Source organism: Rhizobium tibeticum (assembly GCF_900110205.1).
Classification (GTDB): domain Bacteria; phylum Pseudomonadota; class Alphaproteobacteria; order Rhizobiales; family Rhizobiaceae; genus Rhizobium; species Rhizobium tibeticum.
This window is the reverse complement of the sequence record NZ_FOCV01000036.1, coordinates 1-57,671: the sequence shown is the minus strand read 5'-3', so window position 1 is coordinate 57,671 and position 57,671 is coordinate 1. Positions and strand designations below refer to the sequence as shown.

At 59.6% G+C, this 57,671-nt stretch carries 49 protein-coding genes and 1 pseudogene; 38 read left to right on the top strand and 12 right to left on the bottom strand.

Annotated features, from left to right (window positions below):
• Positions 1-77: 77 nt before the first annotated feature.
• The 14 genes from BSG20_RS28360 (at position 78) to BSG20_RS28290 (ending at position 16,912) form a co-directional block, all read left to right on the top strand.
• Positions 78-1,124: a LacI family DNA-binding transcriptional regulator gene (locus BSG20_RS28360; RefSeq protein ID WP_072380735.1), complete on the top strand. Its 1,047-nt coding sequence runs from the start codon at positions 78-80 to the stop codon at positions 1,122-1,124.
• On the top strand, positions 1,121-2,125 hold the full coding sequence (locus tag BSG20_RS28355) for a Gfo/Idh/MocA family protein (protein ID WP_072380733.1): 1,005 nt from the start codon (positions 1,121-1,123) through the stop codon (positions 2,123-2,125). The genes BSG20_RS28360 and BSG20_RS28355 overlap by 4 nt, the downstream gene beginning before the upstream one ends.
• Positions 2,126-2,134: 9 nt before the next feature.
• Positions 2,135-3,745, top strand: coding sequence for an acyl CoA:acetate/3-ketoacid CoA transferase (locus BSG20_RS28350; protein ID WP_072380731.1), 1,611 nt, complete (start codon positions 2,135-2,137; stop codon positions 3,743-3,745).
• Positions 3,738-4,517 (top strand): enoyl-CoA hydratase/isomerase family protein, encoded by a 780-nt coding sequence (locus BSG20_RS28345; protein WP_072380729.1) that lies wholly within the window; start codon positions 3,738-3,740, stop codon positions 4,515-4,517. Before BSG20_RS28350 ends, BSG20_RS28345 begins: the two co-directional genes overlap by 8 nt.
• Positions 4,511-6,037 carry an aldehyde dehydrogenase family protein gene (locus BSG20_RS28340; protein WP_177309903.1) on the top strand — a complete coding sequence of 509 codons (1,527 nt, stop codon included), beginning with the start codon at positions 4,511-4,513 and terminating at the stop codon, positions 6,035-6,037. The genes BSG20_RS28345 and BSG20_RS28340 overlap by 7 nt, the downstream gene beginning before the upstream one ends.
• 87 nt (positions 6,038-6,124) lie before the next feature.
• Positions 6,125-7,387, top strand: a complete 1,263-nt coding sequence (locus tag BSG20_RS28335; protein ID WP_024314049.1) for an ABC transporter substrate-binding protein — start codon at positions 6,125-6,127, stop codon at positions 7,385-7,387.
• 80 nt (positions 7,388-7,467) lie between these two features.
• The gene (locus BSG20_RS28330; RefSeq protein ID WP_024314050.1) at positions 7,468-8,421 is read left to right on the top strand and encodes a carbohydrate ABC transporter permease; all 954 of its coding nucleotides are present in this window, start codon (positions 7,468-7,470) and stop codon (positions 8,419-8,421) included.
• Positions 8,418-9,362, top strand: coding sequence for a carbohydrate ABC transporter permease (locus BSG20_RS28325; protein ID WP_072380725.1), 945 nt, complete (start codon positions 8,418-8,420; stop codon positions 9,360-9,362). The genes BSG20_RS28330 and BSG20_RS28325 overlap by 4 nt, the downstream gene beginning before the upstream one ends.
• Before the next feature lie 4 nt (positions 9,363-9,366).
• Positions 9,367-10,482, top strand: a complete 1,116-nt coding sequence (locus BSG20_RS28320) for an ABC transporter ATP-binding protein (RefSeq protein WP_072380724.1) — start codon at positions 9,367-9,369, stop codon at positions 10,480-10,482.
• A 20-nt stretch (positions 10,483-10,502) separates the two neighbouring features.
• Complete coding sequence (locus tag BSG20_RS28315; RefSeq protein ID WP_072380722.1) at positions 10,503-12,008, top strand: FAD-dependent oxidoreductase; 1,506 nt, start codon at positions 10,503-10,505, stop codon at positions 12,006-12,008.
• Complete coding sequence (locus BSG20_RS28310; RefSeq protein WP_072380720.1) at positions 12,005-12,784, top strand: 3-ketoacyl-ACP reductase; 780 nt, start codon at positions 12,005-12,007, stop codon at positions 12,782-12,784. The genes BSG20_RS28315 and BSG20_RS28310 overlap by 4 nt, the downstream gene beginning before the upstream one ends.
• A 12-nt stretch (positions 12,785-12,796) precedes the next feature.
• Complete coding sequence (locus tag BSG20_RS28305; protein WP_072380718.1) at positions 12,797-14,452, top strand: GMC family oxidoreductase; 1,656 nt, start codon at positions 12,797-12,799, stop codon at positions 14,450-14,452.
• A 41-nt stretch (positions 14,453-14,493) separates the two neighbouring features.
• Positions 14,494-15,753 (top strand): glycerate kinase type-2 family protein, encoded by a 1,260-nt coding sequence (locus BSG20_RS28300; RefSeq protein ID WP_072380716.1) that lies wholly within the window; start codon positions 14,494-14,496, stop codon positions 15,751-15,753.
• A 391-nt stretch (positions 15,754-16,144) separates the two neighbouring features.
• On the top strand, positions 16,145-16,912 hold the full coding sequence (locus BSG20_RS28290; RefSeq protein WP_072380714.1) for an SDR family NAD(P)-dependent oxidoreductase: 768 nt from the start codon (positions 16,145-16,147) through the stop codon (positions 16,910-16,912).
• A gap of 86 nt (positions 16,913-16,998) precedes the next feature.
• Here the strand turns inward: BSG20_RS28290 and BSG20_RS28285 are convergent, their stop codons facing one another.
• Positions 16,999-18,207 (bottom strand): MFS transporter, encoded by a 1,209-nt coding sequence (locus tag BSG20_RS28285; protein ID WP_072380712.1) that lies wholly within the window; start codon positions 18,205-18,207, stop codon positions 16,999-17,001.
• A gap of 109 nt (positions 18,208-18,316) precedes the next feature.
• On the opposite strand from BSG20_RS28285, the gene BSG20_RS28280 reads away from it, so the two are divergent.
• The 10 genes from BSG20_RS28280 (at position 18,317) to BSG20_RS28235 (ending at position 30,372) form a co-directional block, all read left to right on the top strand.
• Positions 18,317-19,141 carry an AraC family transcriptional regulator gene (locus tag BSG20_RS28280; RefSeq protein ID WP_072380710.1) on the top strand — a complete coding sequence of 275 codons (825 nt, stop codon included), beginning with the start codon at positions 18,317-18,319 and terminating at the stop codon, positions 19,139-19,141.
• 210 nt (positions 19,142-19,351) lie between these two features.
• On the top strand, positions 19,352-20,869 hold the full coding sequence (gene glpD / locus BSG20_RS28275; protein WP_072380708.1) for a glycerol-3-phosphate dehydrogenase: 1,518 nt from the start codon (positions 19,352-19,354) through the stop codon (positions 20,867-20,869).
• Between the two features lie 41 nt (positions 20,870-20,910).
• Positions 20,911-21,987, top strand: coding sequence for an ABC transporter ATP-binding protein (locus tag BSG20_RS28270; RefSeq protein WP_072380706.1), 1,077 nt, complete (start codon positions 20,911-20,913; stop codon positions 21,985-21,987).
• 11 nt (positions 21,988-21,998) lie between these two features.
• The gene (locus BSG20_RS28265; RefSeq protein ID WP_072380704.1) at positions 21,999-23,069 is read left to right on the top strand and encodes an ABC transporter ATP-binding protein; all 1,071 of its coding nucleotides are present in this window, start codon (positions 21,999-22,001) and stop codon (positions 23,067-23,069) included.
• Positions 23,070-23,071: 2 nt separating this feature from the next.
• Positions 23,072-23,938, top strand: a complete 867-nt coding sequence (locus BSG20_RS28260) for a carbohydrate ABC transporter permease (protein ID WP_029709946.1) — start codon at positions 23,072-23,074, stop codon at positions 23,936-23,938.
• A 14-nt stretch (positions 23,939-23,952) separates the two neighbouring features.
• On the top strand, positions 23,953-24,780 hold the full coding sequence (locus BSG20_RS28255) for a carbohydrate ABC transporter permease (protein WP_007788435.1): 828 nt from the start codon (positions 23,953-23,955) through the stop codon (positions 24,778-24,780).
• A gap of 16 nt (positions 24,781-24,796) precedes the next feature.
• The gene (locus tag BSG20_RS28250) at positions 24,797-25,078 is read left to right on the top strand and encodes a DUF2160 domain-containing protein (RefSeq protein WP_072380702.1); all 282 of its coding nucleotides are present in this window, start codon (positions 24,797-24,799) and stop codon (positions 25,076-25,078) included.
• Between the two features lie 78 nt (positions 25,079-25,156).
• The gene (locus BSG20_RS28245) at positions 25,157-26,881 is read left to right on the top strand and encodes an ABC transporter substrate-binding protein (RefSeq protein ID WP_072380700.1); all 1,725 of its coding nucleotides are present in this window, start codon (positions 25,157-25,159) and stop codon (positions 26,879-26,881) included.
• Positions 26,882-27,023: 142 nt separating this feature from the next.
• Positions 27,024-28,538 (top strand): glycerol kinase GlpK, encoded by a 1,515-nt coding sequence (gene glpK / locus BSG20_RS28240; RefSeq protein WP_072380698.1) that lies wholly within the window; start codon positions 27,024-27,026, stop codon positions 28,536-28,538.
• A 172-nt stretch (positions 28,539-28,710) separates the two neighbouring features.
• Positions 28,711-30,372 carry a phosphoethanolamine transferase gene (locus BSG20_RS28235; protein ID WP_072380696.1) on the top strand — a complete coding sequence of 554 codons (1,662 nt, stop codon included), beginning with the start codon at positions 28,711-28,713 and terminating at the stop codon, positions 30,370-30,372.
• Between the two features lie 86 nt (positions 30,373-30,458).
• On the opposite strand, the gene BSG20_RS28230 is transcribed toward BSG20_RS28235, so the two are convergent.
• Positions 30,459-30,818, bottom strand: coding sequence for a response regulator (locus BSG20_RS28230; RefSeq protein ID WP_024314068.1), 360 nt, complete (start codon positions 30,816-30,818; stop codon positions 30,459-30,461).
• 230 nt (positions 30,819-31,048) lie between these two features.
• The gene (locus BSG20_RS28225) at positions 31,049-31,834 is read right to left on the bottom strand and encodes an IclR family transcriptional regulator (RefSeq protein WP_072380694.1); all 786 of its coding nucleotides are present in this window, start codon (positions 31,832-31,834) and stop codon (positions 31,049-31,051) included.
• Positions 31,835-32,065: 231 nt separating this feature from the next.
• Here BSG20_RS28225 and BSG20_RS28220 point away from each other — a divergent pair, with 231 nt between their 5' ends.
• The 3 genes from BSG20_RS28220 (at position 32,066) to BSG20_RS28205 (ending at position 35,628) form a co-directional block, all read left to right on the top strand.
• On the top strand, positions 32,066-33,343 hold the full coding sequence (locus BSG20_RS28220; RefSeq protein ID WP_072380692.1) for an L-fuconate dehydratase: 1,278 nt from the start codon (positions 32,066-32,068) through the stop codon (positions 33,341-33,343).
• A gap of 173 nt (positions 33,344-33,516) precedes the next feature.
• Positions 33,517-34,671, top strand: coding sequence for an amidohydrolase (locus tag BSG20_RS28215; RefSeq protein WP_072380690.1), 1,155 nt, complete (start codon positions 33,517-33,519; stop codon positions 34,669-34,671).
• Between the two features lie 300 nt (positions 34,672-34,971).
• Positions 34,972-35,628: a CBS domain-containing protein gene (locus BSG20_RS28205; protein ID WP_072380686.1), complete on the top strand. Its 657-nt coding sequence runs from the start codon at positions 34,972-34,974 to the stop codon at positions 35,626-35,628.
• 113 nt (positions 35,629-35,741) lie between these two features.
• On the opposite strand, the gene BSG20_RS28200 is transcribed toward BSG20_RS28205, so the two are convergent.
• Positions 35,742-36,854 carry an acetate/propionate family kinase gene (locus tag BSG20_RS28200; RefSeq protein WP_072380684.1) on the bottom strand — a complete coding sequence of 371 codons (1,113 nt, stop codon included), beginning with the start codon at positions 36,852-36,854 and terminating at the stop codon, positions 35,742-35,744.
• Between BSG20_RS28200 and BSG20_RS35885 the strand changes: the two genes are divergently transcribed.
• From BSG20_RS35885 to BSG20_RS28165, 8 genes are all read left to right on the top strand, one after another.
• Positions 36,844-37,074, top strand: a complete 231-nt coding sequence (locus BSG20_RS35885) for a hypothetical protein (RefSeq protein ID WP_143147540.1) — start codon at positions 36,844-36,846, stop codon at positions 37,072-37,074. The two genes, BSG20_RS28200 and BSG20_RS35885, sit on opposite strands and share 11 nt — an antisense overlap.
• Positions 37,075-37,192: 118 nt before the next feature.
• Positions 37,193-38,632: an MFS transporter gene (locus BSG20_RS28195; protein ID WP_177309902.1), complete on the top strand. Its 1,440-nt coding sequence runs from the start codon at positions 37,193-37,195 to the stop codon at positions 38,630-38,632.
• 40 nt (positions 38,633-38,672) lie between these two features.
• Complete coding sequence (locus BSG20_RS28190) at positions 38,673-39,230, top strand: DUF924 family protein (protein WP_072380679.1); 558 nt, start codon at positions 38,673-38,675, stop codon at positions 39,228-39,230.
• An 80-nt stretch (positions 39,231-39,310) separates the two neighbouring features.
• Positions 39,311-41,857 carry a mechanosensitive ion channel family protein gene (locus BSG20_RS28185; protein WP_072380677.1) on the top strand — a complete coding sequence of 849 codons (2,547 nt, stop codon included), beginning with the start codon at positions 39,311-39,313 and terminating at the stop codon, positions 41,855-41,857.
• 121 nt (positions 41,858-41,978) lie between these two features.
• On the top strand, positions 41,979-42,242 hold the full coding sequence (locus tag BSG20_RS28180) for a hypothetical protein (protein ID WP_037123745.1): 264 nt from the start codon (positions 41,979-41,981) through the stop codon (positions 42,240-42,242).
• 207 nt (positions 42,243-42,449) lie between these two features.
• Positions 42,450-44,963, top strand: coding sequence for a GcvT family protein (locus tag BSG20_RS28175; RefSeq protein ID WP_072380675.1), 2,514 nt, complete (start codon positions 42,450-42,452; stop codon positions 44,961-44,963).
• 146 nt (positions 44,964-45,109) lie between these two features.
• A complete protein-coding gene (locus BSG20_RS28170; RefSeq protein WP_024314078.1) occupies positions 45,110-45,940 on the top strand; it encodes a response regulator in 831 nt (276 codons plus the stop codon).
• A gap of 184 nt (positions 45,941-46,124) precedes the next feature.
• On the top strand, positions 46,125-47,456 hold the full coding sequence (locus tag BSG20_RS28165; protein ID WP_072380673.1) for a diguanylate cyclase: 1,332 nt from the start codon (positions 46,125-46,127) through the stop codon (positions 47,454-47,456).
• 14 nt (positions 47,457-47,470) lie between these two features.
• On the opposite strand, the gene BSG20_RS28160 is transcribed toward BSG20_RS28165, so the two are convergent.
• Positions 47,471-48,490, bottom strand: a complete 1,020-nt coding sequence (locus BSG20_RS28160) for a GlxA family transcriptional regulator (protein ID WP_007788400.1) — start codon at positions 48,488-48,490, stop codon at positions 47,471-47,473.
• A 296-nt stretch (positions 48,491-48,786) separates the two neighbouring features.
• Entirely contained in the window at positions 48,787-48,984 is a 198-nt protein-coding gene (locus tag BSG20_RS28155; RefSeq protein ID WP_072380671.1) for a hypothetical protein, read from the bottom strand.
• Positions 48,985-49,303: 319 nt separating this feature from the next.
• Between BSG20_RS28155 and BSG20_RS28150 the strand changes: the two genes are divergently transcribed.
• Positions 49,304-51,496: a putative bifunctional diguanylate cyclase/phosphodiesterase gene (locus BSG20_RS28150; RefSeq protein WP_072380669.1), complete on the top strand. Its 2,193-nt coding sequence runs from the start codon at positions 49,304-49,306 to the stop codon at positions 51,494-51,496.
• A 219-nt stretch (positions 51,497-51,715) separates the two neighbouring features.
• Here the strand turns inward: BSG20_RS28150 and BSG20_RS28145 are convergent, their stop codons facing one another.
• The 3 genes from BSG20_RS28145 to BSG20_RS28135 form a co-directional block, all read right to left on the bottom strand.
• Positions 51,716-52,870 carry a glycosyltransferase gene (locus BSG20_RS28145; protein ID WP_072380667.1) on the bottom strand — a complete coding sequence of 385 codons (1,155 nt, stop codon included), beginning with the start codon at positions 52,868-52,870 and terminating at the stop codon, positions 51,716-51,718.
• Between the two features lie 183 nt (positions 52,871-53,053).
• Positions 53,054-53,281, bottom strand: a complete 228-nt coding sequence (locus tag BSG20_RS28140; RefSeq protein WP_072380665.1) for a hypothetical protein — start codon at positions 53,279-53,281, stop codon at positions 53,054-53,056.
• A 319-nt stretch (positions 53,282-53,600) separates the two neighbouring features.
• The gene (locus BSG20_RS28135; protein ID WP_072380663.1) at positions 53,601-54,407 is read right to left on the bottom strand and encodes a class I SAM-dependent methyltransferase; all 807 of its coding nucleotides are present in this window, start codon (positions 54,405-54,407) and stop codon (positions 53,601-53,603) included.
• Positions 54,408-54,728: 321 nt separating this feature from the next.
• On the opposite strand from BSG20_RS28135, the gene BSG20_RS28130 reads away from it, so the two are divergent.
• Together BSG20_RS28130 and BSG20_RS28125 are read left to right on the top strand one after the other, a co-directional pair.
• Entirely contained in the window at positions 54,729-55,670 is a 942-nt protein-coding gene (locus BSG20_RS28130) for a LysR family transcriptional regulator (protein ID WP_420884130.1), read from the top strand.
• 92 nt (positions 55,671-55,762) lie between these two features.
• Positions 55,763-55,918, top strand: coding sequence for an entericidin domain-containing protein (locus BSG20_RS28125; protein ID WP_072380743.1), 156 nt, complete (start codon positions 55,763-55,765; stop codon positions 55,916-55,918).
• Positions 55,919-55,925: 7 nt separating this feature from the next.
• Here the strand turns inward: BSG20_RS28125 and BSG20_RS28120 are convergent.
• From BSG20_RS28120 to BSG20_RS28110, 3 genes and pseudogenes are all read right to left on the bottom strand, one after another.
• Positions 55,926-56,219: pseudogene (locus tag BSG20_RS28120) on the bottom strand (hypothetical protein); the annotation flags it as partial.
• Positions 56,220-56,278: 59 nt separating this feature from the next.
• The gene (locus tag BSG20_RS28115; protein ID WP_072380741.1) at positions 56,279-57,277 is read right to left on the bottom strand and encodes a glycine betaine ABC transporter substrate-binding protein; all 999 of its coding nucleotides are present in this window, start codon (positions 57,275-57,277) and stop codon (positions 56,279-56,281) included.
• Positions 57,278-57,441: 164 nt separating this feature from the next.
• A partial coding sequence (locus BSG20_RS28110; RefSeq protein WP_177309901.1) for a transposase occupies positions 57,442-57,671 on the bottom strand: 230 nt, incomplete at its 5' end.

Below are 57,671 nucleotides of genomic sequence, written 5' to 3'. Positions count from 1 at the left end.
TTTCAAAGAATGTGCTTGACAAGTTTGGAACGTTCCAATTATTTACTGCCCAGGTTGGCGCGGGCGGGGAGGAATTCATGTCGAAAGGGAGGGTGACGGTCATTGACATCGCGAAGGCTGCCGGCGTCTCGAAGTCGACCGTCTCGCTGGTACTGCAAGGATCCCCTCTGGTGAACGAAGGGACGCGATCCAAGGTGAATGCAGCGATGCGTGAGCTTGGTTATGTCTATAACCGCGGGGCCGCGAACCTTCGCCAAACGAGTGCAAAGTCGAAGATCGTCGGCGTCGTGGTGAACGACCTCACCAACAGTTTCTTTGCCGAGCTTGCTGTTGGCGTCGATATGGTGGTGCAGTCTGCCGGCTTCGTGCAGTTCCTTTCGAACACGAGCGAGAGCATTGACAGGCAGCGGGAAGTCATCGCCTCGATGAGGGAGCATGGTATCTCGGGGCTCATCGTCTCTCCGGCGCGTGCCACCGAGGCGGCCGATTTCAAGCCGCTTGTTGCGGCCGATATTCCGGTTGTCGTTGTTGTTCGCAGCCTGCCTGGTGCGAAGGTCTCGTCGATTGTTTCCGACAATCAGGGTGGCACTTCAGCGGCAGTTGAGCACCTGGCGTCCCTCGGCCACGCACGAATTGCATTTCTCGGCGGATTTCCCGACACGGCGGTCTTCGAGGAGCGTCGGGCGGGTTATATGGATGGCATGAACGCGGCCGGTCTCGGTTTTCATGAAGAGCTGGTGGTCTCATCGGCTCCCTCGAGAGCAGGTGGAGCCGATGCGATCGGGCGGGCGATGGCAATGAGCAACCGGCCAACGGCGGCGGTTTGCTTCAATGATGCCGTCGCCTTCGGCGTGTGCGATGGCCTGCGCGCGCGTCATATGGAACCCGGTCGTGACTTCGCTGTCGTCGGCTTCGACGACGTGATCGAGGCACAAACGGCGGTCCCTGCGCTCACGACGATCTCCGTCGATCCGCAAAGCATGGGCAGACGCGCAGCACAGCTACTCCTCAAGCAGATCAACGCAGGCAAGGCGGAGCCCGAAAACGTGACCACCGCTGTCCGGCTCGTCGTTCGTGAGAGCTGTGGAGCCGTGCAGAAGAAGACAGGGAGAAAGATGGCATGACCGTTCGTTGGGGACTGATTGGGGCAAGTGCCATTGCTCGTGAATGGGTGATTGCTGCTATCCGCGCTACTGGCGGCGATATCGTGTCCGTCATGAGCACGAGCGTCGAGCGCGGCCGGTCCTATGCGAAGGAGAACGGGATCCCGAGGCATGTCGCTGATGTCGATGTCCTTGTGAACGATCCGGATGTCGATGCGGTTTACATTTCGACGACGAACGAACTTCATCGCGACCAGGCGATCGCTGCGGCCCGCGCCGGCAAGCATATTCTTTGCGAGAAGCCGTTGGCGATGTCGCTGCAGGATGCGCACGCCATGGCCAAGGCGGCGAAGAACGCCGGTGTCGTTCTCGCCACCAACCACCATCTCCGCAACGCCTCCACTCACATCGCCATGAGAGACGCCATCGCCTCCGGCAAGATCGGCAAGCCGTTGGCCGCTCGCGTTTTTCATGCGGTGTACCTCCCGGCTCACCTGCAAGGCTGGCGGCTGGATCGGCCAGAGGCCGGAGCCGGTGTGATTCTCGACATCACCGTTCATGACACCGACACGCTGCGTTTTGTGCTCGGCCGCGATCCGGTCGAGGTCATGGCGTTTTCGCAGGCGGCCGGGATGGGCAAGCCAGGCGTCGAAGACGGCGTGATGGGTGTCATGCGTTTCCAGGACGGGATCCTTGCTCAATTCCACGATGCCTTCACGACCAAATATGCGGAGACCGGGTTCGAGGTGCATGGCACTGAAGGTTCGCTCATCGGCCGCAACGTGATGACGCAACGTCCTGAGGGAACGGTGACGCTTAGAAATGCGGATGGCGAGCAGCAACTGCCGACCAACGCGAGCAACCTTTATGAGACGGCACTGCAAGCCTTTCACGGTTCTGTCGCCGGAAAGGGTCGTCCTTCGGCGACGGCGGAGGATGGCATCTGGTCGCTGGCGACAGGTCTGGCGGTCGTCGAAGCCACCAAGAGCGGGACCGCCGTGAAAATCCAAACAGGACTTTGAGTAACTCCAATGAGCAAGCATATCACCCCGGCCGAAGCTGCCGCACTGATCCCCGACGGAGCCATGGTGTCGGTGTCGTCGTCCAGCGGCCTTGGTTGCCCTGACCTTATGCTGAAGGCGATTGGCGAGCGCTTCGACAGCACCGGTCATCCGCGGGAGATCACGACCCTGCATCCGATCGCCGCGGGCGACATGAGTGGTATCAAGGGGGTCGACTACATCGCCAAGAAGGGCCTGATCAAGCGTATCATCGGCGGCTCCTATCCGTCGGGTCCATCCAGCGCAGAGCCGCCGCTGATCTGGCAGATGATCACGAACAACGAGATTGCAGCCTACAATATTCCTTCGGGCATCATGTTCGACATTCACCGGGAGGCTGCCGCGAAACGACCCGGTGTCCTGACGAAAGTCGGTATCGACACTTTCGTCGACCCGAGAAGGCAGGGTTGCGCGATGAATGACCTCGGGGCCAAGGAGCCCGTCGTCAAGCGTGTCTCTTTCGAAGGAGAGGACTGGCTGTTCTTCCCATCGATCGTGCCGCAGGTCGCGATCATCCGAGCGACAACTGCGGACGAGCGCGGCAATCTGACTTATGAGCACGAAGGCGCTTATCTCGGTGGTCTGGATCAGGCGCTCGCCGCCCGCAACAATGGCGGCATCGTCATCGCCCAGGTCAAGCGCATTACCAAGGAAGGTTCGCTGAAGCCGCACGACGTGCGCGTACCTGGCATGTTGGTCGACTATGTCATCGTCGATCCGGATCAGAAGCAAACCACTCAGACGCTCTATGATCCGGCCATCTCAGGCGAGATCCTCCGTCCGCTGGAGAGCTTCCGCGTTCCGGAATTCAACATCCAGAAGGTCATCGCGCGCCGCGTTGCACAAGAGTTGCAGGCAGGGAGTTGCGTCAATCTGGGCTTCGGCATTTCCGCAAACGTGCCGCGCATCCTGCTTGAGGAGGGGCTGCACGGCGCGGTCACCTGGGTCATCGAGCAGGGGGCTGTCGGAGGCGTTCCTTTGCTGGACTTCGCATTCGGCTGCGCTTCGAATGCCGACGCCTATATGCCGTCGCCGCACCAGTTCACCTACTTCCAGGGCGCCGGCTTCGATGCTTCGCTCCTGTCTTTCCTCGAGATCGGCAAGGACGGTTCTGTCAACGTCTCGAAGCTTTCATTCCGACCCCATGTGACAGCGGGGGCCGGCGGCTTCGTCGATATCACCGCGCGGGCGAAGAAGATCGTGTTCTCAGGAATGTTCAATGCGGGAGCGAAGCTTGGCATCGCCGACGGCAAGCTGGTCATCGAGAAGGAAGGTAAGTTGAAGAAGCTCGTCAATGAGGTCGAGCATGTCACCTTCTCCGGCAAGCGCGCGATCGAGCAGGGCCAGGACATCACTTATGTCACCGAGCGGTGCGTGATGAAGCTGACGCCGGAAGGCGTTGTTCTCACGGAGATCGCACCGGGGATCGACCTGAGCCACATCCTCGCTCAATCCGAGTTTCCGCTGATCGTAGCGAAGGACCTCAAGGTTATGGATGCACAGCTCTTTGGCGAAGCAAACATAGGCCTGTCTCTGCCGAAGAAGAGCGCCCGCGTTCTGGAGGGTGCCTTCAATGGCTAGCGGCACCGTAAGAATCCAAGTCGAGGATCACGTCGCGATCATGACGGTATCGCGTCCAGAGAAGCTCAATGCGCTTGATCTGGACATGCTTAGGGCGCTTTCAGATGCAGCCGACAAAGTCGAGGCAAACGCCGACGTGCGCGCGGCAATCCTGACGGGCGAGGGCAAGGGCTTTTCTGCCGGCGGCGACATCAAGGCCTGGGGCGGCATGCAGCCGCAGGAATTCGGTCATGCCTGGGTGCGCTACGGACATCGCGTTTTTGAAAGACTTGCGACCCTCAGGATACCGCTGATCGCCGCCCTCAATGGGCATGCCCTCGGCGGTGGGCTGGAGCTCGCTGGCGTCGCTGACATTCGCATTGCTGAAGAGCACGTCAAGATCGGACTTCCCGAGACCGGTCTAGGCATGGTTCCCGGCTGGTCTGGAACGCAACGCCTGGTCAAGCGCTTCGGAGCGCAGGTCGTTCGTCGCATGGCGCTGGGTGGCGAAATTTTCACTGCGGAGGAGGCCCATGTGCTCGGCATCGTGGATGCGGTCACATCGAGCGGAAACGCGGTCGATGCCGCGAAGGATTATGCGCAGAGGGTCTCGGCAAGGGGGCCTGCCGCGCTCGAGATCGTGAAGCTGATGATCGCTTCAGCAAACGGCGAGGACAACGGCACCGCCGTCGAAGCGTTGGGTTCGATCCTCGTTGCGAAGACCGCCGATCTCAAGGAGGGCATTGCTTCCTTCAGCGAGAAGCGCCCGGCAAAGTTCAAGGGAGAATGGTAATGACGGTTTTGGTGAATCCGAAGGCGCTTGGCGACCACAGGGCCCGCGACTTCAAGATGCTGGTCGACGGCAAGTGGGAAGCCGGGTCCTCCCAACCGATCGAGCGCATTGCGCCGAGCCATGGTGTCGTGGTGAGCCGATTTCCGGCTGGCAGCAAGGCAGATGCCGAGCGGGCGATCCTCGCTGCTCGCAAGGCTTTCGATCATGGACCGTGGCCGCGGATGACCGCTTCCGAGCGATCCGCCGTTCTGCTCAAGGCAGCTGGCCTGATTACGGCCCGTGCGGAAGAACTCGCGTTTCTGGACGCGATCGAAGCCGGCAAGCCGATTTCCCAGGTGCGGGGTGAGATCGCCGGCTCGGTTGACATCTGGCGATATGCCGCAGCACTTGCCCGCGATCTGCACGGTGAAAGTTACAACACCCTTGGAGACGGTACGCTGGGTGTCGTCCTGCGTGAAGCGATCGGCGTGGTATCGATCATTACACCCTGGAACTTCCCCTTCCTGATCGTCGGTCAGAAGCTTCCCTTTGCATTGGCGGCGGGTTGCACCACGGCCGTCAAGCCATCGGAACTGACCTCAGGGTCGACGCTCGTGTTGGGTGAAATCCTGCAGGAGGCGGGCGTTCCGGACGGCGTCGTCAACATTGTCACCGGTACGGGACCCGAGGTCGGCGCAATCATGACGTCCCATCCTGCGGTCGACATGATTTCATTCACCGGTTCGACCGGTGTCGGCAAACTCACCATGACGAATGCCGCGCAGACGCTCAAAAAGGTCTCGCTGGAACTGGGTGGCAAGAACCCACAGATCGTGTTCCCGGATGCGGATCTCGATGCGTTCATCGATGCGGCCGTCTTCGGCGCCTATTTCAATGCCGGCGAATGCTGCAATGCAGGCTCGCGCTTGATCCTCCACAAGAACATCGCGTCTAACGTCGTCAGGCGCGTGGTGGAACTCGCCAAGGACGTCAAGGTCGGCGATCCACTTGATCCAACAACGCAGGTTGGTGCTATCATCACACCGCAGCATCTGGAGAAGATTGCTGGTTACGTGGCTGGCGCGACAAGCAGCGGTGCACAGGTCGCGCATGGCGGTGATAAACTCGACTTGGGCATGGGGCAATACATGGCACCAACCATCCTCGAAGCTGTTACGCCTAGCATGGCGGTTGCGCGCGAGGAGGTCTTCGGTCCTGTCTTGTCCGTCCTCACGTTCGAAACCACTGCGGAAGCGATCGAGATCGCAAACGCGATCGACTACGGCCTTTCGGCGGGCGTCTGGAGCCGAGACTTCGATACCTGCCTGACCGTCGGGCGCAGGGTGCGCGCCGGTACGGTCTGGATGAACACCTTCATGGACGGGGCTTCCGAGCTCCCGTTCGGTGGCTACAAGCAGTCTGGCCTCGGCCGCGAACTCGGCCGCCGTGCGGTGGAGGACTATACCGAGACGAAGACGTTCAACATGCATATTGGCAGCCGGACCAACTGGTGGATGCCGCAGAGGGAAAAGCTGGCGTAGCTGGCTTGAGGGAGACCACGCTCGAGGAGGGCGGGTAATTGGAGCGGGAATGGGTTCCGTTCCACACTTTAAACTGGGAGGTTTAACATGCGCAGGTTTCTTACGGCGACCGCAGCGGTCGCATTGGCAATGGGCGCGGCGGGCGGCTTGGCGCGCGCTGCCGACGTGAAAGAAGTCCAGATGCTGCATTGGTGGACGTCGGGCGGCGAAGCTGCGGCTCTCAACGTCCTCAAGGAGGACCTTTCCAAGGAAGGGTTTGCCTGGAAGGACGTGCCGGTTGCCGGCGGTGGTGGTGATGCCGCAATGACCGCGCTGAAGGCCATGGTCGCAGCGGGCACCTATCCGACGGCATCCCAGATGCTCGGTTACACCGTCCTCGACTACGCGCAGGCAGGCGTCATGGGCGACCTGACCGAGACGGCAAAGAAGGAAGGCTGGGACAAATCCGTTCCGGCAGCGCTGCAGAAGTTCTCCGTTTATGACGGCAAGTGGGTTGCTGCTCCGGTCAACGTTCACTCCGTCAACTGGCTGTGGATCAACAAGGCTGTCATGGAGAAGATCGGCGGCACCGAGCCGAAGACCTTCGACGATCTGATCGCGCTGCTCGACAAGGCCAAGGCGGCAGGTGTCACCCCGCTCGCGCTCGGCGGCCAGAACTGGCAGGAAGCAACGATGTTCGACTCGATCGTTCTGTCGACAGGCGGCCCCGAGTTCTACAAGAAGGCCATGAACGATCTCGACGAGGAGTCGCTCAAGTCGGACACGATGAAGAAGTCGTTCGACAACCTCCAGAAGATCGTTACATACGTCGATCCGAACTTCTCCGGACGTGATTGGAACCTTGCAACGGCCATGGTCATCAAGGGCGATGCCCTCGTTCAGGTTATGGGCGATTGGGCAAAGGGCGAATTCGTAGCGGCCAAGAAGACGCCGAATACGGATTTCCTGTGCTACCGCTTCCCGGGCACTGACGGCAGCGTCATCTACAACTCCGACATGTTCGGCATGTTCAATGTGCCGGACGATCGCAAGGCGGCCCAGGTCGCGCTTGCAACGGCAACTCTTTCCAAGAGCTTCCAGTCTGCGTTCAACGTCGTCAAGGGCTCGGTTCCGGCTCGTACCGACGTTCCGGATACCGACTTCGACGCTTGCGGCAAGAAGGGGATCGCCGACCTGAAGGCTGCCAACGAAGGTGGCACGCTGTTCGGCTCGCTGGCACAGGGCTATGGCGCTCCTCCAGCCGTCGCCAATGCTTACAAGGACGTCGTCTCCAAGTTCGTGCATGGCCAGATCAAGACCTCCGATCAGGCGGTCGAAGAGCTCGTCAAGGCAATTGAAGACGCCAAGTAATCACGGCCTCCTACGGTCTTCCCCGCCTTTGTGGCGGGGAAGATTTCGTAATGGACGACATCGTCGGAGGGGATGAACCCATGAGCACCATCGCTACAGATAAATCTGTTCTCGCACCACATCGGGGAACGCCCATTTCAATCCGCGCGCGCCTGCAGGACGCGCTGCCGAAGATCGTGCTCGCGCCGAGTTTCGTCATCACGCTTGTCTTCGTGTACGGCTTCATCATCTGGACGGTCTATCTGTCCTTCACCAATTCCAAGACCTTTCCGTCCTATGCCCTGACGGGGCCACGCGCCTATCAACGGCTGTGGCGCTGGACGTTTGAAAGCGATCCGCCGTCCAGTTGGTACACCTCGATCACCAACATGGGCATTTTCGGTTTTCTCTACATCGGTATCTGCCTCGCCCTCGGCCTGTTTCTGGCGATCTTGCTGGATCAGAAGATCCGCGGGGAAGGCCTGCTGCGACCCATCTTCCTTTACCCGATGGCGCTTTCCTTCATCGTCACGGGCGTTGCCTGGAAATGGTTCCTCGATCCGGGGCTTGGCCTTGAGCAGACACTGCATCAGTTCGGCTGGACGAGCTTCCATTTCGACTGGATCAAGAACAAGGATTTCGTGATCTATACCGTGGTGATCGCCGGCGTTTGGCAAGCTTCCGGCTTTGTGATGGCGATGTTTCTCGCAGGCCTTCGCGGCATTGACAGCGAGATCATGAAGGCGGCACAGATCGACGGCGCAACGACGGTGCAGCTCTATCGACGCATCATTATTCCGCTGCTGCGGCCGATCTTTCTGTCGGCGTTCATCGTGCTCGCGCACATGGCGATCAAGTCTTACGACCTCGTCGTGGCGCTGACATCGGGCGGACCTGGCGGCTCGGCCTGGCTGCCGTCCAACTTCATGTACGAATACACCTTCAAGCGAAATGAGATGGCGGTCGGTTCGGCCAGCGCGGTGATCATGCTGATGACGATCTCGGCAATCATCGTTCCGTATCTCTATTCCGAACTTCGGGAGAAATCGCGATGAGCGCCGTTTCCTCCACCCTTTCCGACGCGGCCAATGCGGCACGCTCAAGAATGTTCAGCCGGATCTTCATCTACGGCCTGCTGGTGATATTCGCGATCGTCTACCTGATGCCGCTGTTCGTCATGCTCGTCACCTCGTTCAAGACCATGGACGAGATCCAGAATGGCAATATGCTGGCCTTGCCGAAGTCGCCGACCATCGATCCCTGGTTCAAGGCCTGGGGCGAGGCCTGCGTCGGTCTGACCTGCGCCGGGATCAAGGGTTACTTCTGGAACTCGATCAAGATGGTCGTTCCCGCCGTGGCGATCTCCACGATCATGGGTGCGCTGAACGGCTACGTGCTGACGAAGTGGCGCTTTCCGGGGCACACGCTGGTTTTCGGCTTGATGCTGTTTGCCTGCTTCATTCCGTTCCAGTCAGTCCTCCTGCCCATGGCGACCATTCTTGGCAGCCTCGGCCGGTTCGGAGCCATGTTGCGCAACGAGATTGGGGTATCGCTGGGCTTCGGCAATCCGACCGTCAATCTCGTCACGGTTCACGTCATCTACGGTCTCGGCTTCACGACGCTCTTCTTCCGCAACTACTACGAGGCCTTCCCGACCGAGTTGGTGAAGGCGGCGCAGGTGGACGGTGCGAGCTTCTTCCAGATTTTCCGCCGCATCATGCTTCCCAATTCGCTGCCGATCATCGTCGTCACCGTGATCTATCAGTTCACCAACATCTGGAACGACTTCCTGTTCGCGTCAGCCTATGCGGGAACCGGTGATTCCATGCCGATGACCGTGGCGCTCAACAACGTCGTGAACACCTCCACCGGTGTCGTTGAATACAACGTCAACATGGCGGCGGCGATGATCGCGGCCCTGCCCACACTCCTCGTTTACATTCTCGCCGGCCGCTACTTCGTGCGTGGTCTGATGGCGGGCGCTGTCAAAGGATAATCCAATGGCTTTCCTCGAAATTTCAGGTCTCAAGAAGCGCTTCGGTGCATTGGAAATCCTCAAGGGCATCGACCTTGAGCTGGAGAAGGGCGGCTTCCTCGTGCTGGTCGGCCCCTCCGGTTGCGGCAAGTCGACATTGCTGAACACGATTGCCGGCCTTGAGTCGATCACCGCGGGCGATATTCGCGTCGATGGTCGGAGCATCGCCGACCTGCATCCGTCGAAGCGTGATATCGCGATGGTGTTCCAAAGCTATGCGCTTTATCCGAACATGACAGTCGCCGGAAATATATCCTTTGGCATGGAGATGCGCGGCGTGCCGCTTGAGGAGCGCAACAAGGCGATCGACAAGGTCGCCAAGGTGCTGCAGATCGGTCATCTGCTCGATCGCAAGCCGAGTCAGCTGTCGGGTGGTCAGCGGCAGCGTGTTGCCATGGGCCGTGCACTTGTGCGCGATCCCAAACTGTTCCTGTTCGACGAGCCGCTCTCAAACCTCGACGCCAAGCTGCGCGTCGACATGCGCATCGAGATCAAGCGGCTTCATCAAGCAACCGGCACGACGATCGTCTACGTGACCCACGACCAGATCGAGGCGATGACGCTCGCCACCAAGATCGCCGTCATGCGGGACGGAGAGGTTCAGCAGTTCGGAACGCCTGCGGAAATCTACAACAACCCCGCCAACATGTTCGTCGCCGATTTCATGGGATCGCCAGCCATGAATCTTCTCTCGGGTACGATAGAGAAGGGCGCTGCGGGACTGACCGTATCGCTAGCGCGTCCGCATGGGGAGCCAATCCGACTTCCCGTGACATCGGGCAACGGCGCCCTTGAAGCGCATACAGGCCGAGAGATCGTCTTCGGCATCCGGCCGGAGGCGCTGACCGATCCTGACGGTGCAGACCGCAACGCCAAGGCCCTGGCAGAGAGCGATTGCCTGATCGAGGTCGTGGAGCCTGCGGGATCGGATACATTCGCCGTGACGAAGCTCGGCGGGAAGGAAGTCGTGGCACGTCTGCGCGCAGACGCCCGGATTCAGCCGGGACAGAGCGCTCGCCTGGCATTCAATCTCGACAAGGCGGTGTTCTTCGATCCGCAAAGCCAGATGCGCATCGCTTAGTCTAGCACTGGATTTTCGAAATGAGCAGCACTCCTGATATCGTCATCATAGGGTCGGGCGTGGGCGGTTCCACCGTTGCCGCCGGACTGGCGGCGACCGGCGCCGAGATCCTCATCCTCGAGGCTGGCGACTTCATTGCCGATCGCCCCGAAAACCGTGACCAACGGGCCATTTTCCAACGCGGGCATTTTCGGCCGAAGGAAACCTGGTATGAGGCAGACGGGACCGGCTTTAACCCGGGCAACTACTACAATGTCGGCGGCAACTCGAAATTTTATGGCGCGGTGCTGTCGCGCTATCGCAGGGAGGATTTCGAGGAGATCCGCCACGCGGAAGGGATCTCGCCCGCATGGCCGTTTCCCTATGAGGCCCTAGAACCCTGGTACGACCGGGCGGAACAGATGTATCAGGTCCGGGGAAGCCTGAACGAAGACCCCACTGAACCAACCCACTCCGGCAACTACGAATACCCCGCTGTTCCCGACGAGCCGCCGATCGCCGATGTCAGAGCTCGGCTGAAAGCGAAAGGTCTGCACCCGTTCTCGCTGCCATTGGGCGTGAACGTTGAGGCATGGCTTTCGAAGGCCAAGACGCCTTGGGACGCGCACCCGAATTCTCGCGATGGGAAGATGGATGCGGAAACTGCTGCTCTCCTTAAGGCCTTGGAATATCCGAATGTCCGTCTCGAAACGAACGCCAAGGCCACGAAGCTGGAGGCCGGCCTGGGCGGCACGATCGAGCGTGTCTTCTACCGCAAGAATGGTGAGGACATTGTTGTCACTCCAAAGCTTGTCATTCTGTCGGCAGGTGCCGTTCAATCCGCTGTTCTGTTGCTGCGTTCGGGGGACACGCGCCATCCAACTGGACTGGCGAATTCTTCCGATCAGGTCGGGCGCAATTTCATGAACCACAACTCTTCGGCGGTGATTGCAGTATCGCCAACCTATCGAAACACCTCGATCTATCAAAAGACGTTCGGCTTCAACGATTTCTATCTGTCCGATGGAAACGGCGGTCCGCCACTCGGGAATGTTCAGTTGCTGGGTCGGATCTCGGCGAAGGTGCTGAAGGGATCGCTGCCCTGGGCGCCGGAATGGCTGCTGCAGAACCTCACCGCTCACGCGATCGACTTCTATGCCATGAGCGAGGACGTGCCCAACCCCGAAAGCCGCGTGAGGGTGGATGGGGACCGCATCGTTCTTCAGTGGCAGCGGACGAATTGGAATGCGCATCTCGCACTGGTGGCGAAGCTGAAAACAATCCTCAAGTCGATCGGATTCCCGATCGTCCTCGCTAGGCCCTTCGACAAGCGCACGCCATCTCACCAATGCGGCACCGTTCGCATCGGAAACGATCCGGCAAGTGCTCCTCTCGACCCATACTGCCGCTCCTACGACCACGCGAACCTTTTCGTGGTGGATGCCAGCTTCCTGCCGACCTCGGCGGCGGTGAATCCAGCTCTGACGGTCGCCAGTCAGGCGCTGCGGGTCGCCGACCACATCGCATTGAAGGACCTGCACGTATGACAGACCACGTTGAAAGGCCAGTCGGCATAGTGACCGGCGGACGTCGCGGCATCGGTCTCGGCATCGCGACCGCGCTGGCGAAAGCCGGTTACGACATCGCGATCACTGGCGTGGGTGCTCAGGAAGGTAGCCAGGACGCCGTTGACGAACTTCGGTCCTTTGGGGTGGATGCAGTCTATCTGCAGGCTGATGTTTCCGATGTTTCGAGGCATGACGAGACCGTGCGCGCCGTTCTCTCGAACTTCGGTCGCATTGATTGCCTCGTCAACAATGCCGGCATGGCGGCGGTGGTCCGGGGAGATTTCCTGGGGCTGCTTCCCGACAATTTCGACACCGTCATGGCGACGAACCTCAAGGGCACGGTGTTCTTCACGCAGGCCGTCGTGAAGGCCATGCTTGTCACCGGCGCGGCTCTCCATCCAAGATCGATCATCAACATCACATCGGTCTCCGCCGAGGCAAGTTCGCCGGAGCGACTGGATTACTGCATCAGCAAGGCCGGTCTTGCCGCCTTTTCGCAGGGGCTTGCGCTGCGGCTGGCGGATTCCGGAATCGCGGTTTTTGAAGTGCGGCCCGGCATTATCCGAACCGACATGACCGTAGGCGTGACATCAAAATATGACGCCCTCATCGAAAACGGCTTGGTGCCGATGAGACGATGGGGCGAAGCGGAAGACCTTGGGAAAATCTGCGCAGCGCTTGCTTCCGGTGATTTCGGTTTTGCCACCGGAACGGTGATCGACGCCGATGGCGGCCTGTCCATTCCTCGCTTGTAACAGGATAGAAAAATGCGTTTTGACTATATCATCACCGGAGCGGGCCCAGCGGGATGCGTGTTGGCCAACCGGCTGAGCGAAGATCCCGACATCAATGTGCTGCTGCTGGAGGCTGGTGGGGGCGACTGGAACCCACTCTTCCACATGCCGGCGGGTTTCGCGAAGATGACAAAGGGTGTTGCGAGTTGGGGCTGGGAAACAGTCCCGCAGAAGCACATGAAGGGCAGGGTGCTGCGCTATACGCAAGCCAAGGTGATCGGCGGCGGCTCGTCGATCAACGCCCAGCTTTATACCCGTGGAAACGCGGCAGACTATAACCTCTGGGCAAGTGAGGACGGATGCGAAGGCTGGGACTATCGCTCCATATTGCCGTACTTCAAGCGCGCAGAGGACAATCAGCGCTTTGCCGACGACTATCACTCCTACGGCGGCCCCTTGGGCGTATCGATGCCCGTGTCGCCCTTGCCGATCTGCGATGCCTATATCCGGGCGGGCCAGGAACTTGGCATTCCCTACAATCATGACTTCAATGGCCGACAACAGGCGGGTGTCGGTTTCTATCAGCTGACGCAGCGCGACCGCCGCCGGTCGTCGGCGTCTCTGGCATATCTCTCTCCGATCAAGGCGCGGAAGAACCTAGAGGTCCGCACGGGCGCGCGGGTCGCTCGCATTGTCCTGGAGGGCAACCGCGCCGTCGGCGTCGAGATCGCAACCGGACGTGGCGCCGAGATCGTTCACGCCGAACGCGAGGTGCTTGTTTCGTCCGGCGCGATCGGATCCCCCAAGCTTCTCCTTCAGTCAGGGATCGGTCCAGCCGACCATCTCCGATCGGTAGGGGTCAAGGTGCGCCACGATCTCCCCGGCGTCGGAGGGAACCTTCAGGATCATCTCGATCTCTTCGTCATCTCCGAATGCACCGGCGACCACACCTACGACGGCGTCGCGAAGCTCCACAGGACGATCTGGGCAGGCGTTCAGTATGTCCTGTTCAAAACAGGACCGGTTGCCTCCTCTCTCTTTGAGACCGGCGGTTTCTGGTATGCCGACCCGGAGGCGCGGTCGCCGGATATTCAGTTCCATCTCGGCCTGGGATCGGGGATCGAGGCGGGGGTCGAGCGTCTGAAGAACGCTGGCGTGACCCTGAACTCGGCCTACCTGCATCCACGCTCACGAGGAACGGTACGACTTTCCTCGGCTGACCCGAGTGCCGCGCCTCTGATCGATCCGAACTATTGGTCCGACCCGCATGACAAGGTCATGTCACTCGAAGGATTGAAGATCGCACGCGAGATCATGCAGCAGGCAGCGCTCAAGCCCTACGTTTTGGCCGAGCGTTTGCCGGGCCCGAAGGCAATGACCGACGAGCAGCTCTTCCACTACGGCTGCGCGAATGCCAAGACCGACCACCATCCTGTCGGCACGTGCAAGATGGGGACGGGGCCGGAAGCTGTTGTCGGTCTCGATCTCAAGGTCCATGGTCTCGAGGGACTTCGCGTGTGCGATTCGTCGGTCATGCCGCGAGTTCCATCCTGCAATACCAACGCACCGACCATTATGGTTGGCGAACGAGGCTCCGACCTTATCCGGGGACTGCCGCCGTTGCCCGCAGCAATCTTTGCTCACGAGCGCAACGAAACGCGACCGAGGGCGAGGGCAATCGTCAGCTAGACCGAATGTCAGGACTGCGAACTTTTAGAATGGAGTAGGGTTTGATTTCTGATCCACGAGCTTTCCTGCAAACCCTATTTCACGAGGCAGTCAGGGCGGCGGACCCGTACGAGGCGTTGGTCCGCCATCTGCCGGATCCGCCGAAGGGAAGGACAATCGTTGTCGGGGCCGGCAAAGCAGCGAGCCAAATGGCTGCCGCGTTCGAACGCGCGTGGTCTCATCCCTTCGAAGGCCTCGTTGTTGCCAGGCATGGGCCGATCGCCGAGTGCCGATCGACCAAAGTTCTCCAGGCGGCCCATCCCGTCCCTGACAGAGCGGGTCTCGTCGCAGCGGAGGCGCTGATGAACCATCTGCATGGGTTGACGCCCGACGATCTGGTCATCGCGCTGATATCCGGTGGCGGGTCGGCGCTCTTGCCTGCGCCCCCGACCGGCTTTACCCTCGCTGACGAGAGCGCCCTGAACGAGGCATTGCTGGCGTCAGGCGCTCCGATTTCCGGAATGAATGTTGTGAGGAAGCATTTCTCTCGCATCAAAGGAGGACGACTTGCTGCCCTTGCCCACCCGGCAAGGGTTGTCAGCCTGGTCGTGTCGGATGTTCCGGGGGACAATCCGGCCTTCGTCGCCTCCGGGCCAACGGTTCCCGACCGCAGCGATGCGGAGGAAGCGCTGCGGGTGATCCGGGACTACCGGATAGATCTTCCGGCGCGCATGATCGACTGTATCCGCAATGCCAGAGCACCAACCGCCGGCGACAGCGTGTTTGCGAACAACGAAGTTCATGTGATTGCCTCCGCGCGGGTGTCCCTGGAGGCAGCTGCCGATCTGGCGAGATCTCTTGGCGTGCAACCCCTCATTCTTTCGGATTCGATCGAAGGGGAGGCGAAGGATATCGGCCGGATGCATGCGGCGCTCGCTCGTGAGTTCGAAGCAAGCCCACCGGCTCCAAAGCCTCTCGTGCTGCTTTCCGGCGGAGAGACCACAGTCAGTATCGGAGCTGGAACGTACGGCAAGGGGGGCCGAAACTCCGAGTTTCTTCTCTCGGCAGCGATCGATCTTCAAGGTGTCGACGGCGTCGTGGCACTGGCTGCGGACACCGACGGAATCGACGGCTCGGAAGACAATGCGGGCGCGTTCTGTGACGGCGGGACGGTGGCGCGCATCAGGAGCGCAGGCGGCGATGCGCGCACGTTCCTCGCAGGCCACGACGCGTGGTCGGCCTTCAACCTCACGGGCGATCTCTTCGTGCCGGGGCCTACTGGTACGAATGTCAATGACTTCCGCGCTTTTTTTGTAGTGTGACGACGAGAGTCTCTCAGCTTTCGCGTGCATCCACCCGAATTGTTCCCAGCAGTCGCCGGAGCGTCAGGTTCAGCGCGCCATAAGACGCCGGATGGCATTGCCACCGGCGCGTACGTCTTTGTTCTGATTTTGGAAGCCCGCCCCAGGCCCCTCGGGGCGGGCTCTATCGATCCGGACCCCTTCCGGACCGCGGCTGATGGTGAGCCGCTGGAGATACAAATGGCCGTTGTCGCGCGTTGAGACAACCGAAAGCTGTTTTGTTGGTTATTTGGTAAGGTTACCGGCCGGCGCGCCGTGCGTCTGGACATCGGACGGGATTGTCTTCAACACTGGTATCGGCAGCGTTCTCTTGAACGAGAGTGCGCGATGGCGGAACAAAGGGGACTGGGTCATGGTGGACCGGCTGAAGGGGAAAGTTGCAATCGTTTCAGGTGGCGCGACGGGCATGGGCGGGGCAGCCTCGCGTCTCTTTGCCGCCGAGGGCGCCAAGGTAGCGATCATTGACCGAAATGAAGCGGCGGCTCGCCAAACGGCGCAGGAGATCCGTGCTGCCGGTCATGTGGCCGAGTACTGGGTCGCCGATGTGTCCGAAGAGACGGCTGTCATCCAGGCCGTCAAGGGTGTGGAAGGCAAGTTCGGTGCCGTCACCGTGCTCTTCAACCACGCCGGGACCATCGTGATAAAGCCGTTCCTGGAAACGACACTCGACGAGTGGGAATGGCTGCATGCGGTCAACGTGCGATCCATGTTCTTGATGACCCGGGCCGTGCTGCCGGGGATGATCGCCGCAGGCGGCGGTTCCATCGTCTGCACGTCGTCGATCTCCGCTGTCGCGGCAACGCCGATGGAGGTGCTGTACGACACGACGAAGGGCGCAGTGCATATGTTTGCGCGGGCGATCGGGGTCGAGTTCAGAGATCGCAACATTCGCTGCAATGCTGTCTGCCCCGGTTTCATCCGCACACCGCATGGGTTGCGCGAGGTCAGCGAATTGCAGGCGCTTGGTGTGGATGTCTCAGATGCCGCCATCGCCGCTCAACAGGGCCGTATCGGCGAGCCCGACGACGTGGCGCGTGCCGCGCTCTACCTTGCCAGCGACGAATCGATGTTCGTCAATGGCGCGCATCTCTTCGTCGACAACGGCTTCACCGCTATCTAGGTGCCGGTCAGCTCATCGAGGGTAAAATCGAAAGGGCCGAGATTGTGATCTCGGCCCTTGTCGTTTCGTATCCTGCGAGTAGTCGCCTACCTGCCCGCTTTCGCGTGGCGGCGGCCCTTGCCGATATCGGGCAGGAAGACGGTCAGCAGGCCAAGCAGCGGCAGATATGAGCAGATGCGATAGACAAACTCGATGCCCATGTGGTCTGCCACCATGCCGAGGCCGGCAGCGCCGATGCCGCCAATGCCGAAGGCAAAGCCGAAGAAGAGGCCGGCGATCATGCCGACGCGACCCGGAACCAGCTCCTGCGCGAAGACGACAATGGCCGAGAAGGCGGAGGCGAGGATCACGCCGATCAGGAACGTCAGGAAGACCGTCCAGTTGTAATCGGCGTAAGGCAGGGCAAGCGTGAAGGGCAGGGCGCCGAGGATCGAGAACCAGATCACGAACTTGGTGCCGAACCAGTCGACGACAGGGCCGCCGGCGACGGTGCCGATGGCGACGGCGCCGAGGAATACGAACAGCAATATCTGTGCGTGCTGCACAGATACCCCGAAGCGCTCGATCATATAGAAGGTGTAGTAGCTCGACAGGCTTGTCATGTAGACGTACTTCGAGAACACCAGAAGTGCCAGCACACCGATCGCTGCGATGACTTTCTTGCGCGGGAGGTCTAGGGCGGGCACGGCTACCTTGCGGCCGGCGTTGCTTTTGCGGTGGTCGGCATACCAGGCGCCGACGCGCCACAGGATGATCATCCCAGTCAGCGCCGAAAGCGAGAACCATGCGACGCTATGCTGGCCGCGCGGCAGCACGATGAATGCCGCCAGCAGCGGACCGATCGCCGAGCCGAAATTACCGCCAACCTGGAACAGCGACTGGGCAAGGCCGTGGCGACCGCCTGATGCCAGCCGGGCAACGCGTGAGGATTCCGGATGGAACACGGCCGAGCCGAGCCCGACGACGCCGGCGCCGACGAGCAATACCCAATAGGCATGTGCATAGGCCAGGAGCACCAGGCCGATCAAGGTGAAGCCCATGCCGACTGCCAGCGAGTATGGTAACGGGCGTTTGTCTGTGTAGATGCCGATCAGCGGCTGTAGAAGCGATGCCGTGACCTGGAAAACGAGGCCAAGGAAGCCAATCTGCGTAAAATCGAGGCCGTAGCCTTCCTTGATCATCGGATATAGAGCGGGAATCAGCGACTGCATGGTGTCGTTGAGCAGGTGGCAGAAGCTCACCGCCATGATGATGCCGAAAACCGTCTGTTCCGCAGAGTGCCTCTCTGCCGTCATTGCGCTGTTTGTCACGATTCCACTCCGTCATTTGACGATCCGGAGATAGCCGACTTGCCGTTGTCCCGCTTTCGTGTTTTGGTCTTGTTGTTTCGCGAGTGGGCCAAAGATGACAAAATCCGGACAGCGGTTGGCGATGAGCGAGCTGGCCAAGCTTCATGTGGAGCGTCTTGCTGCCATCGAGGCTGCCTCCGAGCCGGTCTACGCCATCCCCTCGGACTATCCGGCCGGCTATCACGTGAAGCCGCACAGCCATAGCCGCGCGCAGTTCGTCTATGCCCGAGCTGGCGTCGTCATGGTGTCGTCCGTGCAGGGGCGTTGGATGGTGCCGCCGCAGCATGCGCTGTGGATACCCGCGGGTCTTGTGCATATGGTCGACATGCTGGGCGATGTCACCATGCTGTCTGCTTATGTCGCGCCCAACGCCTTGGCCGATCCGCCGACGGCGATTCGTGTTGTGGCACTGACCGATCTTGCCCGCGCGCTGATCATAGAGGCGGTCGCGTCACCGTCGGGAGCCACGAGCGGGCGGCATGATCTCGTCATGGCCCTGCTGCTGGAAGAGGTCTTGCGGCTTCCTGACCGGCCGCTGGGATTGCCGTTTCCGTCGGATGTACGCCTGGCGGCCCTTTGCCGCGGCTTCATAGAAAATCCGAGTGCCCGGCTGCTTATCGACGACTGGGCAGAGCGGCTTGCCATGAGCCGTCGCGCCTTCACCCGGCTCTTTCGCAAGGAAACGGGAATCAGTCTCTCGACCTGGCGCCAGCAGGCGGCCGTATTCACAGCCTTGCCCCGCCTCGCGGCCGGGGAGGCCGTCACGGCCGTCGCCATCGACCTCGGCTACGACAGCGTCGCTGCCTTCACCACGATGTTCAGACGGATGCTGGGCGCCGCTCCGCGAGCATATTTCAAAGCGCCGCCCGAACAATATTGAGCCTCGGAGGGACAGATCGCGGTGTCGCAAGGCCCCTGCGGTATCCGTGGTGACTCCCGTTGTGACGTTAACGTTCACGGCAAATCTGTCGCTTTCAAAAATTCGAAAAACATTCGTTTGACATTCGAATAATCTTCGCTTTAACTGCATTCACTTTCGCAAATGCGCAAGCATGTTGCGTTGCAGTATATTCTGGCTCGGAGGGGGAATGTGAGCCGTCAGATTCACGATCTTTTCATCATCGGCGGTGGCATCAACGGCTGCGGGATCGCGCGTGATGCGATTGGGCGCGGCTATACGGTCGCGCTTGCAGAGATGAACGATTTCGCGTCCGGCACGTCCTCCGGGGCGACCAAGCTCATCCATGGGGGCTTGCGATATCTCGAGCATTACGAGTTTCGTCTGGTGCGCGAGTCGCTGATGGAGCGCGAAGTGCTCTGGGCGATGGCGCCGCACATTATCTGGCCGATGCGCTTCGTGCTGCCCTATCACAAGGGCGGCATTCGACCGGCATGGCTGATCCGCCTCGGGCTGTTTCTTTACGACCATCTCGGCGGCCGCAAGCTGTTGCCGCCGACCGCCGTTCTCGATATGCGTCGGGACCCGGCTGCTAAGCCGTTGAAGGCGCTCTTCACGAAGGCATTCGAGTATTCGGACGGCTGGGTCGACGATGCACGCCTGGTTGTGTTGAACGCGAGGGACGCCGCCGACCGCGGCGCGCTGATCATGCCGAGAACGAAGGTCGTGTCGGCGCGGCGCGAGAACGGACTATGGTCGATCGAGACGATCGACACCGTTAGCGGGCAGGCGAACAGTTTTCAGGCGCGGATGCTGGTGAATGCAGCCGGTCCCTGGGTCGATCACGTCATTCGCGCGGCCTTCGGGCAGAACGAGGCTCACCATGTGCGGCTCGTCCAGGGCAGCCATATCGTGGTGAAGAAGAAGTTCAACGATCCGCGTGCCTATTTCTTCCAGAACCCAGACAATCGCATCATCTTCGCGATCCCCTACGAGCAGGACTTCACACTGATCGGTACCACCGACCGCGATTACTCGGCCGATCCAAAGGATGTGAAGATTTCCGAAGAAGAAACGCTGTATCTCTGCAACGCGGCGAGCGAGTATTTCAAGGAGCCGGTGCGACCGGAAGACATCGTCTGGACCTATTCGGCCGTGCGGCCGCTGTTTGATGACGGCGCTTCCAAGGCCCAGGAGGCAACCCGCGACTACGTGCTGAAGATCGAAGGCGAGGGTGAAAGCGCGCCGCTGCTCAACGTCTTCGGCGGCAAACTCACGACCTATCGGCGGCTTTCCGAGCATGCGCTGGAAAAAATCGCTGCAGCGATCGGTGCCAAAGGCGCGCCCTGGACAGCGAAAAGCCATCTGCCGGGCGGCGATTTCGCAGCAACCGGCTATGAGGCTGAAATCGCCAAGCTGAGGGGCCGCTATCCGTTCCTGGCCGACCGGCACGCGCGCCGACTGGTGCGCCGCTACGGCACGAAGGCGTCGGTTCTTCTTGGACGGGCGACCAACACCGAGGACCTCGGACGCTGTTTCGGTGGCGATCTCTACGAAGCAGAGGTTCGCTATCTCATCGATCACGAATGGGCCAGACGCGCAGATGATGTGCTGTGGCGAAGAACGAAGGACGGCCTGCGTCTAACCAAGGAACAGGCTGCGCTATTGGAGGAGTACATGGCCGCGCGACCGGCACAGATGGCTGGTTGAAGCGGTAATGTCCCCGCTGTTGAGGAGGCACGGGAACCGGAATGCTTGAATTGCGGAACGCCGCAAAGATGGTAGGCGGGGAGTATCATATCCACGCGACCAATCTTGCGTTTGAAAAAGGCACGCTGAATGTGCTGCTGGGGCCGACGCTGTCCGGCAAGACGTCGCTGATGCGGCTGATGGCCGGGCTTGATCGTCCGACGAGTGGTTCGGTCCATTTCGACGGCGCGGACGTGACCGGCATGCCGGTGCAGAAGCGCAATGTCGCGATGGTCTACCAGCAGTTCATCAACTATCCGGCGCTGACGGTATACGAGAACATCGCCTCGCCGATGCGGATTGCCGGCAAGGATGCGGCGACGATCGACAGGGAAGTGCGCAAGGCCGCCGATCTGCTGCGCCTCACGCCCTATCTGGACCGGACGCCGCTCAATCTCTCCGGCGGCCAGCAGCAGCGCACGGCGCTTGCTCGCGCCCTCGTCAAAAATGCCAGCCTGGTGCTGATGGACGAGCCGCTCGCAAACCTTGACTACAAGTTGCGCGAGGAACTGCGGGCCGAGCTGCCGAAAATCTTTGCGCAATCCGGCGCGATCTTCGTTTATGCCACGACGGAGCCCTCCGAAGCGCTTCTGCTCGGCGGCAACACGGCGACCCTTTCGGAAGGCCGTGTGACCCAGTTCGGACCGACCATTTCAGTCTATCGAAACCCGTTCGATCTTGTCACGGCAAAGACCTTTGCCGATCCGCCGCTCAATTTCATTGATGTCGTAAAGGCTGGTGGAGTGTTCCAAAGGCAGGATGCGACGATGCTGCCGGTGCCTGCACATTTGGCCGGAATGGCCGATGGTGCGGTCACCATTGCCTTCCATCCGCACCACCTCGGTCTTTCGCCGCAAACCCCGGCCGCCGCAAGGCTGCAGGCTCGCACACAGATCTCGGAAATTACCGGCTCCGAGAGCTTCGTGCACCTGGATTTCGATGGCGTGCGCTGGGTCATGCTCGCCCACGGTATTCACAACATCGATCCCGACACAGAGGTCGACGTGTACCTCGACACGCGTCATGTCATGGCTTTTGGCACCGACGGTCGCGCAATCGCAACTGGCGCAAAGGCTTAAGGGAGAAGGACATGGCACGCATCACGCTCGACCACATCCGCCACGCCTACGGACCGAACCCGAAGTCGGACACGGACTACGCGCTTCGCGAAGTCGATCACGAATGGAGGGACGGCGGCGCCTACGCGCTTCTCGGACCATCCGGCTGCGGAAAGACAACGCTGCTCAACATCATTTCCGGCCTGCTGCAGCCATCGCATGGCCGCATCCTCTTCGACGGAAACGATGTGACGAACCTTTCGACACAGGCGCGCAACATCGCGCAGGTGTTCCAGTTCCCGGTCATATACGACACGATGACCGTCTACGACAATCTGGCCTTTCCGTTGCGCAATCGTGGCGTCGCCGAGCCGGAAGTCGACCGCCGCGTTCGTGACATTCTCGAGATGATCGACCTCGGGGGTATGGCCAAACGCAAGGCGCAGGGCCTGACCGCCGACCAGAAGCAGAAGATTTCGCTCGGTCGCGGCCTGGTGCGCAACGACGTCAACGCCATCCTGTTCGACGAGCCGTTGACCGTTATCGACCCGCACATGAAGTGGGTGCTGCGTTCGCAGCTGAAGCGGCTGCACAAACAGTTCGGTTTCACCATGGTCTACGTGACCCACGACCAGACGGAAGCGCTGACCTTCGCTGACAAGGTCGTCGTTATGTACGAGGGAGAAATCGTCCAGATCGGCACGCCGGCAGAGCTTTTCGAGCGGCCGAGCCACACGTTCGTCGGCTACTTCATCGGCTCACCGGGCATGAATGTCCTGCCGGTCCAGCTGCAGAGTAACGCGGTCCGTATCGGCAACGAGACATTGTCATTGGACTATGCGCCGCAAACGGCCGCTGGTGCAAAGACCGAGCTGGGCATCCGTCCGGAATTCATCAATCTCGGCCGCGAGGGGATGCCGGTCACCGTCAACAGGGTCGAGGACATTGGACGGCAAAAGGTCGTGCGGGCCACCTTTGCCGGTCAACCGATCGCCATCGTCGTGACGGAGGACTCCGAAATCCCGACCGATGCACGGGTGACCTTCGATCCGGCTGCAATCAACATTTATGCCAATTCCTGGCGCGTCGGCAGGGAGGGCTGAGCATGGAAAAGACCTGGAACAACAAAGCCTGGTTTCTGGTTCTACCAGTTCTGGTACTCGTTGCCTTCTCAGCTGTCATTCCGCTGATGACCGTTGTGAACTACTCGGTGCAGGACACGTTCGGAAACAACGAGTTCTTCTGGGCGGGTACGGACTGGTTTGTGCAGACGCTTCATTCCGACCGCTTCTGGGCGGCATTACAGCGCAATCTCGCCTTCTCGCTGATTATTCTGGCGTTGCAAATCCCGCTTGGCATCTTCATCGCGCTCAACATGCCGAAGAAGGGGCTCGGTGTGCCGGTCTGCCTCGTGCTGATGGCGCTGCCGCTGCTCATCCCATGGAACGTGGTTGGTACGATCTGGCAGGTTTTCGGTCGTGTCGACATCGGCCTGCTTGGACATACGCTGGAAGCACTGGGGTTTGACTACAACTATGTCCGTGACCCGATCGATGCGTGGATCACCATCATCGTTATGGACGTCTGGCATTGGACAAGCCTTGTCGTACTGCTCTGCTATGCCGGCCTCGTCTCGATCCCGGATGCCTATTATCAGGCGGCGAAGATCGACGGCGCGTCGCGCTGGTCCGTCTTCCGCTATATCCAGCTGCCGAAGATGAAGCGGGTGCTTCTAATCGCCGTGCTGTTGCGCTTCATGGACAGCTTCATGATCTATACCGAGCCTTTCGTCGTCACCGGCGGCGGTCCCGGCAACTCGACCACGTTCCTGTCGATCGACCTCGTGAAAATGGCCGTCGGCCAGTTCGACCTCGGTCCGGCAGCGGCAATGTCGATCATCTACTTCCTGATCATCCTGCTACTCTCATGGATCTTCTACACTGTGATGACCAGCGGCGACGAGAACGCGTGAGAAAGGAGAGGACCATGGCTCAGACAATGAAATACAAGCCTGCGGGCAACTTCTCCTGGGTCGTTTCGACGATCTACATCATCTTCCTGCTGCTGCCGATCTACTGGCTGATCAACATGAGCTTCAAGGAGAATGCCGAGATCACCGGCGCCTTCTCGCTCTGGCCGCAGAACCCGACCCTGCGCAACTACAGCGTCATCTTCACCGATCCGTCCTGGTACAACGGCTACATTAATTCGATCATCTACGTGGTTATGAACACGGTGATCTCGGTGCTGGCGGCGCTGCCTGCGGCCTACGCGTTCTCGCGCTACCGGTTTCTGGGCGACAAGCATCTGTTCTTCTGGCTGCTGACGAACAGAATGGCACCGCCGGCCGTGTTCGCGCTGCCGTTCTTCCAGCTCTACTCCGCATTTGGCCTCATCGACACGCACATAGCGGTGGCGCTCGCCCACTGCCTGTTCAACGTGCCGCTGGCGGTCTGGATCCTTGAAGGCTTTATGTCCGGCGTGCCGAAGGAGATCGACGAGACCGCCTATATCGACGGCTATTCCTTCCCGCGTTTCTTCGTGAAGATCTTCATGCCGCTGATCGCATCAGGCATCGGTGTCGCCGCTTTCTTTTGCTTCATGTTTTCGTGGGTGGAGCTGCTGCTCGCCCGCACGCTGACGACGACTGCTGCAAAGCCGATTTCCGCTATCATGACGCGCACCGTCTCCGCTGCAGGGATGGATTGGGGAGTGCTCGCAGCTGCCGGTGTGCTGACCATCATCCCGGGCGCGCTCGTCATCTACTTCGTACGCAACTACATCGCCAAGGGCTTCGCGCTCGGCCGCGTCTGACAAGGGAGGACCACTCATGAATTTTTCCTGGATGGCGTGGACGCTACCGACCGCATTGTTTTTCCTGACGATTTTCATGCTGCTGGTTGGCATGAGCGTCTGGGAGTATTTTGCGCCGGGCGGTTCGCCGCGTGTGGGAATCCTCAGGTTTGAAACCACGCGAGGAGACCGGCTCTTCGTATCGCTGCTTGGCGCAGCGTTCATTCAACTCGCATGGCTGGGTCTTGTTGGACCCAACCTGTGGTGGGCTCTTGCCATTTCCGTAGTCTACGCCATCGGCGTCTTCCGCTACGTGTGACGGCAGGGAAAGACAGATGGCCGGGGGCACTGGCCGCCTGAAACGTGAAGACTGCAATCGCAACCCTGGGAGGATATTATGCGAAAGCATTTACTAGCGACAACAGCAAGCATGTTGCTGGCCATGGCGGGCTCCGCCTATGCCGGCATGGATGAGGCGAAAACCTTTCTGGACAAGGAAGTCGGCGAACTGTCGACGCTTCCCCGCGCCGACCAGGAAAAGGAAATGCAGTGGTTTGTCGATGCGGCAAAGCCGTTTGCCGGCATGGATATCAAAGTGGTTTCCGAAACCATCACCACGCATGAATATGAATCGAAGGTTCTGGCGCCAGCCTTTACCGCCATCACCGGTATCAAGATCACGCATGACCTGATCGGCGAGGGTGACGTCGTCGAAAAGCTGCAGACGCAGATGCAATCCGGCGAGAACATCTACGACGCCTACATCAACGACTCCGATCTGATCGGTACGCATTGGCGCTATCAGCAGGCACGCAGCCTGACGGACTGGATGGCCAACGAAGGCAAGGACGTCACCAACCCGAACCTCGACATCGACGACTTCATTGGCAAGTCCTTCACTACGGCGCCGGACGGCAAGCTCTATCAACTGCCAGACCAGCAGTTCGCGAACCTCTACTGGTTCCGCTACGACTGGTTCAACGACGAGAAGAACAAGGCCGACTTCAAGGCGAAGTACGGCTACGATCTTGGCGTTCCGGTCAACTGGTCTGCCTATGAGGACATCGCCGAGTTCTTCACGGGTCGTGAGGTCGGCGGAAAGAAGGTCTACGGCCATATGGACTATGGCAAGAAAGACCCGTCGCTCGGTTGGCGTTTCACCGATGCTTGGCTCTCCATGGCCGGCAATGGTGACAAGGGCATCCCGAACGGCAAGCCGGTCGACGAGTGGGGTATCAAGGTCGACGAGAACTCACGTCCGGTCGGCTCGTGCGTTGCACGCGGCGGCGACACCAACGGCCCGGCGGCGGTCTATTCCATCCAGAAGTACCTCGACTGGATGAAGGCCTACGCTCCGGCGGCGGCCCAGGGCATGACCTTCTCGGAGTCCGGCCCGGTCCCGTCTCAGGGTGAGATCGCGCAGCAGATCTTCACCTACACGGCCTTTACCGCCGATTTCGTCAAGCCGGGTCTGCCTGTTGTGAATGAGGACGGCACGCCGAAGTGGCGCTTCGCCCCATCGCCGCATGGCGTCTACTGGAAGGACGGCATGAAGCTTGGTTATCAGGATGCTGGCTCCTGGACGCTGATGAAGTCGACACCTGACGATCGCGCCAAGGCTGCGTGGCTATATGCGCAGTTCGTGACTTCGAAGACGGTGGACGTGAAGAAGAGCCATGTTGGTCTCACCTTCATTCGCGAATCCACCATTCGCGACAAGAGCTTCACGGAACGTGCTCCCAAGCTCGGCGGTCTGGTCGAGTTCTACCGCTCGCCCGCCCGCGTGCAGTGGTCGCCGACCGGCACGAACGTTCCTGACTATCCGAAGCTGGCACAGCTGTGGTGGCAGGCGATCGGCGATGCGTCGTCGGGCGCGAAGACCCCGCAGGAAGCCATGGATTCGCTTTGCGCAGAACAGGAGAAGGTCCTGCAACGCCTGGAGCGCGCCAAGGTTCAGGGCGATATCGGTCCGAAGCTCGCCGAAGAGCATGATCTCGAATACTGGAACAAGGACGCGGTCGCCAAGGGTAACCTCGCTCCCCAGCTGAAGATCGAAAACGAGAAGGAAAAGCCGGTTACCGTCAACTACGACGAGCTCGTCAAGAGCTGGCAGTCGAAATGATCGGCGCGTTGGCCGGGGTGTATCCCCGGCCAACGCCAACGCCGGCGGCATAACGTCGGCACCACATCACTCGTATGAATGACCCATCGCATCAGCTGGCGCGTTCGCGGCGGCGAGGCGAACTATTGCGCCGGAGAAGACAATGAGCGGCCATATTCTCGCGATCGACCAGGGCACGACGTCCTCGCGCGCGATCGTCTTCGACGCCGGGATGAAGATGATCTCTTCCGCGCAGGAAGAGATCAAGCAATCCTATCCCAAACCAGGTTGGGTCGAGCATGACCCGGGCGAGATCTGGACCACGGTGGTCAATACGGCACGGAAAGCCTTGGCAGACGCCAATGTTGCAGTGGTCGATATCGCCGCAATCGGTATCACCAACCAGCGTGAGACGACCGTTGTCTGGGAGCGAAAGTCGGGCAGGGCGCTCTACAAGGCAATCGTATGGCAGGATAGGCGCACGGCCGAGGTCTGCGACAGTCTCAAGGCTGACGGTTACGAGAAGCTCTTCAGCGCTAAGACGGGTCTGCTGCTGGATCCTTATTTTTCCGGAACGAAACTGCGCTGGCTGCTCGATAATGTCGACGGATTGCGCGAGCGTGCCGCGGCTGGCGAGGTGTGTTTCGGCACTGTCGACAGCTGGCTGATCTTCAATCTCACCGGCGGACGCGTTCATGCCACGGATGCCACCAACGCGTCGCGAACGCTGCTTTTCAATATAACGGAGGGCCGGTGGGACGACGAGCTTCTTGGCCTCCTCAGGATCCCGGCAGCCATGCTTCCGGAGGTCAAGGACTGCGCGGACGATTTCGGCGTCACCGATCGCGATGTCTTCGGGGCGGCCATCCCAATCCTCGGTGTTGCCGGCGACCAGCAGGCGGCCACTATCGGCAATGCCTGCTTCAAGCCCGGCATGATGAAATCGACCTATGGGACAGGCTGCTTTGCCCTGCTGAACACAGGGCGGGACTGCGTGGCATCCAGCAACCGGATGATTACGACGATCGCCTATCGGCTCAGCGGCAAGACGACCTATGCGCTGGAAGGCTCGATTTTCATCGCCGGTGCAGCCGTGCAATGGCTCCGCGACGGCCTTGGCCTTATTTCACAGGCATCGGAGAGCGGCACGCTTGCGACGCGAGCCGATCCCAATCAGCAGGTCTATGTGGTACCGGCCTTTACGGGGCTCGGCGCTCCTTATTGGGATCCAGAGGCGCGGGGCGCGATTTTCGGCTTAACCCGAAACAGCGGCCCTGCCGAATTGGCGCATGCGGTACTCGAATCCGTGGCCTACCAGACACTCGATCTGCTGATCGCGATGCGGAAGGATTGGGGCGGCCATCACATTGAGACGGTCCTGCGCGTCGATGGCGGTATGGCCAGTTCCGACTGGACGATGCAGCGTCTTGCCGATGTGGTCGGCAATCCGGTGGACCGGTCCGCTGTTCTGGAGACAACGGCGCTGGGTGCAGCCTGGCTCGCGGGTTCGAGAGCGGCGGTCTGGCCGGACCACGAGCAATTCGGAAAGGCTTGGGCTTGCAACAGGCGGTTTCAGCCGTCGATGGAGGAGGCCGAGCGGCAGACGAAGATCGCCGGTTGGCGCAATGCCGTGTCGCGTACGCTATCCGGCCAGCAACACGGCAATCCGCTGGCCTGAACCGCTCAATGTATGCTCGCCCATGAGAGGCGGCTGCGATGCCTTGCCTTTAAGCGTTCAGGTGACTGTCAGAAAATCCGGCCATGGCTGGCGAATATTATCGGCGGCCATGAACTACCTATGATCCAATCCTGGTTCCGTCGACGCCAAATCTGGACGCGGAGACGACCAATTGAAAGATAGTGCCCCCAAGGCCCGCCTGATTGACCGGCGGCCCGCAATCGGCAGCGTGAGCCTTTGCGTTGCTACCACTCTCTACCTGCTTTCTGTGACAAATCACGCGTTCTGGAGCACTGCCTATGGCGATTTCGCTACCGATCGTCTGTCGTTCGTGCTGTTTGCGATCGGTATTTCGGCAGTCAGCATGGCAATCCTCACTGCTTTCTCTGCGAAGTACGTTACCAAGCCGTTTCTGATCCTTTTCGTGCTCGCGGCAGCCGCCGGGTCCTGGTTTACCGATCAGTTCGGGGTGATCGTGGACAAGGAGATGATCCGAAATGCAGCTGTGTCGACAAGCGCGGAGGCAGGGCATTTGATAACGGTGCGCTTTGCGCTTCATATGCTGCTCACTGGAATATTGCCGTCGCTTCTCATCGTGTGGGTGCGGATCCGGCATCGCCCGGTGCTGTCCAAGCTTGCTCATAATACAGGCGTGATCCTGGCTTGCCTTTCGGTCTTCGCCACAGTCGGATTCGGCGACTACCGGGCCTTTGCGGGTGTCGGGCGGGCTCATAGGGACATCCTCGAGAGGTTAAATCCATTTGCGCCGATCACAAGCACCATTGGATTTGCCGTCTCGTCCGAGGAGGATGCGCGTGTCGCTGCTGCGCCGCTTGGCATGGATGCGCATCGGGTAAATACGGCCGGTCTAAACAAGCCGCGCGTGACAGTCATCGTCGCCGGCGAGACTGCCCGTGCAGACGATTTCTCGCTTGGTGGTTATCCACGCAAGACCAATCCGGAACTCGAAAAGCAGAACGTCATCTATTTTCCGAATACGAGCAGCTGCGGCACAGCGACGGCAATCTCGATTCCTTGCATGTTCTCCATCTATCCGCGGACGGCCTATACGCATCGCAAGGGCCTTGCGACCGAGAACCTTCTCGACGTGCTGAGCCACGCCAAGGTCGACGTGTCCTGGCTGGACAACGATACCGGCAGCTATCACGTGACTGACCGCGTCGCCTATACCTCGCTGCCGCAGTCTAACGATCCACGCTTTTGCAAGGACAGCGAGTGCCTTGACGCCATCCTGCTCGACAAGGTCGACGATTGGCTCGATCACGTGAAGGGTGACAGCGTCTTAGTCCTCCACCAGCTCGGCAGTCACGGACCTGCCTACTTCGCTCGTTACCCCGATGAGTACCGACGCTTCGTTCCCGACTGCCGGGCCAATGACTTTGGCAGCTGTACGGCCGAAGAGATCACCAACGCCTACGACAATACCATCCTCTATACGGATCACGTTGTTTCGACCGTCATCGACAAGCTCAAGCAGCATTCTGAGAAAGTCGCGGGTGCAGCGATCTACGTATCGGATCACGGTGAATCGCTTGGCGAGAACGGCATCTACCTGCATGGTGCGCCGTATATCGTGGCGCCGTCGCAGCAGACGCACGTGCCGTTCCTGGCGTGGGTCAGCGACGATCTCGCCAAATCCGTCGGCTTCGACATGAGCTGCATGGCCAAACAGACGGATGGCTCCCGTTCACATGACAACCTCTTCCACAGCGTGCTTGGGCTGATGGATGTGGCGACCAAGGTGTATGATCCGCATCTCGATGTTTTCGCCGCGTGTCGCCGACAGATGGACAAGACGGCAAGTATCCAGTGATGAACTAGTCAGCCTCGGTGTGCTGCCGCAGCGGTTAGCCGAGGCCTACTGGTATTGGCCGCCTCATTTCGGCGGCCACTCAGGATTCAGTGCTTGCGGTTTGCCGCTTTCATCCGCTCCGAAAGTTCCGAGAGCCCGAAGGGCTTCACCAGGAAATCGTCTGCGCCACTTTGCAGGCCCTCGATCTGATCCGAGGTCTGGTCATGGGCTGTGAGAATGATGACGGGGACGAAATTCGCTTGTCGTCTAAGCGCCTTCAGCAGAGTAAGGCCGTTGCCATCAGGTAAGCGCAAGTCGAGCAGAATTACGCCGTACTTGCCGGTTCCGGCCGCTTCAGTCGCTTCGGCGAGGTTAAGGCACCAGTCGACTGAATGACCGTCGGCCGCGATGTGATCGCGCACGGCATCTCCCAGCAGGACGTTGTCCTCAACCAACAATACGTTCACGCGTCATCTCCCTGCTGCGTGCCTGCCTTGCGGCAGCATGCCCAGTCACCATGATGGTTTCGCTTGGGGGCGTCGCAGAGCGTCGCCAGGATTTCTAATGAGGTCGCTAGCTGACAGTGGCCTTAAAGCTGTGTGTGGGTCGCGTTCAAAAGCTGCCGTTGCGAGCGCTCCGAAGCTGTGCCCTGGCAAGCGACCAGTCGAGCGAAATGTGCTCTTTGCGAGCTTTGAGCTCACGTCGGTGTTCTGACGTCGGAGCCTGCCAGTAGCGAAAGCTCACCCGCCGTTTTCATCACCATGGTGATCGTCTGGCTGATGTCGGGAGAGGCCGGCGCGTTGACCAGGGCAATATAGGGACAGGTAAGGGCTGCAATGCAGCGCCCGTCCGGCCCGAGGATCGGCGCCGACAGGTTATGGACGCCTGCCGTCTGCGCGCTCGCCATCATTTCGTAGCCACGCTCGCGGATGTGGGCGAGGCGCTCGTAAAACTCCGGTCCGAGATTCACCTCCTCGCGGCTGCGTGCATGTTCTGCGATCATCATCTGTCGTTCTTCGTGGCTTCGGAAGGCAAGAAGCACGTGGCCGGAACCGGTGTCGAAGAGACTAATATGGGAGCCGACGCGGATCGAGATGCCCCAATAGTCCGGCGCCTCGTGCTGGGCGATCACCACCGCCGAACCGCGATCAAAGACGACCAGATGGTTCGCCTGCTTGGTCCGTTGCGCAAGCTCGCGCATCAACGGTGTGGCAAAGGAAGCCAAGCGGCGCGTCGGCGCATGCAGTTGCGACAGCCCGAAAAGCTTGAGCGTCAGGGTGAACCGATCGCCCTCCAGCTTGGTTACGTAGCCGCGTCGCACGAGGCGGTCGAGCATGCGATAGAATTCGTTGGGGCTGCGATCGAGACGTTTGGCGATCTCCGCTTGGGTCAGCCCTTCCTCGACGCCGGCCAAAAGCTCAAGGATATCGAGCCCCTTGTCCAGCGCCGGGGCGCGGTATCGATCAGCGTCATCAGCTTCCATCAATTTCTCCTGTGAATACGAATTTACATATACAAATGTGCAATTGCCGAAAAGCGTAAGTTGACATCGGGTTGCCCGCCCGCACGTCTTGCATATAAAAAGAAAACTCATTCATGAGTTGTCGGCGGCGACGCAGCGTGGTCGTATTGGCGCGATGTTCCAAGCTTGCCGTCTGATTGGTCCGTGCCATCTATAGAACCGAATGCCCGCGTAACCGAATTCGAGAATGCCATGACCCGCATCACCGACCTTCGTGTCTTCGACCTTCGTTTTCCGACGTCGCAGAGCCTTGATGGCTCTGACGCGATGAACCCGGATCCCGATTATTCGGCGGCCTATGTGGTCTTGGAGACCGATGAAAGCGGCCTGTCCGGCCATGGGCTCACCTTCACCATCGGCCGCGGCAACGACATCTGCTGCATGGCGATCGAGGCGATGCGCCATCTGATCGTCGGCGCTGAGCTTGCCGATGTTCTCGCGCATCCAGGCAAATTCTGGCGGCATCTCACCAGCGACAGCCAACTGCGCTGGATCGGGCCGGAGAAGGGCGTGATGCATCTCGCGACAGGCGCTGTCGTCAACGCCGTCTGGGATCTGCTCGCCAAGCAGGCCGGCAAGCCCGTCTGGAGACTGGTGGCGGAGATGTCGCAGGAGGCGATCGCCGACATTGTCGACTATCGCTATCTGACGGATGTTTTGACCCGTGATGAGGCGATCGAGATTCTGAAGCGCGCGGAGACTGGGAAGGCCGAGCGGATCGCGACGCTCGAGACGGAAGGTTATGCCTGCTACACGACCTCGGCCGGTTGGCTTGGTTATGACGATGCGAAGCTGCGCCGCCTGTGCCAGGAAGCGATCGATGCAGGCTTCAACCATGTGAAGATGAAGGTCGGCCGCGACCTCGAAGACGATATCCGTCGCTTGAGGATCGCCCGCGAAGTGATCGGTCCCGACCGCTACTTGATGATCGATGCCAACCAAGTTTGGGAGGTGGGGCAGGCGATCGATTGGGTGAACAAACTCGCTTTCGCCAAGCCGTTCTTCATCGAGGAGCCGACGAGCCCGGACGATGTTGCCGGCCATCGCAAGATCCGCCGGGCGATCGGTCCGGTGAAGGTCGCCACCGGTGAAATGTGCCAGAACCGCATCATGTTCAAGCAATTCATCGCTGAAGGCGCGATCGATATCGTGCAGATCGACTCCTGCCGCATGGGTGGATTGAACGAAGTACTGTCTGTCCTGCTGGTCGCAGCGAAGTTCGGGCTGCCGGTCTGGCCGCATGCGGGCGGCGTCGGGCTTTGCGAATATGTCCAACACCTGTCGATGATCGACTACGTCGCCGTTTCCGGAACAAAGGAAGGGCGCGTTATCGAATATGTTGATCACCTGCACGAGCACTTCCTCGATCCCTGCGTGATCAAGGATGCGGCTTACGTGCCGCCGCAAAAGCCGGGCTTCTCCATTGAGATGAAACCTGCTTCGATCGCTGATTATACGTTTCGGGGATAGACCTTTTCCCTGCTGAGTACGCAGTCGCGGCCTCTTTATCTGGCGGGCGGCCGCCTCTGCCCGCTCGGATCGCACCGGCGACCTTCTCCATCGACTATGAATTACGCACAGGCTAGGTTCGTGCCCTGCGCGCTTCGTGCGGCAAGGCCATCGTATTCCCGGGGATTTTGACGATGTTTCTGACGGATGGAGAATTCAGCGAAATCAAGGCGTTTCGGCGTGAGCTTCACCGTTATCCGGAAGTGTCCGGTGAAGAGGGGCAAACCGCGTTGCGGCTGAAAGAGGAACTCAGTCTCACCGGATCCGATCGCATCGTTGCCGACATCGGCGGACATGGCCTAGCAGCCGTCTACGAGGGGGCGGCGTCAGGCCCAACGATCATGATCCGTGCGGAACTGGACGGCCTGCCGATCGAGGAAATCTCCGATGTAGCACATCGCTCGACCGTCCCGGGTAAGGGTCACCTCTGCGGCCATGACGGCCATATGGCGATCCTGATGGCGCTCGCAAAAGGGCTCGGGCAGAGGCGGCCTGCGAGAGGGCGGGCAATCCTGATGCTCCAGCCGGCCGAGGAGAACGGTGCGGGCGCGGCGGCCGTGCTTGCGGATCCGAAGTTTGCGACGCTGACGCCGGATATGTCGCTCTCACTTCACAATTTCCCCGGCGTCCGGCTCGGCCACGTCCTGCTGAAGGAAGGGCCGGTCAATTGCGCATCGCGCGGAATGAAGATCGTTCTGAAGGGCAAGACATCGCACGCGTCGTATCCGGAGCAAGGTATTGCGCCGACTTTCGCGATGGCGCGGCTGCTCGATGGCCTGACAACACTGGGGAACAACGGTCCGCTAGGCCCGGATTACTCGCTGGTGACGGTCACACATGCGCGTCTGGGGGAACCGGCGTTCGGCATCAGTCCCGGTGAAGCGCAGATCTGGGCAACCTTGCGGACGCTGACCGATGAAGCGATGAATGGGTTGGTTTCGCGCGCCGAGGAACTGGTACTGACCCAGGCGAAAGGCGGACAGTTGCAGGTGGAGATCAGCTACAAGGACGTGTTCCACCAGTGCTACAATTCCGCCGAAGCAGTGGCGCAGTTGCGCCAGGCGCTGGATGACGAGGGCGTGAGCCATGACGATGCAAGCAGCCTGCTGCCGATGAAAGCATCGGAAGACTTCGGTGTGTTCCGGACCGTGGCGCCCGCCGCGATGTTCTTTCTCGGGGCAGGCGAAGATCATCCGCGCCTGCACAACCCCGACTACGACTTTCCCGATGAGCTGATTGCGATCGGTTCGCGGATATTCATGCGGGCCATCAGAAACCTTCTCGGCTGAGCCACCGCCGTGCCGCCATCCCAAAGGAGCCATTGAACACTCGGCCGACGATCGACCGGAAAGCGAAGGTGCCGCTTCTCCCGCACACTGCCGCTTCATGGACAGACGCGTCGGTCGCGGCCTTCGCAACTGTCTTGCGCGCGATTGAAAACGAATCTCTCAGGTTGAAACTAAGATCGCGATCGCTGATCGACTTGCGCGCCGATTTGCGCAATATTTTCGGCGGCCGATGCCTGCACTGTTTGCGCTTGGCATCCGATCGACACCATTCGACGTCCTCCAGAGTGCAATGGGATTATCATGTTTGCTCAAGACATCATGAATACCGACATCACGACGATCAGCGCCGACAGCAGCGTACATCAGGCAATCGACCTGATGGTTGCCAAGAACATCAGCGGCCTGCCTGTGATCGACAACGATAGCAACCTTTGTGGCCTGCTGACGGAGGGCGACCTGCTTCGCCGCATCGAATTCGGTGGCGGCAGATCCGCCGGCAACCCCGATGAAACATCGCTCGTCGATTTCGATGACTATATCCGCAGCCGCAGCTGGCGGGTATCAGATGTCATGTCCGCAAGCGTGATCAGCGTTACGCCCGACACGCCGGCGGCGACCGTCGCCGAGGTGATGTTCCGGCACAAGATCAAGCGTGTTCCCGTCGTCAGCGGCAAGCGACTCCTTGGCATTGTCAGCCGCATCGATCTCCTCAGGGGTATCGTTGCTGCACCGGCCGAGAGAACGGCAAGTGGTGACGATGCCCTCGCTCGTGCCATTCGAGCAAGACTGCAGGGCGACCTCGGTCTCGACACCGATGCGATCAAGGTATCGGTTCAGGATTCCAGAGCAGTGCTTGAAGGGACGGTATCCAGCGAACTGGAACGCCGCGCCATCCGCGTGCTGGTGGAGAACGTCAAGGGCGTCAGCGGCCTTATCGACAAGCTGAGCCTGGCCTGATTGGAGTTCCTAAAGCACGGTGCGATCTTTGAGATAAGCATGTCGCGCTTGAGTTCTTTGTCTTCACGCATGTCTTTGGCGCGAAGCCGGTTCCCGCCTTCGGGAGACATGCTTTAGGCTGCCGAGCGTAGGAGCTTTTTGGCGTGCGTTGCCATCAGGCGTTCCTCGTTTGTCGGGATCACGAGCGTCTTGAAATCACCGAGGAAACGGAGCCTTCCGAGGATTGCCTCGCGGACCGGGCCGGCGTGCTCGCCGATCCCGCCCGTGAAGACAAAGGCATCGATCCCGCCCATGGAGACGGCCATCATCGCGGCATGCTGGGCCGTTTTCAGAGCGAAATATTCGAGGGCGAAGGCGGCGTGCGGATCGTCGCTGCGAAGCAACGCCTCGACGTCATTGCTGATGCCGGACAATCCCTTCAGGCCGGAACGCTCATAGAGGATATCCTGGACCGTCTCGACGCCGAGATCCAAGTCGTGAAGCATGTAGAGGACGGCGCCGGGATCGATTGATCCGCTGCGCGTTCCCATCGGTATGCCGTCGAGCGCGGTCATGCTCATCGTGGTATCTACGCTGATGCCGTTCTTCAGCGCGCAGAGGCTGGCGCCGTTGCCGAGGTGGCCGACGACGACGCGGCCGGCACAGAGGTCCGGATAGTCCCTGGACAGCACCTGCGAGATCCATTCGTAAGAAAGCCCGTGGAAACCATAGCGGCGAACGCCTTTGTCACGCATCTCCTGCGGCAAAGCGAAGCTGCTGGTCAATTCGTCGTGCCCCGCGTGGAAGGCGGTATCGAAGCAGGCGATATCGGGCGCTCCGCTTGCGAGCCTAGCAGAAGCGGCGATGCCGGCGAGGTTGTGCGGTTGGTGAAGTGGCGCCAACGGGATCAGCGCTTCGAGGCGGTGCATCACCTGGCGCGTGACAATGACGGGCTCTGCGAAATCCTGCCCGCCATGGACGACGCGATGTACAACCGCGGCTGTGCGCCAGGCGTCGTCGTGCCCGCCGATGAGGTCCATCACGGCGCTGAGGGCCGAACCGTGATCCGTGTTCGCGGGCAGGGAGGTTTGCGTCTCTTGTCCACCGGGGAGCTTGGCGCGCATCTCAGGTGTGTCACCAATGCCGGTGACCTTGCCGCTCATCAGCACGTTGAGGGTCTGATCCTCGAAAATCTGAAACTTGAGGCTCGATGAGCCGGTGTTGAGAACAAGCAGCGTGTCGATCATCGAATTGTGCTCCGAGTCCGCTCACGTGAATGGTGAAACGATGCTGTGTCAGGAGCCGGGTGCCACCCGCGCGGCCGCTGAGATGACATTGACGCTGCCCCTGCGCGCCACGGTGGCCGTAGAAGATGTAGCTGTCAATTGTTTTTGCTTCGAAATTTCGCGTAAAGCGAGTCGCCTGCGGCGTCCCCTGGATGGCCTTTCGGAGATCAAAATCCTTTGAGATCTTAGGATTTTCTCTTTCCGCGTTGCACTGATCGGCCTATCTAGCGGTGGTGCTATTCGGCACTTATCGGATCCGGCTTCCTGCCGTTCAGCATCCAGTTCACACCGGCAGATCAATGATAACTATGCAGACGACAGAGAAAGACGATGCGGAGAGCATCCGCAGGGCAAAGACCGTAGCGCTGGTCGTCGCCGTCTCGTTCTTCATGCAGATCCTCGATGGCACCATCGTCACGACGTCACTACCGCAGATGGCCGCAAGTTTCGGTGTTCAACCGGTATCGATGAGTATCGGCATCACCGTCTACATGCTGACGATGGCGGCCTTCATTCCACTTTCGGGATGGCTTGGGGATCGATACGGCGCAAGGCGGATCTTCATCGCGTCCATTGCCGTCTTCACCGTCGCCTCGCTATTCTGCGGGCTCTCCGGCGGCCTTGCCGAGTTTGTCGTCGCTCGCGCCGTGCAGGGAGCGGGCAGCGCACTAATGACGCCGGTCGGCCGGATCATTGTCCTGAAGAATGCTCGCAAATCGGAACTCGTCCAGGCGATCGCGCTGATTACCTGGCCGGCGCTGACGGCTCCCGTTATCGGTCCGCTGCTTGGCAGCGTCATCACCACCTATGCAAGCTGGCATTGGAACTTCCTCATCAATCTGCCGATCGGAGTGCTCGGCATGGCGCTGGTTCTTCGCTTTGTGCCGGAGCAGCGCGAAGAGGATGCCGGCCGGCTCGATGTGCTGGGATTCGTTCTCAGCGCTGGCGGACTGACCTTCCTGCTGGCGGCACTTGAACTCTCCGTGAAATGGGATGGCGGCCTGCTGCCGATCCTGCTGATGCTCGCGGCCGGCATTGTATTGTCTGTCATGGCGACGCGACACTTCCTTCGAGTCAGCAATCCGCTGCTCGATCTATCCGCCTTCAGGGTGCAGACATACGCGATTGCGACCCTTTCGGCTGGGACGGCGAGCCGTGTCGCGATCAATGCCACGCCGTTCCTCTTGCCGCTCCTCTTCCAACTCGGCTTCGGACTGAGCTCGATCGAGGCGGGTGCCTATCTGCTGGTGTACTTCCTCGGAAATCTCGGCATGAAGGCCGTGACGACGCCGCTGCTCGCCAAGCTTGGATTTCGCACCGTGCTCTTCTTCAATGGGATGATTGCTGCGTTGTCGATTGCGGCCTGCGGCTTTCTCGTGCCCGAGACGCCACGCGCGATCATCTACGCGCTGCTGATGATTGCGGGCCTCTCGCGCTCGATGGAATTCACGGCACTAAACACGTTGGCTTTTGCCGACATTAATCCAGCGCAGCGCAGCTCTGCGTCCACGCTTTCGAGTATGCTGCAGCAAGTCTCGATGCTGCTTGGCGTCGCGATCGCGGCGGCGGCGCTCAACATCTCTGTCGCTTTGCGTAGCGTTGAAGGTCCGGGGCTCATCGATTTCCGCTGGGCGTTTCTTGTCCTCGGAGCAATCGGTATCATATCGTCACTGCGTTTCCTGCAGCTGGCGCCGGATGCAGGCGCCGAAGTGTCGGGTCACAAGATCGGCACGAAATAGTTTGCGCTTTGCAGTCGATCGGCCTTTGTCAGGAGGAAATATGGAACTCGGATATGTCTGCACGCCGCAAGAGGTCTTCGACTTCTGGTTCGAGGAGTGCGGGCGTGACCAATGGTTCAAGGCGACGTTGGAACTTGATCGGGATATTCGCCAGCGCTTCCGCGACACCCATCTTGCACTCTCGCGTGGCGTGACGGAGGAATGGCGCTCGACCCCGAACAGCAGGCTTGCCGCAGTGATTGTGCTCGATCAGTTTCCGCGCAACATATATCGTGCGACGCCGCTCGCGTTCGCCACCGACGGGCTTGCGCTGCGCGAGGCAAAGCTCGCGCTGGAAGCCGAAGCGGACCAGCAAGTCAGCCCGGAATGCCGGACGTTCTTCTACATGCCTTTCGAGCATTGTGAAGATCTGGAGGAGCAGGAGCGAGCCGTGGCGTTGTTCAGGGCGCTTGGCGATGAGGAATATGTCGACTATGCGCTTCGCCACCGGGAGGTGATTGCAGTCTACGGTCGCTTTCCGCATCGAAATGTCATCGTCGGGCGGCAATCGACCACGGCAGAACTGGAATATCTGGCACAGCCGGGCGCCGGCTTCTGAGCGCGTCGCCTTTCTGTCGCCTTTCTTTCTTATGAAAAGCTGGAATCCAATTTGATCCAGCAAACCCGAGCGGGGATATTTTGCGGCCGACACGACTCTTGCTTCGCATTCTCCTTGTTGCAACGCTGGCGGCCGCCGCCGCGAACCTTGCCAGCGCGCAGGCGCCGCAACCGCAGGCTTCGCAACAGCCACAAGCGACCGAGCAGGCGTCTGGTGCTGACAATCCAATCGAGCAGGCCGCGAAGGCAATCGAGAAAGTAAAGCAAGATCTCGTCTCGCTGGAGGACGCCGTCAAGCAGAAGAGCGACGATGACGATGCGCTGGTGGCTCTCGCTGGACAGACCGACGAACTTGGCCGCTCGGTTCTCAACATATCCGTTGGCCTCAGACCGCGGCTCGACCAGATCAAGAGCCGCCTTACCGAGCTAGGCGACCCACCGAAGGAAGGTCAGCCGGCGGAGGCGGAGATCGTCACGACCGAACGCAACGCTCTGACGGCGGAGCGCGCCCAGATCAATGCCGTGACCGGCGATGCCGAAACCCTGTCCGCCTCCATCGGTAAGCTCGGCAACCGCATTGCTGAAACCCGCCGTCAGCTTTTTGCCGCTACCTTGCTGCGGCGTACCGACATCTCGTTTTCCGTTCTCGACGATGCGGCACGCGCCTTCGTCCGGGAAGGCTCGGAGTTCATCCAGGCGCTCAGCAGCTGGCTGGGATTCGTTCTGAAGTTCAAGGCTTTTGCGTTCTTCGCGGCCATCTTCATGTCCCTCGTGACGGCAATGGTGCTCTTGTCTGGCGGCTACCGCATCTTTGGTCGCTACCTTCAGCGTAAGGAGACGGACGAGCAGCCCTCTTATATCAACCGCCTCTCCATCGCTTTCTGGTCGACGCTGATACGGACGTTTGCGCTTGCTGCCCTCTTGGTGACGTCTTACTTCTTCCTCAATAGTTTCAACGTTCTGAGGCCGGATATCGCGCCGATCATCGGCGCGCTCTTCGGATCGATCGGGCTGATTTACTTCGTCAGGCGCTTCACCAATGCAGTGTTCGCACCAAGGGAGCCGCATTGGCGTCTTGTCAGGCTTTCCAACCGCGGTGCGAGCTCCATCGGCGCCTGCCTGCTTGCTATGGCAGTCGTCAATGCGCTTGACTACCTCTTCGGCAGCATCAGCGAAGCGATGGGGTCTCCACTCGTCCTGACCGTCGTCAAGAGCCTGATTGCAGCATTGATCATTGGTTTCATCCTGATCGCAGCGTCTTTCGGCCGACCGATGCTGGCGCGAAACGGAGATCCGGACGCGCCGGGACGCCATTGGCCGCGCGGCATGGCGATCATTCTGCGCGTGCTGGGTGCAGGTCTGATCATAACGGCGTTGACCGGCTATGTCGGGCTTGCGCGCTTCGTCGCGACACAGTTGATTATTACCGGTGCAATCATCGTCACGACCTATATTGGTCTGCTGTCGGGGAGGGCGATTTCGCGCAGCGAAACCTTCGGCGAGACATCGCTTGGTCGCTTCCTCCAAAGGCGCTTCAAGCTTGGTCCGGTCGCCATCGACCAGGCGGGACTGTTGGTCGGCATGTGCATCTCCGCCATCGCGCTGATGGTTGGGATCCCGCTGGTACTGCTCCTGTGGGGCTTCCATATCCAGGATCTTCAACTCATCGCCTATCGCCTTCTCACGGAGGTCAGGCTGGGCGGCATCAGCATCTCGCTGGTCGGGATAATGACCGGTATCCTGCTCTTTGCCGGTGGTTACCTGCTGACGCGCTGGATCCAGCGCTGGCTTGACGGCAACGTCATGGCGCGCAGCCATGTCGACCTTGGCGTTCGAAACTCGGTCAAGACAGGTATCGGCTATCTCGGCGTTGGTCTTGCGACGATTGTCGGCGTTTCCGCCGCGGGCATCGACCTCTCGAGCTTCGCACTCGTCGCCTCTGCACTGTCGGTCGGCATCGGTTTCGGCCTCCAGAACATCGTGTCGAACTTCGTCTCCGGCCTGATCCTGCTGGTCGAGCGGCCATTCAAGGTTGGCGACCACGTGGTCTCCGGGGCTGCTGAAGGTATCGTAAAGCGGATTTCCGTGCGCGCGACCGAAATAGAGACGTTCCGCAAGCAGTCGATCATCGTGCCGAATTCCGAACTGATCAATGCGTCTGTTGGCAACTGGACCCATCGCAACAAGATGGGGCGCTCCGAAATTCCAGTCTCGGTGAGCTATGATTCCGACCCGCAGAAGGTCATGGACATCCTGCTGGAGCTGGTAAACGCCGTGCCCGTGGTTCTGCGCAATCCTGAGCCGCATGTGGAATTCCTCCGTTTCGGGCCGTATTCGCTGGACTTCGAGCTGCGCTTCATGCTTGCCGACATGGGTGACGGCTTGAAAGTCAGGAATGATCTCCGCATCGCGATCCTGAAGCGGTTCAGGGAGGAAAGTATCGAAATACCTCTTCCGCAAAGCGACGTCGTGTTCCATCGACAGCCGGACCAGGTTGGAGCAGCGGCCAACGCAGGCAAGCCGCCGGCAAAGATCGAGGACGTTTCCGAGACGAGCGAATTGGACGCGGAGGCCGGCACGGTGCGCCGGTTGCGCGGCAAGTCGGCGGATGGCAATCTCAAGGGGTAAAGGCGTTGTTCAGCGATCGTTCAGAGCGGTCGCCGTATAACGTCTGCAATCGGGTTTTCGTTGCTGGGGGCAGCAGCGCCGAGACGCTCCAAGGGAGGGCGCATCATCCGCGCCGCACTGTATGGCAAGATTTGCCGTCGTACTGCTTCTTTCGCTCGTGGCCGCAGGCCAAACTCACGCAGCTTCCATTACCAACACCGACAGCGCGGCTGTTGTGATCGTCCTGACTGAGGGCGGCAACAAGATGCAGCTCGTGCTCGATCCCGGCGCATCGGAGACGTTCTGCCCGTCGGGCTGCTTCATCACCGCGCCTGACGGCGACCGGATCGGTCTAGATGGCGGTGAAACGATTGACATCATCAAGGGATCGGCCGTCGTAAAGTGAACGACCTTTCGCTCTGATCGCAATTTCTGTCCACGGATTTTCGGTCAAAGGCCTTTTGCGGCTTGCCTATTTGCATGCAGTCGCGGCAAGCTTTTCCCATGTCGTAAACAGGCATTTGGCAAGCCCGACGTCGCTGCATAGTTCGCAAAGGCGATTTCCGTCGGCGGCATTCGTCGGACAGGTTAGTAGAACAGAGGGTAATTCTCCATGAAGACACATGCGCGCGCAGTGGTCATCGGCGGCGGCGTCGTTGGCGTTTCGACGCTTTATCACCTTGCCAAAAAGGGCTGGGACGATGTCGTCCTGATCGAACGCAAGGAACTGACCTCCGGTTCGACGTGGCATGCCGCCGGCCTGCTGCCTCTGTTCAACATGAGCTACTCGGTCGGCCAGATCCACAAGTACTCCGTTCGATTCTATCAGGAGCTTCAGCAGGAAACGGGCATGAATGTCGGTTTCAGCCAAGTCTCCAACATCCGCCTGGCGCGCACCAAGGATCGCTGGGACGAATACATGTACTATGCCGGCATCGCCGAAACGATCGGCATCAAGGTCAACGTGCTGACGCCGGAGCAGGTCAAGGAAATCTGGCCGCTTTGTGAAACGGACGGCCTTCTCGGCGCGATCCAGCATCCGGACGATGGCTATATCCAGCCGGCCGACCTGACGCAGGCGCTCGCCAAGGGTGCCCGCGACCGCGGCGCCACGATCTACCGCAACACCACGGTCACAGCGATCGAGCAGCAGCCCGACGGTCTCTGGAAGGTGACGACCGACAAGGGCGAGATCACCGCCGAGCATATCGTCAGCTGTACCGGCAACTTCGCCCGCAAAACCGGCGAGATGGTCGGCATCAACATCCCCGTGATCCCCGTCGAACACCAGTACATCGTCACCGAGCCGCATCCGGCTATCCTCGAGCGAAAGGCAAAGGGATTGCCGGAGATGGGGGTCCTGCGCGAATCCGACAGCGCCTGGTACATGCGCGAAGAGAATGGTGGCCTCATTCTCGGCCCTTATGAGCACGGCGCACCGGTCTGTTATGTCAACGGTCCGTCGGACGAGAGCGAATACGAACTCTTCCAGGAAGAGCTCGATCGCCTGATGCCGCATATCGAGACTGCTATCGCCCGTGTTCCCGCTTTCGGTGAAGTCGGCATCAAGAAAGTCTACAACGGCGCCATCGCCTACACGCCTGATGGTAACCCGATCGTTGGTCCCGCACCGGGCCTCAGCAATTTCTGGCTCAACGAGGGGCACTCCTTCGGCATCACCGCAGCCGGCGGCGCCGGTTGGCAGTTGGCGGAATGGATCGTCGACGGCGAGCCGACGGTCGACATGATGGGTGTCGATCCCCGTCGTTTCGGCCCTTACGCAACCGAAGGATATCTCATCGCCAAGAACGAAGAGGCCTACGCGAACGTCTTCACCATGCACTATCCAGACGAAGAGCGGGAGGCTGCGCGTCCTCTGAAGACAACGCCGGTTTACGAGCGTCTGAAGAAGCTGGGCGCCGTCTTCGGTTCTGTCTACGGGTGGGAGCGTGCCAATTGGTTTGCGCCCGAGGGCTACGATCTGCCGAAGGATCAGCTCGGCGTCGGCGCAGATGTCCTTACCAACCATAACCACTCATCGCCTGAAGAAGACGGCCGCATCCTCGAAAGGTGGTCCTTCCGTCGCTCGAACTATTTCGAGCATGTCGGCAACGAAGTCACGAACGTAAGCAAGAATGTCGGCGTGCTTGACATGTCGGCCTTCGCGAAGATGGAGGTCTCCGGCCCTGGAGCGCGCGCCTGGCTCGAATCGATCTTTGCAAACGCCATCCCGAAGAAGCGCGGCCGCATTGCTCTTTGCCACATGCTGACAGTCCACGGCGGCGTACGAGCCGAGTTCACGGTCTACGAATGGGCGCCAAACCGCTTCTATCTCGTCTCCGCAGGCGCCTACGAGGCGCACGACCACGATTACCTGCGCAAGCTGGCGCCGAAGGACGGTTCCGTTCGTCTTCAGCAGATCACCCAGCGGCTCGGCGTGCTTGTGCTGGCGGGCCCGAAGTCACGTGACCTCCTCAAGAAACTCACACGCACGAGCCTTGAGAACAAGGACTTCCCGTGGCTTTCCGGCAAAGAGATCTCGATTGGCGTTGCGAGTGCTCATGCGCTGCGCGTCAATTTCGTCGGCGAGCTTGGCTGGGAGTTACATCACCCGATCGAGATGCAGAACTACATCTTCGATCAGTTGATGGAAGCGGGCGCCGAATTCGGTATCAAGCCCTTCGGTATTCGCGCGATGCTGTCGATGTCGGTCGAAAAGTCCTACCGCCTCATCCCGCGCGAGATGTCGATCGAGTACAATGCCTATGAATCGGCGCTTGATCGCTTCATCAAGCCGGAGAAGGAATTCCTCGGCCGCGACGGTCTGCTGGCCTACAAGGACAAGGGCCTGAAGTGGAACTTCGCGACCCTCGTTGTTGAGACCGGCAACGATGTCGATGCCCGCGGTTCGGAGGCCATCTACAACGAGGCTGGCGAGCTTGTCGGACGTGCGACAAACGGCACGTTCGGCTACCGCATCAACCGCTCGCTTGCGCTGGCCATGCTGCGGCCCGACTACGCCAAGGAGGGCACCAAGCTCAAGATCAAGATCCTCGGGACGACGTATAACGCCACTGTCGTTGGCGAGAGCCCCTTCGATCCAGACAATGCGGCGCTGCGCGCATAGTCTTTTAAGCATGTTTTGAAGAATGTCAGGGCGGCCCTCGTGGCCGCCTTTTTGTTGGTCAGAGAACACGGCCGATTAATACTTATTCAAACCGGGTATTGTACCGATTTGAACCGGGGACAGGAGTTTCATCAAAAGGTTTGGAAATGGCGTTTTTGGGTATTTCGGGAATGCAATATTCCGGAGGCATGTTTGCTGATGCGCGCATTATTCTGGCGGAGGATTCGAACGTATTTACGTCGATGATCGGCAAGCGGCTGAAGGAGCTCTTCGATATCGATGTGGAAATCTGCCGGAGTTTCGAAGAGCTGCAGCTGTCCTACGACAAGTCGACCGACCCGATCACGCTCGCCATCTCCAACATCAACCTGCCAGGCGCGGAGAACGGCGAGGCTCTGGAGTATCTGGTCGACCTCAGCATCCCAACCATCGTCTTTACCGGCACCTTCCAGGAAGGCATGCGCGACAAGCTGATGGCCAAGGACATTGTCGACTACATCCTCAAGGACAATGTCTTCGCCGTCGACCTGCTTGCGGAATCGATCTGCCGATTCCTCACCAATCATCGTCACCACGTTTTGATCGTCGACGATAGCCCGACGGCACGCGCCCTGCTGTCAAGCCGTCTCAAACGCTACAATTTCCGGGTCAGCACAGCCGACAGCGGCGCCAAGGCTCTCGAGATCCTCAAGGCGAACCGTGACATCGGTTTGATGATCACCGACTACAACATGCCCGATATTGATGGATTCGAGCTGACCCGGCGCATCCGCGCCAGCATCGGCTCCCATGAGCTCCGCATCATCGGGGTGTCGTCATCGTCGAACCGGCTGCTGTCGGCGCGCTTCCTCAAGGCTGGCGGCAACGACTTCATGCTGCGACCATTTATCGACGAGGAGTTCTATTGCCGCGTCAACCAGAATCTGGACACGCTGCTGCAAATCCAGTCGATGCGCAAGGAGCGTGCCGTTGCCTGATGCGCTGCCTCCGCCCGACGATGGTAGGCGGAGGCGCTCTCACGCCCTTGAGATCGAGATTTCTGCAATTTCCGGTATTGCCAAGTCTCGATATCTTCTCAGGCGTGTTTGTGTGAGTTATCTTCACATAAGCCGACAAGATGGTCGATTCGGACCGCTGCGGCTTTCTGGGGGATAGGAGTGAATGGCTGTCCGGGAGGATCTCCATCGGGATGGGTCCGGGCCACGCTTTGGTGGCCAGTGGTTACTCCTGGTTGAAGATTCCCGGATGTTCTCCGCCGTTCTGTGCCACCGGCTTCATGCCGAACTGGGGCTGCACGTCAAACCGTGCTCCTCCCTAAAAATGCTCGAAGAGACAATCGCCCAGTCGCCGACTGATTACAGCATGGCGATCGTCGACCTCAATCTGCCGGACGCGCCCTATGGCGAGGCGCTCGACTGCACCATACAGGCTGCTGTCCCGACCATTGTCTTCACCGCCACGTTCGACCTCGATACGCGCAACCGCATCATGGAGCGCAATGTCATCGATTATGTGCTGAAGGACAACGAGTTCGCGCTCGATAACGTTGTTGCCAGCGTCAGACGGGTATTGTCGAATCGGAAGACGCGGGTTCTCGTGGTCGACGATGTCGCTTCCGCGCGCCAGGTCCTTGTCGGGCTGCTCGAGGCGCAGCAATATATGGTCGGCGAAGCCGCATCCGGACCGGAAGCCTTCGCCGCGCTTGAGGCCTACGACGATATCGAGGTTGTCGTCACTGATCATCAAATGCCCGACATCAGCGGTTACGAATTGACACGGCGGATACGGCGGCGCTTCGGCTCTGACAGGCTGCGGATCATCGGGGTCTCATCCTCGAGCGATCGCATGCTTTCTGCGAGCTTTCTGAAGGCCGGCGCATCCGATTTTCTCTACAGGCCGTTCGTCGCCGAAGAACTGCAATGCCGGATCGCCAACAACGTCGAGACCCTGATACAGTTGAAGCAGCTTCGCGCGGCTGCAGCATGCGACTATCTGACGGGGCTCTACAATCGCCGCTATTTCTACGACCTTGGACCGAAGCTGGTGAATGACTGCCTGCGTCACAAGGCTGCGAGCGCCGTTGCGATCCTCGACATCGATCACTTCAAGCGGCTGAACGATACCTATGGGCATGAAATCGGCGATGAAGTCTTGAAGGCGGTCGCCGGCAGGCTGGCGGCGATCTTCGAGGGGAGCGACCATCTGCTTTCGCGCCTCGGCGGCGAAGAGTTTGCGATCCTGTTCCCGATGATGGACTCCATTGCCGCGACCAAGCTGTGCGACGAGATACGGTCGGACATCTCACGCCTGAAGGTGACGGCGGATGATGAAGAGCTTTCCGTCACCGTGTCGATCGGCGTTGCCGAAATTTCCGACTACGAAACCTTCGACAACTATCTAAACGCCGCGGACCAGTTTCTCTATATGGCCAAGCACAAGGGTCGCAATCAGGTCTATTCCGACGCGCGTATGACGGAGGAGGCGGCTCAATAGCCGCCTTGCCATTGTCAGGCTGCGATGGCCTGGCGTGCCGTTGCCATCGTCATCTTGCGCTCGGCTCGCTCCTGCTGCGGCGAGCGGTGGTAGAGTTCGCGATAACACTTAGAAAAATGCGAGGCAGAGACGAAGCCGCATGCGACCGCCACTTCGACCACCGGCATGGACGATTGCACCAGCAGATGGCGGGCGCGATCCAGCCTTATTTCCAGATAGTAGCGGGCCGGCGAGCGCCCCATTTCCTGGCGGAAGAGCCGTTCGATCTGCCGGCGCGACAGATCGACGCCATCGGCGATCTCCAGAAGTGAGAGCGGTTCGGAAAGGTTGCCCTCCATCAGTTCGATGATGGAAAGAACCTTGGCATTCTGGACGCCGAGGCGCGCGCGCAGCGGCAGGCGCTGGCGGTCGTTCGGGCTGCGCACGCGATCGGTCAGATGCTGCTCGCAGACCCGGTTCACCAGCGTTTCGCCGAAATCCTGACCAATCAAATTCAGCATCATGTCCAGCGAAGCAGTGCCGCCAGCACAGGTATAGAGATTGCTGTCCACTTCATAGAGATCGGCGTAGACCTCGGCCTGCGGAAAAGCTTCGGAGAAGCCAGGCAGGTTTTCCCAATGGATCGCACAGCGCTTGCCATTCAGCAGCCCCGCCTGGGCGAGGATATGTGCGCCCGTACAGAGGCTCCCGACGGCGACGCCGCGATTGTAGGATTCGCGCAGCCAAGCGCTGACGGACTTGTTATTGAAGTCTTCGACATCGATGCCGGAACAGACCAGCACCATGCTCGGGCGATGCTCGCCACCGAGGTTGCGGCGCTCGTCGGCAAGCGACGTATTTGCCTCGATACCGATGCCGCAGGAAGAATAGACCTTTTGCCCGTCAACCGAGGTCAGCCGCCACGTGTAGGCCTGGTAGCCGAGCATACGATTGGCGATGCGCAGCGTATCGATTGCCGCTGAAAAAGGCAGCATCGTAAACTGCGGAACCATGAAGAAGACGAGAGAGCGTTGCTTATGCGACATCTTATTCATGAGACAAATCCGTGCTCGAGGTCGAATGCACTATTCGTTGCTTGGAATACGTCGTTTCGATATCCTGAAAGCGACATTCTCATGGATAAATGCGGCCGCAAAGAGCAAATTTGCGACATTGTTGAAATTGACGAAGGTCAAATGACGATCGCTGTCTTCAAAAGTTCAAAAAAGGCGATTTCGGAAAATATATGTGTCTGAAATTCAAGGTTTAATAAGGTGGCCTTAAAGACGAAGAAAGCGGCGCTGCACAAATGCGAGGCGCCGCTTTCACACGGGGAGGAATGTCGGATTCATTACATAACCTTGCGTTCATCCGCGTCATCCGCCGACGGCCAGCCAATGTCCTTGCGCATGTCGAAAGGCATGGATTCGATTTCGCGGGCGGCCTGCCACTGATGCCATGCACGAACCAGCTTGCGGGCGTAGTCGGCAATATGCAGATGGGCTTCGCTTGAAGGCGTCTTGGAGTGCCTAACGGTGATCGTCGTCATGTCCTTTTCCTTTCCTCGGCGAATGACGCTTGTTTCATGCCTAGAATATGGGTGTTTCCATCCCATCAAACAAACGAATAGATTTTATGACTACCATCAGTATTTTTGAATGATGGCGGGCCGCGCTGGTCGCTCCGGTCTAAACATCTATTGTCGGAGGAGAGCCAACCTATTTGCACCGTGTTTGGCATGCATGCAGAGGGAACGCAGCCAGCGGATCCGCAATGGTTGCTCGCTGCATTCTGGAGTTCCGGTTTCAATGAAAGCGCGCCTTAATGTTCGCGTGCTAGTACCGGGACCATAAAAAGGGCTCCTGAGTATGAAATACGCGCGCTTCCGACCGCTTCTCCTCCTCTTCGTTCTTCCTCTTTTCGCTGCGCTCTCGATCTACACTGGGCTCTTCGCAGTCCTGGAGTTTGCCACCGAAAGGAGCGATAAAATCGCAGCCGACCGTCAAAAGCATCTTGCCGAGACGCTCGTTTCGAAAATGCAGGCGGCGGTGGCCCACGACCAGGAGAGTGCGACTGTCTGGGACGATGCGGTTCGCAACGTCAGCGACGGCAATGCGGACTGGATGGAGATGAACCTCGGCAAGTGGATGTTCACCTACTTTCAGCACGACCGCGCTTATGTGATCGCTCCGGATGGTCGCGCAGTCTATGTTTTTGCTTCGGACGAGGCGAATGCGGCGAAAGCGTACCAACAGGTCCGGGATGTCGTGTCGCCGTTGGCGGGCCGGCTGCGCGCAAGGCTCGTTGACGGTGACGACACCGGGATTTCTGACCAAGTCTTGAGTATTGGGGAAAGTGATCTCTCAACCGTCAACAGCCACCCGGCAATCGTCAGCGTGAAGCCGATCGTCTCTGACACCGGGAACGTCAAGCAGAGCCCTTCGGAGATATATTTCCATGTTGCCATTCGTTATCTCGATGGCAGCTTCCTGACGGGGATGTCGAGCGAATATCAGTTTGATGACCTCACCTTTGCCTGGACCAAGGCGCTGCAAGACAAACGGTCTTTCGCGGCAATTGGAAGTGCTGACGGCAAAGAATTCGGATACTTCTCCTGGCGTCCCTTTGAACCAGGGGAAGCTGTCGCCAAGTCAGTTCGCCCGGCTTTGAGCGCTGTCGGACTATCCGTGTTCGTCGCGCTGGCAGGAATGGGGGCGATGATTGGTGCGCGAAACCGGAAGCTACGGCAGAGCAGGGCCGAGCTTGAACATCTCGCTCGGCACGACACCCTCACTGGACTGGCCAACCGGGCGCAGTTTGCTGAGCATTTGGCTACAGCGATCTCAGGGTCCGCCGCGACCCAGTCGAACGCGGTCCTGTTCATGGATCTTGATCGTTTCAAGCAGGTGAATGATACATTGGGGCATCCTGTTGGCGATCAGCTCCTCGTGCTCGTAGCCGACAGGTTGCGCGAGATTTTTGCGGACGGTGTTGTTGGCAGGCTCGGAGGCGATGAGTTTACCGCGGTCATCACGGATGTCACGAACGATCAGATCTCGCAGTCGTGCAGGCGAGTCATCGAATCCATGCGGCGTCCGTTCGAGATCAACGGAACGCCAATCAGCATCGGTGCGAGCATTGGTGTTGTGATTGGTATCGGACCTGATGTTGATCCATCCGACATGACGCGGAAGGCTGACATCGCTCTCTATAATGCGAAGGCGGCGGGTAGGAACCGCTTTGCGATCTTTGGACCCCACATGGACGACTTGGTCCAAGACCGCCGCGAACTTGAATGCGACCTTCGGCTGGCGGTCCAGAATCGCAGAGATCTGGAGGTGCATTTTCAGCCGGTCTACGCTGCCCCGAATGGAGCCTTGTTTGGCGCCGAGGCGCTCCTTCGATGGAAGCACCCCTCAAGAGGTCTTATCAGCCCGGAAGTGTTCATTCCTATTGCCGAAGAGTGCGGCGTCATCGCCCAACTTGGCGATCTTGTTCTTGAGGAGGCCTGCCTGGCGGCCCAGCGTTGGCCGGATCTCGAGATTGCGATCAACGCCTCACCCGTCGAGCTTCGAAGCGAGGCGTATGCGCTCAGGGTCATTGCGGCTTTGAACAATCATGGGATCGACCCGACACGGCTGGAGATCGAAATAACCGAGGGCACGCTTCTCGACAGCGTAGGGGAATGCCAACGGAATATCGAGGCACTTCGCTCCATAGGCGTCCGCTTCGCGCTGGACGATTTTGGCACGGGCTTCTCCTCCTTCGGTCGCCTACAGTATATCGCAGTCGATCGTATCAAGATCGACAAAAGCTTCGTGGACGGCTTCGGCAGCCAAGAGGCTGACAACCGAGCTATCGTCGAGGCGATGATAAGGCTGGCAAGGGCCAAGGGGCTGAAGACAACTGCGGAAGGAGTGGAGACCGAAGAGCAGCGCGCCATCCTCAAAGAACTCGGTTGCGATCATCTGCAAGGGTACCTCTTGTCGAAGCCCATGCCCAAGGAAGCATTCGACATGATGGTTGGGGCAAATGTCATTGATTTGCAGGCGAAGCGATAAGTTGACATGCGCGCCTGGAGAAGCACGCGAGCCAAACAGGGCGCCCATCCAGCGGTTCGTGGCGCACAGCGCGATCGGCAACAAGTGCCAATTTCGCGGATGAGCGGCTCATCGGTCCTTTGCCAAGTTGAGCTCAAACCCTGAAAATTCGGCTCCGCTGACCTGGGATGGGGCAGCTTCGAGACGAGTACGAGGAGTTCTCGAATGCGCCCGCAGTTGCTACGGGCTTGCAATGGGTCCGGCCACGCCAGCTTCGAGACGAGACGCTTGCGATCCGATCACCATCCTGTTTCCGCGCCAATCGAAGCTCCCGGCCATCCAGCTCCTCAACCAGATGATTGGGAGCAGGGCATCGCGCGTGACCATTGCGACGAGCGACAGCGGGGATAGGTACCAATTCTTGCGGGCTGCAAGAATAAGTTCTGGTGCGTAGGCGGCGCATAAAACCGCGAAGGCTGCTACGAAAAGACTGGCCCCGGAAATAAGCGCAGCGCTCATGCATAGAAATAGAGGCGGAACCACGCCAAGCAGTATTTCCGGCGCGAAGAAATGAAGGAAGGTGACGCGTCTCAACCGCGCCCAACGGCACTGTCTGGCCCACACGTCGCGGAAGGTTCTTCTTCCCAGGGGCTGCTCGAACGGCCCGGCGACGAGATGGACCTTAAGGCCCATCATGTTCACAAGTTTTGTAGCGGCGGCATCTTCTGCGATTTCAGCCGCAAGTGCTTGGATGCCGCCGTGGGCGTCGAGGGTTTTCTTGTGCCATAGCATGCTCTTGCCTTGCGCGAAGCCGAATCCAAGGGCCTCTCCCGCATATTGCCAACGCGCTTGATGCGTGTTGAGAAACGCGCATTCGACCTCCGCCCAAAATCCGTTCGGACGGGAGCCAAGTGGGGTAGAGCAGACAAGCCCGCTATCAGGCCGCCATGCAGCCATCAGGCGTGCGAGATAGTCCGTGGGCATCAAGACGTTGGAATCGGCAAGAACCACCCACCCATGCGACGCCGCGTTCCAGCCCTTGACGCAATTGTTGAGTTTCGGATTTGCGCTGATGCGATCATCCCCCACGAAAATCTTCGCCTTTGTCAGCGGTTTTTTTCGGAGCGCCTCCTCAGCCAGGCAAACAACCGGATCGGTCTTGTCGGCAACGCAGAAGATGATTTCGTAATCGGGCCAGTCCAGGCTCAGTGCGCTTTCGAGTGTCTCTCGCGAAAACTGTTCCACCCCGCAAAGCGGTACCACGACTGACACAGGCGGCCGCGCGGGGACGCTAGGCGTTTCGTCTTGGCGCGATCGAATCCGCCATCCCGCGATCATAAGGCTGAGGGTATTGGCTGCCAGTAAGGCACCGGCGAGGGCAATGATATACAGCATCAGTCATTCCAGCGGTGAACAGCGCCGGAATGAAAACGAGTCTCAGCGCCCGGTGCGTTAAGACATCACCGTCACATGACGCGCTGATGACATCTGCCCGGGCGGCGACGTCAAAGCCCATGGGCAGGACTGTCCGACCAGGTGTCTGGCGCCTGCTGCGATGCCGACGCCGACCGACCTAGCTCAATGTTTTCTCCTCAGAGCCCTCTGAATCTTCACCACCTCACCCTTCATCAAGATCAGAAAGTGCTTCCTGTCGAGGCGATTGGCGACCTCGCCATCCACCGTCATGTAGTCGGTTCTAGGGCTGGAGATGGCTTCATCGGCAACCCTGATCTGTTCAATGACGATGCAGGGATTTCCAGCGTCACCCGTGCATTTGAACCGCCGCGTCTCCTGGTACTGTGACATCGCTACCCTCCTGGCTGAGGGCAAGCATCATCGTTTCCGAAGCCGCGATTTCAAGTTCTATTTTAGTTGATGCTGAATTATCCGAAGGGTGAATGTCGTGCGCGAGATGACGGGAAGAGCCCGGTGCTGGTTTGGACAGCGCCGGGCTTATGTGACTGCAGTTGAGGGACATGCAGCCGGTGCAACGACAAAGGGTTGCGTTGCATAGAAAGAACGCCGCTCAGCGTTGAATGTTCCAGGACACGGCCCATCGGTGCGTTGTCGACGATAGGCGGTCGTTTTGGTGCCAGGGAAAGAGCGGGGTGAGAGCTTGTCAGGTCTAGCCTCGCGCCTCGGCGGTGAACACGAGCGCCGACATCCGGCCTTCGATCGGACCTTTTCCAAAGATCTGTTCAAGGATCTCGGTTACTCGTGCCAGGACATCGACCTTCGGTTCGCGTGCTTCGATTTCCATGCGGAGCGGACTGCCCTTGCAGAAGGCGGTCGCCGCGTCCCTTGCCGAGGATGCACGGGCAGTCTTTTCGACCTTTGCAAAGGTCGCCGAGCGGAAGCCGGCCCGCTCGATTTCAGATAGGATAGCCTCGGCATCAAAGTAGCCGTGCGGTGTCCGCCGGAAGAAATCCGGCGGATCGTCTGGAAACAGTGCATCCGTCGCGGCCTTGACAGCCTTTGCGAAATCGTTGTTCTCGACGGCGTCCCAGGTGTTGAAGAGGAGCGTCCCCTTCGGCCTCAGCACGCGCAGGATTTCGCGGTAGGCGCGGTGCTTGTCGGGAAAGAACATGACGCCGAACTGGCTTGTGACAGCGTCAAAGATCTGATCGGGGAAGGGCAGGCTCAACGCGTCGGCCTGTCGCCATGCGACATGCCCTCCGGAATGTCTCAACGCGGCGACATCCAGCATGGCCTGGTTCAAATCGGTGGCGATGATTTCGGCGTGCGGAAGCGCCGACGATATCGCACGCGTCAGGGCGCCGGACCCCGCTGCGACTTCGAGAACGCGGTGCGGATGAAGCAGCGCCAAGCGCTGCGCCAGATCGGCCGCATAAGGGTCAAACAGGATCGGCACCAGGTACCGATCATAGGCTGCAGGGATATCACCTTGGAAACACGCGTCATTCATCGCCATGGTCGTTCCGCTCCGTAGCCGCGCCCCGGAGCGTATATTAGAACCTTTCACCGCGTCTTTGAAGGTGCAAGGATATAAGCTGCCTCCTCAGCAAGGGGGTGTCATACCCAAAGCTCGCAGACCGAGGTCATCGGCGAGATGTCTCGGCAGTCGCGCCAACTGATCTCGCGTTCGATTGCGTGCCTGACGTGTGATCTGACGCGATCTGAATGCGTAGAAGATGTCGAAGATTGCATTGAGAGTGCTCATCGCGGCCTCCTTTCATCAGTACTAGCCGCTACGATCGAAGGGTATTGCCCGGTTGACTTTCAATCAAACAAAATGATAGGGAATTCAAATTCAGAAAAATTGAAAGATGCGACGATGAGCATTCCCTTTCGCCGTCCCATTCCCTTGCTTGATAACGACGTGCTGCGCACGTTTGTTGCCATCGCAGAGACCGGCAATTTTTCCACGGCCGCCGAGGCTGTCTATCGGACACCATCGGCCGTCTCCATGCAGATCAAGAAGCTGGAGGAACAGCTCGGTGCCACGCTCTTCCTGCGGGATGCGCGGTCGGTCAGCCTGACCCAGCATGGCGAACTGCTGCTTTCCTATGCGCGAAACATGCTTGCTTTGTCGAACGAGGCGGTTTCGCGATTCATTATGCCCGAGCTCAGCGGCGTCGTGCGGCTTGGCGCACCGGAGGATATCGGCGAACGACTGCTGCCGAGCATCCTGAAAAGCTTCGCCGAGAGTTTCCCGAGCATCATGGTCGATGTCACCATCGACATGAGCATCGGCCTCAAGAAGCGCATGGAAGAGCAGCGGCTGGACCTGGCACTGATCAATTGCGCGACGCGTCCCCTGCCGACGGATGGCGAGATCGTTTTTCGCGAGCGGCTGATATGGGCCGGCGCCAAGTGCGGTACGGCGCACCGCCGCGATCCGCTGCCGATCTCGATCTGGGAGGATGGCTGCATCTGGCGCTCCGAGGCACTGTCTCAACTTGAGCGCATGAAGCGCGGTTATCGTGTCGCCTTCCTCAGCGGCCACACGATGGCCCAGCGAGCGGCGGTGGTTTCCGACCTGGCGATCGCACCGTTGCCGCGCTCCTATGTCACCGATGAGATGACAATCCTCGGCGTGCAGGAGGGGTTGCCTGAACTCGGCTCCTTCGACATCAGGCTCCTCACTGCGTCGCAGATGAATGGCCCGATGCGGGCAGTGGCTGAAAGCATCCGCTTTGCCTTTGCGGAAAAAGCCAAGGCCGTTGCTGCTTGACAAGTTTGCGGTGACCTCTTTTCTTCCTTCGGCGTTTAACGCGCACGGCGGCTGTCGCCGCGCCCTGGATGGTTGAGAAAGAGGATTTCGCAATGATTACAATGGCCAAAATCGGCTCCGCCCTCGCAATTCTGCTCGTGCTTTCCTCGTGTGGGAATACGATCCGCGGCATCGGTCGCGATACGGCAAATGCCGTGAACGCGACTCAGGATGCGGGCCGTTCGGTCGGCCGCGCGGCGACGCGGTAATACGCCATCAGATCGCTGCCGGCGGGTAGGCCTTTTCCAGCCCGCCGGTACGCAAAAGCCCGGCCCGCAACGCCACATAGGCCGGATCCTGGCTTGATTTCGCGGCCTCCATGAGACGAATCTGCAAGCGGGCCGGCGCCGCCTCGCCAATCCATTTCCCAAGATTCTCGAGTTTCAGCGTGTTCACAAACCGTGAGCTCGCCGCGTTGTTCAGGTGGCGGTAAAGACCATCGATGACGTTCTCGTCCTGTGCCGCATTCTCCATCAGCAGGACGACGTGGGATTTCGCCTGTTCGTCAAGGCCGTGCGAGGTCCTATCGAGAAAGACGCATCGGCAGGCGAGGGATTGCCTTGCTCGCCTTAAAGCCCAGCCTTGACCTTCTGGACGACATCGGCGGGAACCCATTTGGTCCACAGGGCGGCATAATTCTGGAGGAAGTAGATCGCGGCGTCCTCGTTGCTCTTGTGGTTCTCATCCTGCCAGGCAAGCACTTCGTTGATCGTCGTGTTGTCCCAGGAGCGGAGCTTCAGGTAATCCATGGCCGGTCCGGCTCGCTCGGCGAAGGCTTTAGTCACGATCGTGTAAGCCCGGGAGACGGGATAGGAATTCACCTGCGGCCGAGCGCAGCCGGGGACCGATGTGCATTTGTCCCATTCGGCCTTGTCATGAGCCACGCCGAAGCTCAGGCGCGTCATGTCGTATTTTCCGAGGATGGCGGTCGGGGCCCAGTAGTAGCCAAGCCAGCCGGTTTTTTTCTGGAATGCATCCGCGATGGAATCATCGAGGTCCTGCGGGCTGCCGGTTTCGATAAGCTGAAACCCGTCCCTCTCGGCGCCCAGCGCACGGAACAGATTTGACGTGGAAATCTGGCAACTCCAGCCGACGGGACAACTATAGACCGCGCCCTGTGATGAATTGCCCGGCGCCGGGAAGAGTTCAGGGTGCTTGAGGGCATCCTCTACGCTGCGGATATCCGGATTGGCATCGGCGATGAATTTCGGAATCCACCAGCCCTCGACAGCGCCCTCCGAGAGGATTTCAGCCGCCTGGATCAGCTTGCCTTCCTTGACCGCGCTATCGAGTTCGGTACGCACCGAGTTGATCCAGAACTCGGAAGCGATATCCGGCTCACCTTTTCCGTTCATCGACAGGAACGTCGGTATCGTGTCGCCCGGGACGATCCTAACCGAGCAGCCGTAACCCTTCTCGAGAATGAATTTATCGAAGTTGGCGGCAATGCCGGCCGAAGCCCATTTCATTTCAGCAACGGTAACGTTGCCGCATTCGGCAGCCTGCGCAGTCGCGGCGGCTGCACAAACTCCCGCGGCGAGCAGGATTGACGTGCAGAGAAGTCTCATCTTGCGCTCCCATTCTTGCTGCCGCGGCCACAACCTAGCACTACTTTGGCAGAATTGATTTTGGGGTCATTTGGAACCTGATACGGCAGTGTGGACATCGTTGTGGTGGATGGTGGTTTGAGAGCGCGGCTATGACGGCGCGCCGGATAGCTGGCAGCGTTGGTTTAGGCGGGCCGGGCCTGTTCCTTTTTTTCCCGCTTTGCCTTGGATAGGCGCTGATGCTGCAGGAAGGCATAAGCGATCATCGTCATCAGTGCGTGTCGATGGAGGCCTTGCCATGATCGGCCTTCGAAGTGATCGAGGCCGAGTTCTTCCTTCATCTGCTGATGAGCCTGCTCGCAGACCCAACGCGCTTTAATGGCCGCCGCGAGTTGTTTCAATGTCGCCGCGGCCG

Excerpts from the sequence above, each read along its gene's own strand:
- BSG20_RS28135 (WP_072380663.1), bottom strand. The coding sequence starts at position 54,407 with ATGGCGATGAATGACGCGTGTTTCCAAGGTGATATCCCTGCAGCCTAT.
- BSG20_RS28255 (WP_007788435.1), top strand. The coding sequence starts at position 23,953 with ATGGCTCAGACAATGAAATACAAGCCTGCGGGCAACTTCTCCTGGGTC.
- BSG20_RS28220 (WP_072380692.1), top strand. The coding sequence starts at position 32,066 with ATGACCCGCATCACCGACCTTCGTGTCTTCGACCTTCGTTTTCCGACG.
- BSG20_RS28200 (WP_072380684.1), bottom strand. The coding sequence starts at position 36,854 with ATGATCGACACGCTGCTTGTTCTCAACACCGGCTCATCGAGCCTCAAG.
- BSG20_RS28155 (WP_072380671.1), bottom strand. The coding sequence starts at position 48,984 with ATGACGACGATCACCGTTAGGCACTCCAAGACGCCTTCAAGCGAAGCC.
- BSG20_RS28245 (WP_072380700.1), top strand. The coding sequence starts at position 25,157 with ATGCGAAAGCATTTACTAGCGACAACAGCAAGCATGTTGCTGGCCATG.
- BSG20_RS28190 (WP_072380679.1), top strand. The coding sequence starts at position 38,673 with ATGGAACTCGGATATGTCTGCACGCCGCAAGAGGTCTTCGACTTCTGG.
- BSG20_RS28350 (WP_072380731.1), top strand. The coding sequence starts at position 2,135 with ATGAGCAAGCATATCACCCCGGCCGAAGCTGCCGCACTGATCCCCGAC.
- BSG20_RS28330 (WP_024314050.1), top strand. The coding sequence starts at position 7,468 with ATGAGCACCATCGCTACAGATAAATCTGTTCTCGCACCACATCGGGGA.
- BSG20_RS28130 (WP_420884130.1), top strand. The coding sequence starts at position 54,729 with ATGATAGGGAATTCAAATTCAGAAAAATTGAAAGATGCGACGATGAGC.
- BSG20_RS28335 (WP_024314049.1), top strand. The coding sequence starts at position 6,125 with ATGCGCAGGTTTCTTACGGCGACCGCAGCGGTCGCATTGGCAATGGGC.
- BSG20_RS28310 (WP_072380720.1), top strand. The coding sequence starts at position 12,005 with ATGACAGACCACGTTGAAAGGCCAGTCGGCATAGTGACCGGCGGACGT.
- BSG20_RS28360 (WP_072380735.1), top strand. The coding sequence starts at position 78 with ATGTCGAAAGGGAGGGTGACGGTCATTGACATCGCGAAGGCTGCCGGC.
- BSG20_RS28320 (WP_072380724.1), top strand. The coding sequence starts at position 9,367 with ATGGCTTTCCTCGAAATTTCAGGTCTCAAGAAGCGCTTCGGTGCATTG.
- BSG20_RS28115 (WP_072380741.1), bottom strand. The coding sequence starts at position 57,277 with ATGAGACTTCTCTGCACGTCAATCCTGCTCGCCGCGGGAGTTTGTGCA.
- BSG20_RS28260 (WP_029709946.1), top strand. The coding sequence starts at position 23,072 with ATGGAAAAGACCTGGAACAACAAAGCCTGGTTTCTGGTTCTACCAGTT.
- BSG20_RS28195 (WP_177309902.1), top strand. The coding sequence starts at position 37,193 with ATGATAACTATGCAGACGACAGAGAAAGACGATGCGGAGAGCATCCGC.
- BSG20_RS28175 (WP_072380675.1), top strand. The coding sequence starts at position 42,450 with ATGAAGACACATGCGCGCGCAGTGGTCATCGGCGGCGGCGTCGTTGGC.
- BSG20_RS28345 (WP_072380729.1), top strand. The coding sequence starts at position 3,738 with ATGGCTAGCGGCACCGTAAGAATCCAAGTCGAGGATCACGTCGCGATC.
- BSG20_RS28225 (WP_072380694.1), bottom strand. The coding sequence starts at position 31,834 with ATGGAAGCTGATGACGCTGATCGATACCGCGCCCCGGCGCTGGACAAG.
- BSG20_RS28280 (WP_072380710.1), top strand. The coding sequence starts at position 18,317 with ATGACAAAATCCGGACAGCGGTTGGCGATGAGCGAGCTGGCCAAGCTT.
- BSG20_RS28205 (WP_072380686.1), top strand. The coding sequence starts at position 34,972 with ATGTTTGCTCAAGACATCATGAATACCGACATCACGACGATCAGCGCC.
- BSG20_RS28340 (WP_177309903.1), top strand. The coding sequence starts at position 4,511 with ATGGTAATGACGGTTTTGGTGAATCCGAAGGCGCTTGGCGACCACAGG.
- BSG20_RS28285 (WP_072380712.1), bottom strand. The coding sequence starts at position 18,207 with ATGACGGCAGAGAGGCACTCTGCGGAACAGACGGTTTTCGGCATCATC.
- BSG20_RS28160 (WP_007788400.1), bottom strand. The coding sequence starts at position 48,490 with ATGAATAAGATGTCGCATAAGCAACGCTCTCTCGTCTTCTTCATGGTT.
- BSG20_RS28145 (WP_072380667.1), bottom strand. The coding sequence starts at position 52,870 with ATGCTGTATATCATTGCCCTCGCCGGTGCCTTACTGGCAGCCAATACC.
- BSG20_RS28355 (WP_072380733.1), top strand. The coding sequence starts at position 1,121 with ATGACCGTTCGTTGGGGACTGATTGGGGCAAGTGCCATTGCTCGTGAA.
- BSG20_RS28165 (WP_072380673.1), top strand. The coding sequence starts at position 46,125 with ATGGCTGTCCGGGAGGATCTCCATCGGGATGGGTCCGGGCCACGCTTT.
- BSG20_RS28215 (WP_072380690.1), top strand. The coding sequence starts at position 33,517 with ATGTTTCTGACGGATGGAGAATTCAGCGAAATCAAGGCGTTTCGGCGT.
- BSG20_RS28250 (WP_072380702.1), top strand. The coding sequence starts at position 24,797 with ATGAATTTTTCCTGGATGGCGTGGACGCTACCGACCGCATTGTTTTTC.
- BSG20_RS28270 (WP_072380706.1), top strand. The coding sequence starts at position 20,911 with ATGCTTGAATTGCGGAACGCCGCAAAGATGGTAGGCGGGGAGTATCAT.
- BSG20_RS28140 (WP_072380665.1), bottom strand. The coding sequence starts at position 53,281 with ATGTCACAGTACCAGGAGACGCGGCGGTTCAAATGCACGGGTGACGCT.
- BSG20_RS28265 (WP_072380704.1), top strand. The coding sequence starts at position 21,999 with ATGGCACGCATCACGCTCGACCACATCCGCCACGCCTACGGACCGAAC.
- glpK (WP_072380698.1), top strand. The coding sequence starts at position 27,024 with ATGAGCGGCCATATTCTCGCGATCGACCAGGGCACGACGTCCTCGCGC.
- BSG20_RS28305 (WP_072380718.1), top strand. The coding sequence starts at position 12,797 with ATGCGTTTTGACTATATCATCACCGGAGCGGGCCCAGCGGGATGCGTG.
- BSG20_RS28180 (WP_037123745.1), top strand. The coding sequence starts at position 41,979 with ATGGCAAGATTTGCCGTCGTACTGCTTCTTTCGCTCGTGGCCGCAGGC.
- BSG20_RS28170 (WP_024314078.1), top strand. The coding sequence starts at position 45,110 with ATGGCGTTTTTGGGTATTTCGGGAATGCAATATTCCGGAGGCATGTTT.
- BSG20_RS28150 (WP_072380669.1), top strand. The coding sequence starts at position 49,304 with ATGAAATACGCGCGCTTCCGACCGCTTCTCCTCCTCTTCGTTCTTCCT.
- BSG20_RS28325 (WP_072380725.1), top strand. The coding sequence starts at position 8,418 with ATGAGCGCCGTTTCCTCCACCCTTTCCGACGCGGCCAATGCGGCACGC.
- BSG20_RS28290 (WP_072380714.1), top strand. The coding sequence starts at position 16,145 with ATGGTGGACCGGCTGAAGGGGAAAGTTGCAATCGTTTCAGGTGGCGCG.
- BSG20_RS28315 (WP_072380722.1), top strand. The coding sequence starts at position 10,503 with ATGAGCAGCACTCCTGATATCGTCATCATAGGGTCGGGCGTGGGCGGT.
- BSG20_RS28125 (WP_072380743.1), top strand. The coding sequence starts at position 55,763 with ATGATTACAATGGCCAAAATCGGCTCCGCCCTCGCAATTCTGCTCGTG.